The sequence below is a fragment of the Nonomuraea sp. NPDC049750 genome, assembly GCF_040659625.1.
Taxonomy (GTDB): domain Bacteria; phylum Actinomycetota; class Actinomycetes; order Streptosporangiales; family Streptosporangiaceae; genus Nonomuraea.
Window position 1 is genome coordinate 171,555 of the sequence record NZ_JBFANB010000004.1, and the last position, 56,615, is coordinate 228,169.

The following is a 56,615-nucleotide window of genomic DNA, read 5'->3' on the forward strand; positions in this document are numbered from 1 at the left end:
TCTCGCTCTGTGTCGACGACCTCGACCCGTACCGGATGCCCGGTGCCCGGCTGGCCGCGGACCGGCTGTCCGACGACGAGCTGGCCGTCTGGGGTGAGGCGCTGCGGCGGTCATGGGAGCTGATGCTCGCCCATCACCGGACCGTCGCGGAAGAGGTGTCCGTCGCCACGAGCGTGCTGACGCCGCTGACCGACGTACCCGGTGACCAGATCAGCGGCAGCTCGCGCGAGGCGTTCGGCTGCGTGGCGCTGTCCACGCCGCCTGACGCGACGACGCTGGCGCTGACGTTCGCGCACGAGGTGCAGCACGGGAAGCTGTCGGCGGTGCTCGACGTGCTGCCCCTGCTGCGGCCGTCCGGCGAGCGGCGCTACTACGCGCCGTGGCGCGACGATCCCCGCCCGCTGGGCGGCCTCTTCCAGGGCGCGTACGCCTATGTCGGGGTCAGCGGGTTCTGGCGCAGGCAGCGGCGGCACGAGCGGGGGGAGGCGGCGCTGGCCGCGAGCGCCGAGTTCTACCGCTGGTGGGAGGCCGCGGAGGGGGCGACGCGGGTGATCGCCGAGAGTGGATTCCTCACGCCGCCCGGCGAGCGCTTCGTCGCCCGGATGGCCGGGACCCTGAACGCCTGGCGGGAGGAGGAGGTCTCCGCCGAGGCCGTCGAGAAGGCGCACCGGGACGCGGCGGCCCACCGCCGGATGTGGGAGGAGCGCAATGGCATGGTCACGCCGTCGTCTCCAGGCGGCGCGACAATTCCTGGATGAAGTCGCGGGCGTCCCCCCAGAAGACGGCCGCGCGGATGTTCAGCCGGGCGATCCGGGCCAGGTGATACCTCCTGGCGGCCTCTTCCATCCCACCGGGGCCCGGATCGTAGAGCGCCATGATGTTCCTCTTGGGGCTGGGGACGCCCGACAGCAGGGACATCAGCAGGTCGAACGACGATGAGCGAGGGTTGAAGCCGATCATGAGGAAGGGGTACGTCACCAGCGCCCCGAGGATGTCGGGCGACCATTGGTCGTACTCCACCCGCAGGCACCTCAGCCGGTCGCTCTCCGACAGCACCAGCGAGCCCGGCAGGTCGTACGAGCCGGCCAGGTGACACACCAGGGGCCGCTCGGGGGTGGGCGCGACCACGGGCTCGGCCGCGGCGCGCTCCGGGCGCCAGGGCAGCACCTTGATGACGGGCTCCCGGCCCGCGCCCAGCAGCGACCGCGCGAGCCGGCCGTGGTAGCCGGTGGTCAGGTAGGAGGTGGCGGGCATCTTGGCGAGGAAGGCGTACGGGTCCTCCGCGTGCGGGTCCTCCTCGTCCTGCCGCTCCCACTCCCGGCGCAGCCCGTCCAGGATCTCCTCGGCCATGGCCGCCTGGTCCGGCAGCGTCACCGCGTAGTCCAGGACGGACTCGAAGTCCCACGCGTCCGCGAACGGGTAGCCGAGCCGGCCGGCCCACTCCCAGCTCATCGCCCGGACCCTGGCGGCCTTCTCCCTGGAGACGTCGGCGCCGACGATCGGCGTGCAGTCGCCCGTGGTCACCTGGTAGATCAGCCGGGCCCAGTCGTCGCCCTCCATCTCCTGGGCCAGGAGCGCCCGGCGCGGCACGGCCGGCGCGGGCGCGGGCCGGGCCACCGTACTGTCATGAACGGTTGTGCGGGCCCCGGCCTCGAGCGCGACGCCGCTGTAGCGCTCGGCGCCCTCCCCGTCGTTGATCGCCCGGAAGTACGCGACCAGCCGGGTGACGAAGCCCCGCACCTCCTCGTCCGTGGAGTCGGCCAGGGACGACGCCTCGGCGTGGCCGGCCAGTTCGGCGTAGCGAGGGAAGTTCGCCCGGTTGTCCGGATCGCCGCAGTCGAATCCGGCCAGCAGCCGGTGCACGTCCCGCCGTACGCGCTCCCGTTCCTCGCCGGCCATGCGCTCCTTGACCGTCGACTGGAGCAGGCGGTGCACCTGGATCGTGCCCTGACCGGCCAGACGGACGAACCCGTAGCGGGTGAGCGCCCGGATCGCGTTGTCGGCCAGCACCGGATCCTGGAACACCGCGACCGACTCGCCCGACAGCGCCAGGCGCCCCTGGCGCAGCAGGCCGCGCGAGATCGACTCCGGCCGGAGGAACGCGCAGCGCCGCAGCAGGTGCAGGGCCTCGGGGCAGGTCTGCGCGAGGGTCTCGAAGCCCAGGTCCCACGCCGAGGCCAGCCCGCGCCCGTAGTCGACCGGCGGATGCTGGTCCAGCATCCGGCCGGGCTGCTCCCGCAGCCGCGCGAGGTAGGCCCCGGGGGCCAGGCCGGAGCCCTTGATGTACGTGCCCGCCTGCACGACGCCGAGCGGCATGTCCGCCAGCTCCTCCGCCACCTGCCCAGCCTCGTCGACGGATATTCCGGGCACCCGCCGGGTGAGCAGTTCGATGCTGTCGCCGCGCTCGAACACGCCGACGTCGATAGGGACCGCGACCTCGTCCCACGCGGGCTCGCGGGAAGTGATGAGCACATGCCCCGACCCGCCACGCGGCAGGAACGCCCCCATGGTCGCCGGATGCCCGGCGTTGTCGAACACCAGCAGCCACGGCGCCCAGCGCGGGTCCTCCCGCAGCAGCTTCAGCGTCTCCGAGACGATCGCCGCCTCGCCGATGCCCTCGTCGAGCCGGTGCCCTAAGGAGGCCAGATCGGTCCGGATCAGGCTCGGCTGCTCGGCCCTGACCCACCAGACGGTGACGTATCTGGAGGAATGCTGGTGGATGTATTCGGAGGCCAGCTGGGTCTTGCCGTGGCCGCCGGGCCCCACCAGGCACACCGGCCAGCCCGTCTGCGCGGCCATCGCGGTGCCGAGCTCGGCGAGCAGGCGCCGGCGGCCGGAGAAATGGCCTCTGACCGGCGGGGTGCCGCCGCCCAGGATCCTCGGCAGGGAATCGTCCCGGTCGTCCGGTGCCGGCTCGGCCGCCTGGCTCATGCTCGCCGAGACGCTCCGGTGCCGGTCCAGCCACCCTCGGACGTACGCCTCCTCGTCGTCCTCCAGGCGCAGTCCGTTCTCGCGCCCGAAGGCCAGGCAGGCGCGGACGAAGGCGTCGACGAGCGGCCACGAGGGCGTCCGTTTGCGCTCACCCTCCAGCAGGCTCTGCACGGTGCTGGGCGCCAGCCGCTCGGGATTCAGCCGCCGCAGTTCGCGGTAGGAGGGGCCGCCGGCCCGCCCGCGTAGTTCGCCCAGGGCCGCGATGAACGCCTGGAGGGATTCTTCAGGCATCGATCCCCCTGTCCGCATCCGTACGAACTCATTCAGAATTATCCGCTTTATCGGCGCCGCTCACCAAGCCGATGTACCAGGTCGTCCAGACCTTCCGGCATTGACCCGGATCATTGCGGGACACCGGCACCGCCGCCTTCCCTGAATACGGGACGCATCACCAAGGGAGGCAAAATGTGGCCCGAAACCGTACTGCTTTTCTCGGCCGCTCCTTTTCTCCTGGGCGCGCTGCGTTTTCTGATCCTTTACCTCGGGCTCCGGCTCACGCTGCGCAAGGCGCGGCAGAGCGATCGGCCTGGCCTGTATCACGACTTCGCCCTGGCGATAAGAGGCGGCCATCCGGAGCCGGATCAGATGGGGGGCGGGTCGAAGTCGCAGTCCATGCGCGCGCCCTCTTCCAGGGCCAGTCGCGCGTCGGGATGATCGAGGCCCATGGCGTCGGCGTAACCTCGCCGGGCCTCGGCGTACAGCGCGTCGGCCTCTTCCTGCCGGCCGCACGCGCGCGTGTCGAGGGCAAGGTTGGACAGGCAGGCCAGCAGCAGCGGGTATCTGTCGGTAAAGGTCCTGCGCAGACTGACGAGCGTCTCGCTGCCCAGCCGCATTGCCCCGTCGTGGTCGTCCAGCGCGGCATGGTCGCTGGCGAGGTTGACGGCGCAGGTCAGGGCGTAGTGGTGAGCACGCCCGAGCCGGGCGTCGAGACCGGCCAGCGCCCGCTCGTCGGTGTCCTTGGCCGCCGCGGCGTCGCCGCGCAGCCTCTGGAGGACCGCCAGGTTGGTCTCGCAGCCGTAGACATAGGGGTGGTCCTCGCCGTAGATGGCGCGGTATCTCGCCACCGCCTGCTCGGCGATGTCGTAGGCGAAGCCGATGTCGCCGGTCGCGCGCAGGGCGTTGGACAGGTTGCTGGCCGCCGCGACGGTGTCGGGATGGTGGTCGCCCATGATGCGTTGCAGGCGGGAGTGCACGTCCTGGGCGAGTTCGAGCGAGCCATCGAGGTCGCCTGCCCTGCGCTTGGCGATCGACAGATCGCGGGCCGTGCGCAGGGTCCACAGGTGGTCGGCGCCGAGCTCCTGGACGCCGTACGCGTAGGCGTCCTCACCGAGGTCGACCGCCTCCCGCGCGTCGCCGCTCAGCCGGACGGCCCTGGCCAGGCCGTTCCAGCTGTTGAGCACGTCGGCTTCGCCGATCCGCTCCGCGCTCTCGCTCTGCTTGCGGTGCACGACGTCGTGCAGGTTCCTGGCCGCCGGGTAGTCGCTGTTGAGGCCGTAGTCGACGGCCAGGTTGTTCATGATCTGCAGGGTCGCCGCCGCCTGCTCGCCGAACACGGTCACATGCTGGGTCCGCAGCCGCTCGTCCAGCTCCCGGGCCGCCGACCAGTCGCCGGCGGCCCGCAGGTCGGCCGCGAACCCGCTGCTCAGCACCAGGGTCTCGCGGTCCTCCGGGCCGAGCACCTCGGTCATCGTGGCCAGCGTGGCGCTGTCGAGATCGTAGGCGGCCCGGTATTCGCCCAGCTCGCGGATGATGGTGCCGAGGTGGCGCTGGGCGATCAGCACGTCAGGGTGCTCGGGCCCCGACTCCTCGGTCCACTTCGCCACGAACTGCTCCGCGAAGATGCGCGCGGACTGGTAGTTGCCCGAGCGATTGAGGTAGTAGAGGACGTCGCGCACCATGCTCCGGACCGCCGGATCCGCGCAGTCCTCCACCCGGGCCGGCAGGATGTGCGCGATCAGCTCGTTGTAGCGCTGCCAGCTGGCCGTCTCGTCGGGCTGCTTCGGCGCCGCGCCGGCGAGCAGCAGGTGCACCTCGTGCCGGAAGCGCCGGCGCTCGTCCTCATCCAGCTCGTCCCGCAGCAGCGCCTGGACCAGCCGGTGCACCTGGATCGTGCGTGACTGCGAGTCGATGGTCGCCAGCGCGAACCTGCCCAGCTCCCTGATCGCCCTGGTGAGCAGGATCGTGTCCCCGAAGATGCTGCTCAACCTGGCGTCGGACGCCTGATGGCCGGCCCGGCGGAAGACGTCGCGGGGGATCGGCTCCGGGCCGAAGAAGGCGCAGCAGCGCAGCACGTCGACCGCCTCGGGCAGCTTGCTGCGCAGTTGCGCGACCGACAGCGCCCACGCGGCGGTCATGGGCATCGGGTATTCGGACGGCTTGCTCTCCGAGAGCAGGGCGCTGGTCTGCTCTTTCAGCAGCCGGAGGTAGTCGTCCACCGAGATGCCGGTCTCCACGTGCAGCGCGCCCGCCTGCTCCAGTGCCAGCGGGAGGTCGCCGAGCTGCTCGGCGAGCCGGTCGGCGTCGGCGCCGGACAGCGCCGCGCGCCTGGAGAGGAACTCCACGCTCTCCACCCGGTCGAAGACGTCCACCGCGACGGTGTCGACGATGCCCTGCCAGCGGTGGTTGCGCGAGGTGACGATCACCTGCCCCGGCCCCTGGGGGATGAGCTCGCTGATCTCCTCCGGCTGGTCGGCGTTGTCGAAGACCAGGAGCCAGCGGTCGTAGGGCACGCCGCGCCGCAGGGCGTCGAGCACCGCGTCGGCCGCGTCCTCGGCGCCGCTCCGGGTGGCGGCCTGCAGGCCGAGGTGCGCCGCCAGGCCTGCCAGCGACGACTTGACCAGAAGGGGCTGGTCGGCGGGGATCCACCAGACCACGTCGTACTCGGCCTTGAACCGGTGCGCGTATTCGACCGCGAGCTGGGTCTTGCCCACCCCGCCCAGGCCGTGCAGGGCGTGCGGGACGACGGCGGTCACCTCGGTGGACAGGCCCGCGTGCAAGCGCTCAAGCAGGCTGGACCGGCCGGTGAAGTTGACGTTGCGGGTGGGGATCTTGCCCCAGACTTCGGGCACTCGCCCCGTTCTGACCGATTCTGGCTGCGAACCTGTCACGTCACGCCTCCGGGGTCGCTGGCGACCTCCTTATATTAAAGCGTTTGGGCGTCGCAGGAACGTTATTGTCACCCTTACGGACGACGCCATGTAATCTCGGTCGGTAGGTTGGCGTGTTCGCTGTGTCCGAATTCAGGATCGTAGGAGCTTCAATGAGCGATGAGCTGGCCGAGCCGGGTCTCGTCGACGTGAGTGATCTGTCGCTCACCGACCTCGACGAGCTGGACGCGTCAGCGCTCGCCCATGCCCTGCGTACGCTCCTGCGCGCGGGTGAGGACGCGATGGGGCCGATCGCGGGGTTCAGCCAGAGCATCGACGGGCCTGCCGCCACCAGCTAAAAATAGGGTCGTACCTCGTGCTCCACGCCCTCGTCGTGCCAGGAGAGCAGGTCGCCCCCGATGAAGGAATCCGACTGGGCTCGGCTGATCGATCAGCTCCGCACCGGTGACTGCACGCCGTTCATCGGCGCGGGGGCCAGCGGCGGCAACGTCCCGTCCGGCGGTGAGCTGAGCCGTGAATGGGCGGCCCGCTTCGACTATCCCTTCGCCGACGACGGCGATCTCGCCAGGGTGATGCAGTATGCCCGCAGCATCCTCGGCGACGCCGGGCTGAAACACGAGTTCAGCCGCCACCTTTCGACGATCGGGCCGCCGGACTTCACCACTCCGGGGGAAATCCACTCCTCCATCGCCGCCTTTCCCATTCCGGTGTTCCTGACCACCAATTACGACGACTTCCTCTTTCGAGCACTGCGCGCTTCCGGTAAGGAGCCCAGCGCGGCCATTTGCCCGTGGCACGAGGGCGTGCCGTACGACAGAAACCTGTTCGAGCGCGGCCCTGGAATACGCCCCGACGTCAACCGGCCGCTGGTCTACCATCTCTACGGAAGCACGAGCCTCTCGTCGTCCATGGTGCTGACCGAAGAGGATTACATCGACTTCCTCGTGCACATGACCACCGCGCGAGCGCAGCACAACCGGCATGTGATTCCGCCGATCATCCTCGATGCCCTGGCGAACCGGCCGCTGCTCTTTCTCGGCTACACGCTTCAGGAATGGACGTTTCGGGTGCTGTTCCATGGACTGATCAGACGTTACCCGGCCATCCGCCGCCGGCGTCATGTCAGCGTCCAGCTCACGCCCGGCAACGAGAATGTGAAACCCGGCGCCGCCCTGCGCGCCAAGGAATACCTCGACCGATATTTCGACGGTTGGGAGGTCTCCATCTTCTGGGGCACCCCTCGCCAGTTCTGCGCGGAGCTGGACGAGCGTATGGGAAACCGGTCGTGAGCGCCGAGCCGCCGACCGGCGCCTTCGCAGCCGAGCCGTACGTGGGCCTGCGCTCCTACACGAAGGACGACCAGAAACGCTTCTTCGGGCGGGACGCCAAGGCGTACGAGATCTCCGTGATGTGGCAGGCGCACCGTCTCACGATGCTGCACGGACCGTCAGGAGTGGGCAAGACGTCCGTGCTGGAGGCCGGTGTGCTGCCCGAGCTGGCGAACAAGCGGGTGGACGTGCTGCCGATCGGGCGGCTCTCCCACGGCTCGGCCTTCCCGATGGTCGCGCTGCCCGAGCGCAACCCGTTCACGGTGGCGCTGCTGTCGTCGTGGGCTCCGGGCGAGTCGCTCACGCGGCTGTCGGGGCTCACCGTCCAGCAGTTCTTACGGCGGCGCGGCCCCAGGGTCGACAAGTACGGCGACCCCATCCCCATCCTGGTGGCCATCGACCAGGCCGAGGAGCTCTTCTTCGACTTCTCCCACCGCCAAAGCTTCCGCGACCCCTTCATCGCCCAGCTCGCCGAGGCCCTCGACGACAACGAGGACCTGCGCCTGCTCCTGTCGATCAGGGAGGACTACCTGGCCCGGCTCATGGCACACGGCGACCCGCTGCGCAGCGGCGGCCCGTCGGCGTCGGTGGTGCTGAACCCGTTCCGGGAAGAGGAGGCGCTGGCCGCGATCAGGGAGCCGCTCGCCGGAACGGAACGCTCCTACGCGCCCCAGGCCGCCGAGACCCTGGTCAGGGAGCTGCGCACGGTGCGGCTGCAGGGCACCGGCAGCCCGGCCTCCTACCTCGTGGAGCACGTGGAGCCGGTACAGCTCCAGATCGTCTGCTCCGCGCTGTGGAACTCCTGCCCCCTCGACCTGACGGTCATCACCCCGGAGTACGTGGAACGGCACGCGGACGTCGACCGATCCCTGGGCGACTTCCTCGACCAGGCCCTGGCCCAGATCGGGCACGACTACGAGATCCCCGTCGACCGATTGGGCGCCTGGCTGCGGGAGACGTTCATCACCGAGCTCGGCACCCGGGGCATCGCCTACGAGGGGGAGACCCAGACCGCGGGCATGTCCAACCGTGTGGTCAAGGCGCTGATCGACCGGCACGTGCTCAAGGCGGAGATGCGGTCGGGCTCACGGTGGTGCGAGCTCCAGCACGACCGGCTGCTCCAGCCGGTGCTGCGCGCGCTCGGCGGCGCTCGTCCCCGTCCCGGCTCCGGCCAGGCTCCCGTGAGCGCCGCCGAGCACCTGCGCGTGGCCGAGCAGGTGCTGGCGGACGGTGACTCCAAGCTGGCCGGGACGCACGGCGAGAAGGCCAGGGACGCTTGCGGTGCGGACGATCTCCGCACGCGTGCGGAGATCGAGTCCTTCCTCGGCAACCTCGCGGCCACGGCGGGGAAATGGGCGACGGCCGAGAAGTGCTACAAGCAGGCCAGCCAGGTCTATGAGCGGCTGCGGGACACCTCGGCGGTGGGCCACTCGCTGGCCGCGGCCGGCCGGGTGATCCTGCACCAGGGACGCCCGGACGAAGCCATCGCGGAGCTGCTCGCGGCCGTGGGCAGGGTGCCGGGCGACCTGGCCGTGCAGGTCGAGCTGGCCACCGTGCTGTGGCACACGGGCAACCCGCAGGCGGCGCTCCCCATCCTGCACAGCGTGCTGTCGGCGGACGGTGACACGCCCGTCGCGCTGCGGGCACGCGGCGGGATCCTCGCCGACCTCGGCAAGCCCGAGCTGGCGCTGCGTGACCTCGACCGGGTACGCGAGCCCGCCGAACCGGCCACCATCGCCGCCCGTGCCCTGGCACTGGCCGAGCTGGACCGGGCCGAGGAGGCGTCCGTCGAGCTGGAGGCGGCCCTGCTCGGGGGGCGTGATCAGGGGCTGGTGGCGTACCTGTGCGCCCGTGCCCTGGCCCGGATGGGTGACCGCGCTCGCGCCGCCCAGGTCGTGCGCGAGGCGACCCGGCCGCCCCTCACCTCCTACCAGCGGCGGATCTTGGCTGACCTGCGGTAATTGCTAGCTTTGTCAACTTCTGTGGTAAATCTCCGTAGTCACGGGAGCGCATGCGTGACGCCGAGCCGCTGGTGGAGCCGGCGCAGGGCGCGAGCCCCTCAGCGGCCGCGGTCCCGAAGGCCGCCGGGGAGCAGGTGAACCTTCCTCCCCTGGTCGTCGCCCAGACCGACAGCTGGGTCCGTCCGTACGTCGCCTCGGCCGCCAAGCAGCGGACGTGGCGCTCCGGCGGCCTCATCGCCAAGACCGCCGGCAAGGTCTTCGGCACCGGCGGCAACGGCAACGACTTCGTGGCCTCCGGGAACGTCGCCGCCGAAGCCGCCTGGTCCGTGCTCACCGCTCCGCCCCGCCGAGCCGCAGCATCACCTTGCCGCTGCCGCTCGCGGGGTCGGCGGCGATGGCGAGCGCCTCGGCAGCCCGGTCGAGGTCGAAGCGGTGGCTGATGATCGGGGAGACGTCGAGGCCGTCCCGCATGGCGCTCAGGGCCTCGTCGATCTCCTCGGCGAAGCGGTAGGAGCCGATCCAGGTGATCTCCCTGGTCACCAGATCACCGAGGGCCGCGGAGACGGCCGTGCCGGGCAGGCTGCCGACCTGGACGAGGGTGCCGCCACGGGCGGTCGCCCGCAGGACGGAGCCGAGCGCGGCCGGGCTGCCCGAGGCCTCGAAGACCAGCTCGACGTCCTGGGGGAGCGTGGCGTCCCCGCCGACCTGGACGGTCTCGTCCGCGCCCATGGCGCGGGCGACGGCGAGCGAGGTCGCGGAGAGGTCCGAGGCGATGACCATGCCCGCCCCGCGGTGTTTCGCGGCGGCCACGACCAGTGAGCCGATCGAGCCGGAGCCGTTGACGAGCACGGTCTTCCCGCGCAGGTCCCCGGCGCGACGCACGGCGTGCATCGCCACGGCGAGGGGCTCGGCGAGGGCGCCGCGCTCGGTGTCCACGCCCTCGGGCAGCGGCCGGATCTGATCCGCGCGGACCACCCGGTACTCGCTGAACCCGCCGTCGGTGTGCGGGTCGAAGGCGGCCGACCCGAAGTAGCGGACCCGGGGGTAGAGGTTCGTGCGGCCGGCGAGCCGTTCGGGCAGGCGGCCGTCGCCGACCAGCTCGGCCGGGTGCACGGTGACCGGCTGCCCGACCGTCAGCCCGCTGACGCCCGCGCCGATCCCGGCGATCCGGCCGGCGACCTCGTGCCCGAGCACCAGAGGGTGCTTGAGCACGGCGGTCCCGGACGCCCCGTTCTTCCAGTACGAGATGTCGGAGCCGCAGATCCCGCCCCACTCCATGGCGAGCAGGACCTGCCCTTCCCCCGCCACCGGCTCGGGGCGCTCGTCGATCCGGAGGTCACCGGGACCGTGTACGACGGCCGACTTCATACCGCGTCCTCCAACCGGACCAGGTCGCGCCCGCGAGTCTCGGGGGAGAGGACCGCGGACAGCAGGGTGATGAGCGAGTAGACGACGAGCATCGCCGCGATGGGCCACCAGCTGCCGGTGACGGCGGTGAGGGTGGCCGCCACGACCGGGCCGATGGCGGTGGCCAGGATGCCGCCGATCTCCTTGGCCAGGGCGAGCTGGGTGAAGCGGGTCCGGGAGCCGAACAGCTCGGCCATCGTGACGCTCTCCAGCGAGAACAGGCTCAGGACACCGACGTTCAGCCCGAGGATCATGCCCAGCATCAGGGCCGCCGTGCTGCCAGAGATGATCATCAGCATCATCGGGAACGCGAACGCGATGGTCAGCAGCGTGACCGCGATGTACATGGGCCGGCGGCCGAAACGGTCGCCGAGCAGGCCGACCACCGGCACGGTGACGAAGCCCAGCAATGAGCCGTAGACGATGGCGCTGGTCGGGATCGACCGGTCGACGAGCAGCGTGGCGGCGATGTAGCCGACGAGGAAGGTCTGGACCAGGCCCGAGTTGCCGGCCTGGCCGAACCGCAGGCCCAGGGCCAGGAAGAACGCCTTGCCCTTGCGCTGGTGGAGCCCGGCCTCGAGCACGCCCTCATCCTTCTTCTGGAAGGCGGCCTCGGCCTGCGTACGGGACATCGCGACGCCGTCCACGACGTCGGGGCGTTCCTCGAAGACCGGGCTCTCCTTGAGATTGCGGCGTACCCACACCGCGAAGACCATGAGCACGAAGCTCAGCAGGAACGGCACCCGCCAGCCCCACGTGAGCAGCTGATCCTCACTGAGGACGGCGAGCAGGATCGCCCACAGGCCCGAGGCCGCCAGCGTGCCGGTGTTGGTGCCGAGCGACACCAGTGAGGAGACCAGGCCGCGACGCTGTACAGGGGCGTACTCCGCGAGCATGACGGTGGCCCCGGCGATCTCGGCGCCGGCCCCGAAGCCCTGGATCAGCCGCAGGGCGACCAGCAGGATCGGGGCGAGGATGCCGATCACCGCGTAGGTCGGCAGTACGCCGATCAGCGTGGTCGAGGCGCCCATGAGCAGGATGGTGATGATCAGGACCTTCTTGCGGCCGATCCGGTCGCCCATCCGGCCGAAGTAGATGGCCCCGGCGAGCCTGGCGACATATCCGACGCCGTAGGTGGCCATGGCGGCGATCAGGCCGATGGCCGGGCTGACGTCCGGGAAGAAGATCTTGTTGAAGACGATGGCGGCCGCCAGCGAGTACAGCTGGAAGTCCATGAACTCCATCGCCGTGCCGAGCCAGCCGGACATGGCCGCCCTGACGAGGTCGCGGGTCGTTCTGGTCACGGCGCCCGCGGGCTCCATGTGCGTGCTGTCTGTCATCATGAACTCCGGGTCAGATTTCGACGTGCCCGGCCCGCAGGGCGGGCAGTCGGGCGGCGGTGCCGGCGACGAGCGCGCCGTCACCGGCCAGGTCCGCCGCGCCGAGCACGTGAAGCAGGCGGCGGATGGTGTCTTCTTGGTCGGCCGCCTCATGCCAGCAGGCCGCCAGCTGTGCGGCGGCCGGGTCCGTCGTGCCGAACAACTGGCCGGTGGGATCTGGCGCGCCGAACGGTCGTCCGGTGGGATCTGTCGTGCCGAACGGCCGTCCGGTGGGATCTGTCGCGCCGGACGGCCGGCCGTCGTCGGCGGGGCGGGTGGCGTTCGCCCAGGCGGCGAGTGCCAGTTCGAGCGCCGGGGTGCCGGCGCGGGCGGCGCGCAGCGAGCGCAGGGCGCCGAACCAGCGTTCCGGGATCTTCCGGGAGCCGTCGGAGCCGATCTGCCGGAGCAGATGCCGAATTTTGCGGTTACGGAACCGTTTGACCAGGTCATCAGTGTAGGTGACCGGGTCGGGACCGCCCTCGGGCAGCGTCGGCGCGACTTCGGCGCTCAGCGCCCGGACCAGCCGCTCACCCCAGCCGGTCTCCAGGACGTCGGCGATCGTCGCGCAGCCGGCCGCCGCGCCGAGATAGGCCAGGGCCGAGTGCGACCCGTTGAGCAACCGCAGCTTGGTGAGCTGGTACGGCACGACGTCGGGGACGAACAGGGCGCCGTCGAGCTCCCATGGCGGCCGGGGCCCGGCGAAGGAGTCCTCCAGGACCCACTGCCGGTACGGCTCGCCGACCACCGGCACCTCGTCCCACACGCCGAGCGCGGCGCGGGCCGCCTCCCGGTCCGCGTCGGTCGTCGCCGGCACGATGCGGTCGACGATCGTCGCGGGGAAGGCCACCGACGTCGCCATCCAGTCGAGGACGGCCCGCCGGTCCGGCCACGACGAGGCTTCGACGAAGCCGCGTACCACCGTGCCGAGCGCGGCGCCGTTGGCGGCCATGTTGTCGCAGGACACGACGCTGATCGGGGCGCCGCCGGCGCGCATCCGCGCGGCGAGCCCCACGGCGAGCCGGCCGACGACCGTGGTGATGTCCGCGGTCCGCGCCGCCGCGAGGTCCGCCGCGATCTCCGGGGCGCCGGTGTCGAGCCCGTCGGCTCCGGGGCGGCGGTAGTGGCCGGCCTCCGTGATCGTCAGGGTCGCCACCGTGACGCCGGGATCGGCGAGCAGCTCGTCGACCCGCTCGGCGTCCTGGCGCATCCCCAAGGCGCCGACGATGGACCCGATCGCGCGGGTGGTGGTGGCCGCGGGGTGGTGCTCGGCCACCGAGTACAGGCAGTCCTGTACGCGCATCGCCTTGACCACTCGCGTCGAGCGTGGGGCCACGGCGACGATCCCCCACGGCTCGCCGCTACGGGCCGCCGCGCTCTCGGTGTAGACCGCCTGGTGGGCCCGGTGGAAGGCGCCGAGGCCGAAGTGGACGACCTTCGGGCGCAGTTCCCGGGGATCGACGGCCGGGCGCAGGTCCGGCGCGATCCGGTCGAGCGTGGCGAGGCTCAGCGAGGGCAGGATCGAGGTCTTCACCAGTCATGCACCGAGCCGTCGAGGCGCCGCGCGACGGGCAGGTAGCGAGCCTCATAGGGGAAGCGCGCGGCCTCCTTCTCGTCGTACTCGACACCGAGACCGGGCTCCTCCGACGGGTTGAGCATGCCGTCGGCCAGCGTCACCCCGCTGCGGAAGACCTCCGCGGCCTCGTCGGGGTGGCCCATGTACTCCTGGATGCCGAAGTTCGGCACCGAGAGGTCGATGTGCACCGCGGCGGCCAGGGTGATCGGTGAGAGGTCCGTCGCCCCATGGGAACCGGTTCTGACCTGGTAGAGCGCGGCCAGGTCGAAGATCCGGCGCAGGTGCGTGATCCCGCCGGCGTGGACGACGGTGGTGCGCACGTAGTCGATAAGCTGCTCGGTGATCAGGTGCTGGACGTCCCAGATCGAGGTCAGCGTCTCGCCGACCGCGATCGGCGTCGTCGTGTGCTGACGGATGAGCCGGAACGACTCCTGGTTCTCGGCCGGTGTCGGGTCCTCCATCCAGAACAGCCGGCAGTCCTCCACCCGCTTGCCGAAGCGGGCCGCCTCGATCGGCGTGAGCCGGTGGTGGATGTCGTGCAGGAGGTGGAAGCCGAAGCCGAAGCGCTCGCGTACGGCTTCGAGGTAGGTCGGCGCGAACCCGAGATAGGCCTCGGTGTCCCAGGGCTGCTCGTCGGGCAGCGAGCTCGCGGCCGGTTCGTACACCTTGCCCTTGCGGATCCCGTAGGTGCCGCCGACGTCCGGGACGGCGGCCTGGGCGCGGACCGCCTTGTAGCCGAGATCAAGGAACCGCTCGACGTCGTCGAGCAGGGAGGGGACGTCCATGCCGCTGGCGTGCGAGTAGACCATGACGCCATCGCGGGAGCGCCCGCCGAGCAGCTGGTAGACCGGCAGACCGGCGACCTTGCCCTTGATGTCCCACAGGGCCGTGTCCACGGCGGAGATGGCCGTCATCGTGACGGGGCCGCGGCGCCAGTACGCGCCACGGTAGAGGTACTGCCACATGTCCTCGATCCGCGCCGGATCCTTGCCGATCAGCAGCGGTACGAGGTGCTCCTGCAGGTAGCTCGCGACGGCCAGTTCGCGACCGTTCAGCGTGGCGTCGCCGAGACCTGTCACACCGTCCGAGGTCGTGATGCGCAAGGTGACGAAGGTCCGCCCCGGGGAGGCCACGAACACCTCGGCACGCTCGATCTTGCTCACAGGTCCACTCCTTCGGACGATCTCCGACGTTCTGTAGTCGAGCAGTACTGATATACAAGCATCTGTCGCACAGATGCGCAATACTAGTTGTGCGATGACCGGGTAGGGTGGGCGTGTGGCCGGATCGAACCAGCGGCGGACCAGTCGTCGCACTGTTTACGAGGCCCTGCGCCGCAAGGTCCTGACCCTTGAGCTCCCGCCGGGGACGGCCCTGTCCGAGAACGAGCTCGCGGCCGCGCTCAAGGTGAGCCGCACGCCGGTCCGGGAGAGCCTGATCCTGCTGTCGGAAGAGGGCCTGGTCCAGATCTTTCCCCAGGTCGGCTCGTTCGTCTCCCGTGTCGACCCGGCCCGGGTGGCCGACGCGCAGTTCCTGCGTGAGGCCGTGGAGCTGGCCTCACTCGACGACCTGCCCGCCGAGCTCGACCCCGGCCTGATCGAGGAGCTGCGGCAGAACCTCAGGGACCAGCAGCGGCCCGACCTCGACATCGAGGGGTTCTTCGCCCTCGACGAGGCCTTCCACCAGGGCCTGCTGCGGCTGAGCGGGCACGGCAGCGCCTGGACGACCGTGGCCTCGGCCAAGGGGCATCTGGACCGCGCGCGCCGGCTCGGCCTCCATGTGACCTCCCCGACGAGTTTCGCCGCCCAGCACGTCGAGATCCTCGACGCGGTGGTCCGCGGCGACGTGGTGCTGGCCCGCTCGGCCATGCGCACCCACCTGAGGGCGGTCTTCAACGACGTCGAGCGCATCCGGGAGCACTCGCCGGAGCTGTTCGCCACGGACTCCGGCTCGGCTCCGGTCCGCCGCAACGTCGTCGTCTGGGAGTAACGGGAGATGCGCTTGAGTCTCCACTAAGGGGAGGCACAAGGGTGGAAGGCATGGACGGCGACACGCTCTACTCGATCGGCGAACTGGCGCGGCGGACCGGCCTGACGGTCAAGGCCATCCGGTTCTACTCCGACCGCGGGATCGTGCCGCCGACCGGCCGAAGCCCGGCCGGCTACCGCCGCTACGACGTCGACGCCCTCGCCCGCCTCGAACTGGTGCGGACGCTGCGCGACCTGGGGCTGGACCTGCCCACGATCCGGAAGGTCGTGGACCGGGAGGTCTCGCTCGCCGAGGTCGCCGCGGCGCACGCCGACGCGCTGGCGGTGCGGATCCGCACGCTGCGGCTGCGGCGCGCGGTGCTGACGGCGGTGGCCAGGCGCGGGTCCACCCCTGAGGAGACGGATCTCATGCACAAGCTGGCCAAGCTCTCCGAGGACGAACGCCGCCGGTTGATCGGCGACTTCCTCGACACCGCCTTCGGCGGCCTGGACGCCCACCCCGGGCTCGCGGGAATCATGCGCTCGATGACCCCCGAACTGCCCGACAATCCCGAACCCGATCAGGTCGAGGCGTGGGTGGAGCTCGCCGAGCTGTCCCAGGACGCGGACTTCCGGGCCGGGGTGCGGCGCCTGGCCGATCAGTACGCGGCGGAGCGGGCCCAGGGCGACACCACGCTCCCGCGCCGCGACTCCGCCGCGATGGTCCGCGAAGAGGTGGCCCCGGCCCTGGCGGCCGGCCTCGACCCCGCCTCGCCCCGGGCCGAGGCGGTCGTGGCGGCGGTCACGGCCCGATACGCGCACCTCTACGACTGCCCCGACGACGCCGATCTCCGGCACCGCCTGCTGGTACGGCTGGAGAGCGCGAACGACCCGCGCTGGGAGCGCTACCTGCGGCTGCTCGCGGTGATCAACGGCTGGCCCGCGCCGGAGAGCCTGGCGCCGGCGCTCGACTGGTTCATCCGTGCCCTGCGGGCCGGCGGCACGCATAGTGCCAGTTCAGAGGGGAAAGAGGGACGCATGTAGCCATTGATGGGGGCGTCATGGTCTCTTCGCAAGGTGTCTTCAGGCGCAAACCGGTGGAGCAGATCGCCACCGAGCACGAGGGGGAGCTGTCCAGGTCACTCGGCCTGTGGCAGCTCACCGCCATCGGGGTGGGCGGCATCATCGGCGCGGGGATCTTCGCCCTGGCCGGCGCGGTCGCCAACCAGACGGCGGGGCCGGCCGTGCTGGTGTCCTTCCTCATCGCGGGGGTGGCCAGCGCCGCCGCCGCGTTCTCCTACGCCGAGTTCGCGGGCATGATCCCGAAGTCGGGCTCCGCCTACACCTACGGGTACGCGGTCCTGGGCGAGATCGTCGGCTGGTTCATCGGCTGGGACCTGCTGCTGGAGTACACCGCCATCGTCGCGGTCGTGGCCATCGGTATCTCGGGCTACTTCGGCTTCCTCGTCCAGCAACTCGGCTTCACGCTGCCCGCCTGGATGCTCGGCGCGCCCGGCACCGGCCCCGGGCACGTGGTGGACCTGTTCGCGGTCCTGTTGTGCCTGCTCATCGCGTACCTGCTGAACCTCGGCATCCGCGCCGCCGCCAGGTTCGAGACGTGGGTGGTGGCCATCAAGGTCGCCGTCGTGGTGCTGGTGATCGTGGTCGGCTTCTTCTACATCAAGCCCGCCAACTACACGCCGTTCTTCCCGTTCGGGGTCAGCGGCGCGATCACCGGGGCCGCGACCGTGTTCTTCGCGGTGTTCGGCTATGACGCGATGAGCACCGCGGCCGAGGAGTCGCGGGACGCCCGGCGGCACATGCCGAAAGCGATCATCTACTCGCTCACCATCTCGATGATCCTCTATGTGCTGGCCACGCTCGTGCTCACCGGCATGCAGAACTACCGCGACATCGACCCGGAGAGCGGCTTCGCCACGGCGTTCGCCTCCGTCGGGCTGTCCGGGCTGGCCTCGCTGATCGCGGCCGGCGCCGTGGTGGGCATCCTCACGGTCATGTTCACCTTCATGCTCGGTGTCACCCGGGTCTGGTTCTCGATGAGCCGTGACGGGCTGCTGCCGCAGTGGTTCGCCAAGCTGCACCCGGTACGGCGGGTGCCCACCCGGGTCACGTGGATCGTGGGGGTCGCGTCGGGAGTGATCGCCGGGTTCCTGCCCATCCGGGAGGCCGCCGAGCTGACCAACATCGGGATCCTGCTGGCGTTCGTGGTCGTGTGCGTGGCGGTGATCGTGCTCCGCTATCGGCAGCCCGAGCTGCACCGCACGTTCCGCACGCCGGGCATGCCGGTGGTGCCGGCCCTCGGCGCGCTCTTCTCGATCTGGCTGATCACGTTCCTGGACCCGCTGACGTGGCTGCGGTTCGCCGTCTGGTTCGTGCTGGGGCTGATCATCTACTTCAGCTACAGCCGCCGGCACTCTCAGCTGGCCTGACGCTCCCTGGATCAGATGCGCGAGGGGTGAGGCCGCGCGGGTGGCGTGTGGATAACCTCTCGATCGCTAACTATGTGCATTAGCCTAACCACCGTGAGTAACAGAGCCGCTGCCGGCACCCCCCTCTTTCGCCGTACGATCGCCCGCGTTCTGCGTCGCATCGGGCGGCGCGGCGCCTCCCTGGCGTTCATCGGTCTGCTGAGCATGGCCATCGCCGCGTCCCTCGCGTTCGTGCCGGCCGACCAGCGGGTCGCCCCCGGATACGCCATGCTGGCCTCCATCGCCCCCTTGACCGTCTGGGCGCTGGTCTGGTGCGCCACCGGCGCTCTGTGCCTGGTGCAGATGTTCATGCGCTCGGACCGGGTGGCCTTCGCCGCCGCCACCGCGCTGCTCATGATGTACGGCCTGGTCTACCTGCTTTCGACCTTCACCGGCGTCAACCCGAGGGGGTGGGTCGGCGGCGCGGTCTGGCTGGCCTTCGGCGGCTGGATCGCGCTGATCGCCACCTGGCCCGAGGCCGTCGTGGTGAGCCGCTTCCCGGGCGGCCGGGCCGACTCGGCGGCCGTCATCGTCGCCGACGGCGCCGGAGTCATCCAGTCGTGGAATCCCCAGGCCGCGACCCTGTTCGGCTGGACCATCGACGAGGCGGTCGGACGGTCGCTGACCATCCTGATGCCGCCGCGATTCCGCGGCCAGCACGCCGCCGGCCTGGCCCGGGTGGGCTCCACCGGCCGCTCCGAGCTGGCCGGGCGGGACATCCCGCTGGTCGGCCTGCACCGCGACGGCAGTGAATTCGCCATCGCCCTGACCGTCAACGCCTGGCACAGCGATGACGGCGTCACCTATACCGGCGTGGTGCGGCCAGTCGGAGGCGGCAGTGTCCAGCCTGAGTAACATCCTCATCCAGCTCTCCGTCGGCATCGTCCCGCTCGGCGTGGCGTACCTCGCCTTCCGCTCGGCCACCGACGCCAACAAGAAGACGCAGCAGACGGCGCTGATGCAGGCCGAACGCCACGCCGAGCTCGAACGCTCCAAGGTGGACGCCGACGCTTTCGTCCGCGCCAAAACGATCTACGAAGACGCGTTGACCCAGATGGAGAAGCAGGTGGCCCGCTTGCAGGGCCAAGCCGCCCAGGTCAGCGCCGACCTGGTCAGTGAGCAGACCGGCGCGGCCGCGATGCGCGAGCAGATCAGCCAGTTCCAGGCCCAGATCCGCGCCCTCGAACGTACCGTGATCGCGCTGCGCGCCCAGCTCATCGCGGCCGGACTCTCTCCCGTGGCCGTCTCCGAGACCACCGGCCCGTTCATGATCGGACATCCGCCGCGCCCCCGAACGGCGGAATGAGGCGGTCTGTCGTCACTTCGCGGGCGGTCGCTAAGATCGGCGCCACTTCGAACGGTGGAGGAACCGATCATGACCAAGGAGACGGAGACGCTCCTCGCGTCCCTGAACAGCCAGCGTGAGCATGTGCTCGGGATCCTGGACGGCCTTCCGGCGGAGGCGCTGCGGCGGCCGGTGCTGCCGTCGGGGTGGACATGCCTGGGGCTCGTCCGCCACCTCGCCCTCGACGTCGAGCGGTTCTGGTTCCGCGCCGTCGTGGCCGGCGAATCGGTCGAGCTCGAAAGCGGGGACGCCGCCTGGCAGGTCGCCCCCGACGAGCCGGTCGAGACCGTGCTGGGCTTGTACCGGCGGGAGATCGAGCTGGCGAACGCCGTCATCGCCGCCACCCCTCTCGACGCCGGAGCGGCCTGGTGGCCCGACGAGCTCTTCGGTGACCGGCCGCCCCGGGATCTGTTCACGGTCATCCTGCATGTGATCACCGAGACGGCGTGTCATGCCGGTCATCTCGACGCGGCACGTGAACTGACCGACGGCCGAACCTGGCTCGTCCTGACGTAGCGCCCTGCCCGTCACTCGGTACGGAGTTCCTCCGGGTGCAGGGTGCGGCGGAGGAGGGGGCGGGCGGCTCTGGCCACCAGGACTGCTGTCACTACGCCGATCAGCACCATGAGGATCAGGCGGGTCGCCACCCAGATGAGCGCTTCCGGCTGTTCCTGGTAGCCGTGCGCGCCGGTGGAGATCAGGACGACGCCCACCCCGGTGAGGGCGGCGACCAGGCACACCGGGATCGACGTGGTGAGCGCCTGACGGATGAGGACCCGGCCCAAAGCGGCCACGGGCGTGCCGGCGCCGGCCAGGGCCGCGAATGACCGTCGATGATCCAGCAGCGCCTCCGCCTGGTGCACGACGAGGGCGGCGGCCGAGGTGGCCAGCGCTACCAGCAGAGCGAGGTCTATCAGCAGATAGACCGTCGACCAGGAAGAAGAGACGTCACCATAGGCGAAGATGCTCCCCTGTTGGGCGCCCTCGGCGGCGCCGAAGAACACGGTCAGTCCCACCACTGACAGCGCGCGGGCCCAGCCCCGTGGGTCGGCTTCCACAAGCCGGGCCGCGAGCAGGGTCTCGGCCGTCCGTGCGCGTCGCCCCACCCATCGTGCGGCTGCCCTGATCAGCCATGCGGTGGCGAGGACCAGGCCGAACAGCAGGAGCACCATGCCGATGACCATGATCAACGCCGCGCCGTACGCCCCGCCCAGCGGGAAGTGGCCCTTGCCGGTCAGCCCGGCGGCGAGCGCCCCCACGCCCGCCGCGACGAGCACCAGGTCGAGCACCCTCGGGCCGGTCGGCTGCGCCCGCCGGACCACGCCCAGCGGAGAGGACACCACGTGCCGTCCCGCCTTCAGTCCTGAGTACGTGCCGCTGAAGGTCACTACGGCGAGGATCGCCGGCATCAGGAGGGGGCGGTTCAGCGGCAGCGGCCACGACAGTGCCAGGTCGATCACCAGGTACACCGCGATGCCGATCAGCCCGCCCAGCGCCGCCCGCCACCCGCTCTCGTAGGCCCCGAGCAGGCCCACGTGGCGCGGCGTGGCCCCGGCCAGCCGGAGGGCGGCCAGCCGTCGTTCCCTGGTGGCGCCGGCCAGGCGGCTCACCTGGTAGAGGAAGGCCATCGCCGGGAGGATCAGCAGGGCCAGCCCCAGCGCGGTGAGGGCGCGCCCGTCGTCGCTGAGGAAGGCGTCGACGCGGGCGTCCCACGCCTGGAGCAGGCTCACCGCCACGCAGAACAGGAAGGTCGCGAGCGCCGCCCCCGTGGTCATGAGGCGCCCCCGAATCCGTTCGCGTCGCGACCCGCCCATGGCGAGCATGCGCATCACGGCGATCACGCGGCCACCTCCGCCGCGAGTTCGCCGTCGCGCAACACGAGCTCCCGGTCGGCGTAGGCGGCCACCCGGTTGTCGTGGGTGACGATCACCAGGGTGATGCCGTCGGCGCGGGCCGTACGGGTGAGCTCGTCCATCAGCTGTTCGCCGGCCAGCGAGTCGAGCGCGCCGGTCGGCTCGTCGGCGAAGACCACGCGTGGGCCGGTGACCAGCGCGCGGGCCATGGCGACGCGCTGTATCTGGCCGCCGGACAGGGTGCCGGGCCGCTGGTCGCCGCAGCCGGCCGCGTTCAGGCGCTCCAGCCAGGAGCGGGCGGTGTTCAGCGACTCCTGGCGGCCGTGCCGGTCGAACAGCAGCGGCAGCGCCACGTTCTCCGTCGCGGTCAGCTCGGGCACCAATTGGCCGAACTGGAAGACGACGCCGAAGCTCTGCCTGCGCAGGTTCGTGCGGTCGTTCTCGCCGAGCGTGTCGATCCGCTTGCCGTCGAACAGGACCTCGCCCGACTCCGGGCGGATGATCCCGGCCAGGCAGTGCAGCAGCGTGGACTTGCCCGAGCCGCTCGGCCCGGTGATAGCCACGATCTCGCCCGCGCCGATCTCCAGCGAAACCCCGTCTAAGGCGACGGTCGAGGCGAACGTCTTGCGCAGCGCGCGCGCTTCAAGCATGGGAGTCCTCCTTCAGGTCGGCCAGCCGTCGCATGGCCGTCTCGATCCAGCGCAGGTCGGCGTCGAGGTGCTGGAGCGCGTAGTCGGCGGCCAGCGCCTGGGCGGGTGAGCCCGCCGAGCGCTCCGCGGTGAGCTCGCGCATCCGCGCCAGATGCGCGGCCCGCTGCCGGGACAGGTAGCCGTCGGCGGCGCCGTTGGCCACGGACGCGACCACCACGCGCGACAGCAGCGCGCTGGACAGGTGCGGCGCGGGCGCCTCCACCCCGTCCAGCCACCGGGTGAGCTCGGCGATCCCTTCGCCGGTGATGGCGTACACCGTGCGTTCCGGGCCGCCGTCCTGCACCGTCTCCGCGACCTCGGCGAACCCGTCACGCTGCAGGCGCTGCAGCGTCGCGTACACCTGGCCGTAGGCGAGCGGTTTGGCGCCGGGCAGGCGCCGGTCGTGCTCGCGTTTGAGTTCGTATCCGTGTTTCGGGCGCTCCACGAGCAGCCCGAGCAGCACATGTCCGGTCGACATGGCGAGCACTATACATTGAATGAATAGTGAAGCGCGATCATGGTCGATAACCTGGCGGGCATGAAGGACCGGCCGGCGGGAGTCGACGAGCGGGCCTTGCGGGATGCCCTGGAGAAGTGGGGGATCGGGGCCGTCTCACTGGAGTACGCGCCGGTCGGGTTCGGGGATTACCACTGGATCGCGGCTGACGCGGATGGACCGCGATGGTTCGTCACGGTCGCGGACCTGACGCAGAAAGACCAGGCCGGGGACGGGGAGAGCGCGCTGCGCCGGGCCATGGACACCGCCGTCGCCCTGCGTGCGCAGGGTCTCGACTTCGTCGTCGCGCCTTTGGCGGCCGTCGGGGGTGAGACGCTTCAGCTGCTCGGGCCCCGGCACGCGGTGAGTGTCTTTCCGCTGGTCAGCGGGCGTCCTGGGGAGTTCGGCGACCGTCTGGCGGCCAGTGAGCGCCGGAGGACCGTGGAGATGCTCGCCGAGTTGCACCGTACGCCGCCGCCGCCGTCGACTCCCGTCCGGCCGTTGCGCATCCCGATGCGGGGCCGGCTGGAGGAGGCCATCGAGGCGTCGGGCGGGGTCTGGCGGGGTGGGCCGTACGCGGAGCCCGCCCGCGCTCTGGTGGCCGACTCCGCCGGGCGGTTGCGGGAGCGGCTGACGGAGTTCGATCGGCGGGTCGATGAGGCGAGCGGCGCGGACCTCGTGGTGACCCACGGGGAGCCGCATCCCGGCAACGTGGTGATGGTCGAAGGCAGCCCGGTGCTGGTGGATTGGGACACGGTGGGGCTGGCGCCGCCCGAGCGGGATCTGTGGCTGGTCGCCGACGGGCCGGATGACCTGGCGCGTTACGCGGAGCTCACCGGGCGGCGGCCCGACCCGGAGGTCATGGAGCTCTTCCGCCTGCGCTGGGCCATCGAGGACGTGGCCCTCTATGTCGAGGATCTGCGTTCGCCCCATGAGCTGAGCGCCGACACCCGGGAGGCGTGGGAGGCCCTCACCGAGACCGTGCGTGAGCTGACAACTCCGGCGTCAAAGAGCTGACATCTTCCTGCAAGGTACGGAAAACCTCGGCATAGTAGGAGAGATCTTGGTGTGCCGGAGAAAGAAGAGGATCCCGAGGGCTGAGTTCCATGTGGCTTGACGGGATGGAGATCCCCGGGTGGCTGCGGCCGTGGGTCGGCTGGGTGGTGGGCTCGGACTGGCCGCAGGCCGACGAGCGGGCGCTGTTCCGGATGGCCGACGCGTTGGTGCGGGCCGCGCGGCGGATCGTGGCCACGGCCGACGGGTCGGGACAGTGGCTGACCGGCGGGGTGCGGGGGGAGTGGGACGGCGACGCGCTCAAGGCGTTCGTGAAACGGGTGGGTGAGGTCCTCGGGGGGCGGCAGGCCGATCTGGTGGAACAGCTGGTCACCATGGCCATCGGGCTGAACGACCTGGGTGTGCAGGTGCAGTACACCAAACGGATGATCAAGCTGACCGTGCTGCTGTTCGTGGTGCAGATGTTGTGGCTGACATGGGCGCTGCTGCATCCCGCCGGTCGGCTGACGGTGCGGGGACTGTTCAAGGCGCGGGCGCAGGTGGCGCGGTGGACGGTCCGGCAGTTCGGGCAGCGTCTGGCGGTCAACGTGGCCTGCTTCGGGCTCCTGATGGGCGCTATGGACTTGTACGTGCAGGGGACCCAGTCGCGGCGCGACGCCATCGACTGGAAGCAGGTCGGCACGTCGGCGGGGATGGGGGCGCTGAACGGCGGGTTGCTCACGGGGCTGGCGTGGGCGCTCCCGACGCGGTCGTTGTGGATGTTGATGGGGCACACGGGGGTGGCGTCCGCGGGTGCGACGGTGGCGGGTGCGTTGCTGAGCGGCCAGCCGATCAGCTTGAAGGTGGTGGCCGAGGCGTTCACCTCGGGTGTGGTCAGCGTCGCGGACGGCCATCTGGCGAGCTGGAGTCCGCACGGTCCCCGCGGCGACGGTGGCGGGGCGGCCCGGCCCGATGCTGATCGGCCGGCCCCCGTCGGGGGAGAGGATCCCAGGCCGCAGGAGCCGGCGCCCGCACCTGAGGGGCCCGGACCGCACGGGGCGCGGGGTGCGGACGCGCCGCGCACCGACCTCGCCCAGGTACGGGAGGGCGCCCACGGCCGCAGCATCGACCAGCTGATCAACCGGGGCGGAGACGCTCTGGTGCACCACTTCGGCCGGAACAGCGATGAACCGAACGCTCAGCACCGCGCCGGACGGGAAACCGAGACGGCGGGCACCGTCTACCGGAGGATCGACTTCCCGGTCAGTGACATGCGGCCGGGCGCCGAGTTCACGCTGCCCGACACGGTGCTCAACACGCGGTCCTACACCGCCGATCACCTCGCCCCCACGGAGGTCGTCACCTTCTCCAGAACGGGCAGGGACCTCGGCGACGGTCAGGTGGGGCAGGCGCCGGGCACCAAGATGCGGGTCCTCGGCGCGCACGAGGGCGCCTACATCGCGCCGGACGGCCAGGCCGGGACCAGGGTCTACCTGGTCGAGGTCGGGCAAGACCCGTTACCCGTACAGCCGGCGCCGCACCTCCAACCCCGGCACGCGGAGATGATCGGCCGCTTCAGGCAGGAGGTCGCGGCGGGCGTGTGGTACCGCGACCCGGGTTCCATGTCGATGCCCACCGCCGACCCGCGGCTGCTGTCGCCCACCTCCGGCATCATCGACGTCGGCGTCGCCGCGGACGGCACCCACTTCCTCATCGGCGAGCATCGCCTGACCGCCGGCGATCTCGGCACCATGCTCGTGCACGACCCCCGGCTGGTCGACGCGCCCGACGCGGCCCTGCGGGTGCTCGGCTGCGAGACCGCCACCAACCTCGGCCTGCTGCAGGAGCTGGCCGACACCACCGGCCGCGAGGTGATCGCGGGCGACAGGTACGTCTACATCGGCGCCGACCGGCAGGCGCACACCGCCAACATCCAGGGCTACACGGCGGACGGCCGCCCGATGTTCCCCCACCGGGGTGACGGTGCCTGGCACATCGCCGTGCCGGAGGCCAGGGTCGAACGGCCGGCGGTGGCCGCCGAGGTGAGGCCGCCGAGGGCGGGCGTACCGGCGGCTCCCGAGTCGCTGCGCGCGGCGATCGACGCGGAGGAGGCGACCTACGTCCCCATCCGAGGGGGATCGGATGGGAAAGTCGACATCATCACGCTGGACGACGTGCCGCAGGCCATCAGGAAGGAGATGCACGGCAGGGCGGAGCGCCCGGCGCGCATCGAGGTGGTGGTCTCCCAGGTGGGGCAGGCGATCGGGGCCAACGTGGCCCGCGCCATGCTGGACCCCTACGCCAAGGGCGCCGTGCTCGCCGACTTCATCGACGCCTCGGGCGCCCACGAGGTGGCCCACATCCTGTCCGGCTTCAAGAGCAGGCGGGACGCGATCCTCATCGGCCTGCTCGACGTGCTGACGGCGAACTCCGACCGGGCCGCCCGCAACCTGATGCTGACCGACGACGGCCGGTTCTTCGCCATCGACCACGCGCGCTCGTTCGACGGCGACCGGATCACCATGCACCGGGACCAGCCGTTCGCCTCGAACTTCATCGGGCGGCGGCCCGACGGCCTGTTCGGCTGGGTCGACAACCCGCTCACCAGGCAGGATGTCGATCTCATCACCGAACGCCTGCAGGCGCTGCGGCCCGAGTTCGAACGGCACGGCCTGCGCCCCGAGTACGAGGTCATGATGGGCCGCCTCTACCAGGTGGCGGACCACGCGACAGGGCAGACCCCGCTCATCGCCGTCGACGACGTCCCGGCCGACGCCGACCGGCTCGAGCACCACTTCGGCCGGGACTAGGCCTTCAGCGTGCGGAGAGTCGGGTCGGAGATCACCAGGTCGGCATGCGGGCGGGTGCCGTTGACCAGGGTCGCGTTGCGCTGGTCGGTGCCCATCACCCAGGCCACGGCCGCGTCGTGCTCCTTGCCGAATTGCTCGTGGCGGGCGACGAGCCGCCGCACGCGCTCCTCCTCGTCGAGATCGCAGTACCAGACCTCGTCGAGCTCGGGCCGGACCCGGGCCCAGTCGCCGTCGTGGAGCAGCAGGTAGTTGCCCTCGGTGACGATGAGGCGGGCGGTGCGCGGGACCGGGATGCTGCCCGCGATCGGCTGTTCCAGGTCGCGTTCGAAAGCGGGGGCGTAGATCACGTCGTCCTCGTCCTGGCGCAGGCGGCGCAGCAGCGCGGCGTACCCGGCGGCGTCGAAGGTGTCGGGGGCGCCCTTGCGATCGCGCCGGCCGAGCCGCTCCAGCTCCACGTCGGCGAGGTGGAAGCCGTCCATCGGCACGTGCGCCACCCAGTCGAGCGCGGGCCGGTCCTGCCGCAGCAACTGGACCAGGTTCTCGGCGAGCGTGGACTTGCCGGCTCCGGGGCTGCCCGTGATGCCCAGGACCGCGCGGTGGCCGTCGCGTACGAGGGAGCGGGCTCGGGCCGCCAGATCGTGGAGGGTCATCATCGAGCCTGGCTCGCGTGGAGCTGGCCGGTGATGAAGCCGTGGGCGTGACGGGCCAGGTCCTCGCCGTCGGACCACAGGTTGCGCCAGATGGCCAGGTCGTTCGACAGCCCGCGCATCACCACGGCCGAGGAGAAGGACTCGAAGGTGATCGGTCCCCGGTAGCCGATGTCGGCCAGCGCGTGGAAGAACGAGGTGAAGTCCAGGTGGCCGGAGCCGAGGTAGCCCCGGTGGTTCTCGCCGATGTGGACGTAGCCGAGCCGGTCGCCGACGTCGTGCACCGGGCGTACGAGATCGTCCTCTTCGATGTTCATGTGGTAAGTGTCGAGGTGAATGAGGACATTGTCCTCCCCGATGTCGTCGGCGAGCCACAGCGCGTCTCGCGCGGTGTTGATGACGTTGGTCTCGTAGCGGTTGCAGATCTCCAGGCCGAGCGTCATGCCGCGGCCCCGCGCCTCCTGCGCCAGGCCACGCAGCACCGTCACCACGTTGCGGCGTCCGGCGTCGGTGAGCGGGCGGTCGTACTTGCCCAGGGCGCTGTAGAGGGCGCCGGTGAAGTGGGTGCCGCCGAGCTCGTGGGTGACGATGAGCGAGTCGTACAGCAGCTTCTCGCCACGCGCGACCACGTCGGCGTCGTCGCTGGAGACGTCGGCGTCGAAGGCGAGGCCGCGCGAGCAGGCCACGCCGAGGCCCGCCGACCGCAGGGCGTCGCGGGCGGCCGCGACGTCGAGGTTGGCGGAGTCGTGCAGGGACAGTTCGAGCAGGTCGAACCCGGTCTCCTTCGTCTTGCGGATCGCGTGCTCCACCGACGCGGGCGTGGTGTCACCGACCCAGACGAGGGCGTGCACGCCGATGGGGTTGGTCGTGGTGGTCATTGTGGTGCTTTCTCCTTGGTGGTTCGGTACGGGGTTCACTGGCCGGTGGCGCCGGTGACGAGGGAGACGATCTCCTCGCCGGTGATCTCGGACGTACGGCGTCCGCCGACGCAGCGGCCGGCGCGCATCACCCAGACCTGGTCACTCAGCCGCATGACCTGCGCGAAGTTGTGGCTGATGAGCAGCACCGTGTGCCCCTCGTCGCGCAGCCGCAGGATGAGCTCCTCGACCCGGGCCGTCTCCTGGACGCCGAGCGCGGCCGTCGGCTCGTCCATGATGACCAGCCGGGAGCTGAAGCCCGCCGCGCGGCAGATGGCGACGGCCTGGCGCTGCCCGCCGGACAGCCGCCGGACGCGGGATTTCACCGCGGGGACGTTGACCGCGAGCGTGGAGACCATCTCCCGCGCGCGGGCCTGCATCGCCCGCCGGTCCAGGAACGCGATGGGACCGAACCCGCGGACGAGCTCGCGGTTGAGGAAGAGGTTCTGCCACACGGTGAGGTCCTCGACGAGGGCCAGGTTCTGGTGGACGGTCTCGATGCCCGCCCTGCGGGCGTCGTCGGGGGAGTGGAAGTCGGCCTTCTCTCCCTCGAACAGGATGTGGCCGCTGTCGGGCCGGTGGATCCCGGAGACGCAGCGCACCAGCGTGGACTTGCCCGCGCCGTTGTCGCCGACCAGCGCCGTGATCTCCCCTTGGCGCAGGGAGAGCGAGACGTCGGCGAGGGCGCGGACGTTGCCGAACGACAGGGACACGTTCTGGCAGTCGAGCAGGGTGTTCGTCATCGCTGGAACCTTGTCAGGAGCGCGGCCAGCACCACGACGATGCCGACGGCGAGAGGCTGGTAGAACTGCGAGACGCCGAGCAGCGTCAGCCCGTTGACCAGGGCGACGAGCAGGAGCGCGCCGATGACCGGGCCGATGATGCTGCCCCGCCCGCCGAACAGGCTCACCCCGCCGAGCACGACCGCGGCCACGGAGTTGAGCAGGAAGGAGGTGTTGGCGGCCGGCTCGGCCGCGCCGATCCGGGCCACCAGCAGGATGGCCCCGAGCCCGGCGAGCACACCGGAGATCGTGTAGACGGCGATCTTGACGCGCTGGGTGCTGATTCCCATGGCCGTCGCGGACTCCGCCGCCCCGCCCGTGGCCAGCACGTGCGTGCCGAACCTGGTGTGGAACAGCAGGACGTGCCCCACCACCGCGACGACCGCCGCGATGATGAACGACCAGCCGAAGATCCCGATCCCGCCGGTCGACAGGCGGAGCAGCGCCGCGTCGATGATCGTCACGGGCTTGCCCTCGGACAGGATCAGCGCCAGCCCGGAGGCCGCGGAGAGGGTGCCGAGCGTCACGATGAAGTCGGTGATCTTGCCTCGGGCGATGATCACTCCGTTGACCACGCCGACCAGGCCCGAGGCGACGATGGCCGCCAGGCACGACAGCGTCAGCCCCCAGCCCATCGCGTAGGACTGGCCGAAGGCGACCGCGCCCAAGGTCATCGCGGAGGCGATCGACAGGTCGATGCCCGCCGTGGCGATGACGAACGTCTGGCCCACGCTCAGGATGATCAGGATCGCCGCGGCGACCAGCATCGAGGCGAGGTTGCCGGCGCTGAGGAATGTGGGGTTCAGCGCCTGGAAGACGATCACCAGGACGATCAGCCCGACGAGGGCCGCCCACTCGGCCCAGAAGCCGACATCCTTCAGGCGCGCGGTCCAGGCTCCGTGGTTGGGTGCGGCGATTGCGGTGTTTGCCATCTCTGTCCTACTGGATGAGGCTCTTGAACGGGTCGGTGTAGGTGCCGAACGGCTTGGGCGTGGTCGCCAGCGCCTTATCCGCGTTGTCCTTGGTGACCAGCTCGACCGGGGACTTCACCTTGGGCGGCAGCGCCTTGCCCTTCGTGGCGGCCTGGCACGCCTCGACGCCCATCAGGCCCATCGCGTACGGGTACTGGGCGACGGTGCCGTCCAGCGTGCCGGCCTTGACCGCTTCGAGGGCGTCCTTGATGCCGTCGACGCTGATGACCTTGACCTGTCCCGCCTTGCCGGCGTTGGCGATGGCCCGCGCCACGCCGAGCCCCATGTCGTCGTTGGCGACGAAGAAACCCCGCAGATCCGGCTTCGCGCGCATGACGTCGGTCGCGGCGGTGAGCGCGGTCTGGCGCTCCCAGTTGGCGGCGACGGTCTGGACGACCTTGAGATTGGGCCCGATGCCCTGCTGGAACCCCTCGACCCGGGCGCCGCTGGTGACGTCGCCCGCGATGCCGCCGATGACCGCGACGTCACCGGCCGGTACGAGCTCGCTCATCCGCTTCCCGGCCATCTTGCCGGCTTCGACGTTGTCTGTGCCGATGTAGGTGGCCAGCTTGACGTTGGCGCTGCCGGCCGCACCGGCGTCGACCGGGCTGTCGATGTTGACGATGGGCTTGTTCTGCGCGCCGATCTTGGCCAGGCCCTGGATGAGGTTGGTGCCGGTGATCGGGTTGACCACGAAGCAGGAGAAGGGCTGCCCGGCCAGGCCGTTGAGCTTGTCCGCCTGTCCGGTGGTGTCGGTGATGGAGGTGGCCGCCTGGACCGTGAGAGACAGGCCGCCCGCCTTGGCCTGGTCGTCCATGCCCTGCTTCATCGTCTGGAAGAAGGGGTTGTCCAGTCCTTTGATCACCGCGGCGACGCTCGGGCCTTCGGCGGCGGCGGCGTCTTTGCCGGACGGACCGGCGGACACGCTGGAGCCGCAGGCTCCCAGAGCCAGAGTCCCGGCCGCCAGTACGGCGGTGACCGCCGTCGCTCGCCTTCCATGCGAGGTCATGTGCATCGGATGCCCCTTTCGGCGTCAATGGGACGACCGTATGACTACTTCTGAACTCTGACAACCCATGTTTCGACTTTTTAAGTCGAAACATTCTTGACTTACGAGCACTCCCGGTCGCCGATAGAGTGGGTAAATGGCCATAACCGGTGTGTCCGCGCTGCGGATGGGAGTCAGCTCGGGCGAGATCCTCAGCCTGTTCCGTGACATCCCCGACGGGCTCACCAAGGCCGACGTCATGCGGCTTACCGGCCTGTCGCGCACCACGGTCAACCAGCGCCTCGACGGTCTGCTCGCCGCCGGGCTGCTCATCCCCGCGCCCACGGAGGCGCGCACGGGCGGCCGGCCCGCCGGTCAGTTCGTCGTCAACCGCGACCGGGGCGTGCTGCTGGTGGCCGACGTGGGCGCCACCGGCCTGCGCACCGCCGTGTGCGATCTGGGCGGGGTGGTGCGGGCCGAGCGCGACGTCCGCGCCGACGTGACCAGCGGCCCGGAGGCGATCCTGACGATCGTGTCCGAGCTGTTCGCCGAGCTGCTCGCCGAGCGCGGCCACCAGCCGGGCGACGTGCTCGGCATCGGCATCGACGTGCCCGGTCCCGTCGACTTCGCGAGCGGGCGGGTGGTCAGCCCGCCGATCATGACCGGCTGGGACCGCTTCGACATCCCGGGCTGGTTCACCGCCCGCTACAACTGCCCGGTGCTGGTCGACAAGGACGTCAACGCGATGGCCTTCGGCGAGCAGCGCCTGCGCTACCCCGACGTCCCGCACCTGCTCATGGTCAAGATCGGCACCGGTGTCGGCACCGGCCTCATCGCGGGCGGCCAGGTGCACCGGGGCGCCGACGGCGCGGCCGGCGACATCGGCCACATCCAGGTCGTGGTCGACGACGTGGCCGAGCCGCCGCTCTGCCGGTGCGGCAACCTCGGCTGCGTGGAGGCCTACACCGGGGGCTGGGCGCTCGTCCGCGATCTCCAGGCGGCGGGTCACGACATCACCACCGTCGACGACGCCGTACGCCTGATCCGCTCAGGAGACCTGGCCGCGGTACGCCTGGCGCGGCGCGCCGCCCGCATCCTCGGCGGCGCCATCGCCGACACCGTCAACCTGTTCAACCCGCGCATCATCGCGATCGGCGGCCAGCTCGCGCACACCGACGAGCAGCTCTTCGCCGGCATCCGCGAGATCGTCTACCGGCGGTCACTCCCGCTGGCCACCCGCAATCTCCAGATCGTCCGCAGCGACCTCGACCCCAACGCGGGCATACTCGGGCTCGCGCAGCTCCTCGTGGACGGGATCTACGCTCCCCAGCGGGTTCAGGAGCTCGTCGATCGCGGCGCGGCGGGCGCCGAGATCATGCTGCCCGTCTCCGGGGGAGAATGAGGCATGCGGAAATACGTGATCCTCGGGGTGCAGGGCAGCGGCAAGGGCACCCAGAGCACCCTGCTGGCCACCGACCTCGACCTCGTGCACATCAGCGTCGGCGACATCTTCCGCTGGCATGTCAAGGTCCACACCAAGCTCGGCGCCCAGGTCCGCCGCCTGGTCGCGGCCGGCGAGCTCGTGGGCGACGACCTGGTCGAGGACGTCGTCAGGGAGCGCCTCCAGCAGCACGACTGGAACTACGGCTTCATCATCGACGGCTTCCCGCGCAGCCGGCGGCAGGCGGAGTTCTTCCTGGAGAGCTACGACATCGACGGCGTGATCCACCTCGACCTGCCCGACGCGGAGGTGCGGCGCCGGGTGCTGGCCAGGCGGCTGTGCTCGCGCTGCGGCATGGACTACAACCTGATCGCCCACCGGCCCGCGACCGAGGGCAGGTGCGACGTGTGCGGCGGCGAGCTCGTCACCCGTGAGGACGACGCCCCTGACGCGCTCGCCACGCGGCTGCGCGAATACCACGACAAGATCGACCCGGTCGTGGAGCTGTTCCGCGGCAAGGAGTACGTCGTGTCGGTCGACGCCCGCGACGACAAGGCCACCGTCCAGCGCAACATCCGCGACCGCCTCAACCTGCCGCCGTACGCCGCAGAGAAGACGGCCTCGTGAAGATGGCCTCGTAAAGGCGGACTCGTAAAAGGCGGACTCGGAAAGGCGGGCTCAGGGTGCGGCGTCGCGGCCGAGCAGCTGCCGGGCGACCACCAGCTTGGTGATCTGGGCGGTGCCGTCGGCGATCTGCAATGCGATCACGTCGCGCAGCCGCTGGGCCTGCCGCAGCTCCTCCGAGTAGCCGGCCTGTCCGAAGGTGAGCAGCGCCTGCTGGACGGCGTCCGCGGCCATCCTGGGCACCCACCACTTGACCATGTTCGCCTCGGTCGTGTGCGGGAGTCCCTGGTCCTTGCGCCACAGTGCCTCGTAGCAGAGCGCCCTGCCCGCCCGCAGCTGCGTGGCGTACTCCACCAGGGGGAAGCTGAGCCCCTGGAAGGCGCCGAGCGGGCGGCCGAAGGCGTTGCGGGTGCGCGCCCGCTCCAGCGCGTCGTCGATCGCCGCCTGCGCGGTGCCCGTCGCCATCAACGCGATCAGCGCCCGCGAGTAGTCGAAGCCCCGCATGACCTGGACGAAGCCCAGGCCCTCGCCGCCCACGATCGTCTCGGACCCGGTGGTCAGGCCGTCGAAGGTCAGGTGGGCGCGGCCCACGGCGCGGTTGCCGAGGTCGCTGAACGCCTCCCGCTTCGCCGCGGCCAGGTCGGCGAGGAAGGCGGTGACGCCGCGCGCGCCAGGACCGCCCGTCCTGGCGAAGACCAGGCCGTGCGTGGCGGTCATGCCGAGCATGATCGAGGTCTTCTCGCCGTGCAGCAGCCAGGCTCCGTCCTGGACAGTGGCGCGGAACTCGATGGCGGCGGCGTCCGAGCCGTGCTCGGGCTCCGTCAGGCAGATGGCCGGGATCAGCTCCCCCGAGGCCAGGGCGGGCAGCCACTCTCCCCGCTGCTCCGGCGAGGCGTTGGCCTGCAGGATGTCGGCCACGAGCGCGGCGTTGAGCACCAGGTAGCAGCTGTTGACGTCGGCGCGGGCGAGCTCTTCCAGCACCAGGCCGGTGGTCACGGCGTCGGCGCCCGCGCCACCGTACTCCTTACGCACGCGCAGGCCGAGCAGGCCCATGCGGGCCAGCTCGCCGGGCAGCTCGGGGCGCATGGCCGCGGCCCGGTCGTCGGACTGGTAGTGCGGGGCCAGGCGCTCGGCCGCGAAGTCGCGCACCCGGGCGCGCAGCCGCTCCTGCTCGTCGTCGAACGCGAAGTCCATGCTCAGCCCATCCGTTCGCGCAGCTCGAACTTCTGTACCTTGCCCGACGCCGTCTTCGGCAGCTCGGCGACGACCGTCACGCGTTCCGGCCAGAACTGCCGGGCCATGCCGAGCCGTTCCAGATGCAGCTGTACGTCGGCGAGCGAGGGCGGCTCCCCGTCCGGGACGACGAAGGCGCACGCCCGCTCGCCGAGACGCTCATCGGGGTAGGCCACCAGCGCGGCCTCTTTGATCCGCGGGTGCCGCCACAGCGCGGCCTCCACCTCGACCACGGGGATCTTCTCCCCACCCCTGACGATCAGGTCCTTGGCCCGGCCGGTGATCCGGATGCCGCCCTCGCCGTCGTCCCTGGCCAGGTCGCCCGTGTCGAACCAGCCGTCGCCGGTGAGGGCCTCGGCGTACAGGTCGGGGCGTTTCCAGTAGCCCACGCACTGGTTCGCGCCGCGTACTTGCAGGCGGTCGCCGGCGATCCGGACCTGCATCCAGGGGGCGGGGCGGCCGTCGGAGCGCGCGGCGAGATCCGGCGGGTCCTCGGGGCGGGTGATCGTGACCGTGGCGTTCTCCGTCATGCCCCACAGCGCGTACATGCGCACGCCCAGCACCTCGCCCGCCTCCTCCACGACCTTCGGCGGGATCGGCGACCCGCCGCACGCGAAGGAGTCGAGGGTTCGCAGGTCCCGGGGCCGGGCCCGCTGCGCGGCGATGGCGTCGACCACGAACGTGGTGGCGCCCATGCCGAAGTTGACGCCCTCCGACTCGACCAGACCGAGCATGACGTCCGGGTCCCACACGTCCTGGAACACCGCCCGGCCGCCGAGCTGGAGCGGCATCAGGAAGCAGTAGAGGTACCCGGCCTGGTGGGTGAGCGGCGAGCCCATGTGGACGACCAGGTCCTCGTCCAGCCCGAGGGCCTCCGCCTCGGTGCGGATGCCGGCGTACAGGGTGTTGTGGGTGTGCATGACGCCCTTGGGCTCGCCCGTCGTGCCCGAGGTGAACATCACCTGGGCCAGGTCGTCGGGGCCCGCCTCCGACTGACCGAGCCGGACGTCGCCGCCGGACATGAAGACGTCGTCGAAGTCGAGCGGGCCGCCGCCGATGGTCACCGCGTGCCGCAGCGTCGGCACCTCCTTGGCGATCTCGGCGAGCATCCCGGCGTGGTCGAAGCCGCGGAACGACGCGGGCGCGACGCAGACCTTCGCTTCCGTACGTTCCAGCATGAAACCGACCTCGCGTTTGCGGAGGATCGGGATGATGGGGTTGACCGCCGCGCCGACCCGCATGCAGGCCAGCGCGAGCGGCGGGAACTGCCACCAGTTCGGCAACTGCAGCGCGACCACGTCACCCGGGCCGACGCCCAGCTCGGTCAGGGCCCCGGCGAACCGCTCCACGAGTCGCGATAAGTCCGCGTACGTCAGTTTGACCAGGTCGGCGGCGCCCGCCTGGTGCGCCGTGATCGCGACGCGGCCCGGGGAGCGCTCCACGGCTCGCCGGAGGTCGTCCAGGGGTGTGCCGTCCCGCCACCAGCCTTCGCGGTAGCAGTGCTCGGCGTCGCTTCGCCAGTTCATACATGCTCCCATCGCGGTCAGAGGCTGGTCAGGCGGTAGCCGTACCTGCTCATGAGCGGCAGCGCGGCCAGGGTGCTCAGCGCGACGCTCGAGGCCGGCAGGGCGGTGCGCCAGGCGTCGTCGGGCCTGATGGCCACCGGCCCGGTGCGCAACCGGTCGGGATTGCCGGTCACGGTGTGGTTGACGCCGAGCCGGGCGGCGTTCCCGTCGAGCACCGGGCCGGGCGGCGGGAGCCCCGCCCACGCCATGACCTGGCCGATCGTCTCGGCGGGCCGCGCGGCGAAGTCCTCGTACCTGACCCTGAGGCACCTGCCGGGATAGGCGCGCGCGATCCACTCCGACGCCGCGTTGAAGCCGGTCCAGTACGCGCTGCTGCGCAGGGGGCTCATGGCCGGGATGTAGCCCTTGGCGCGGTGCCACGAGTAGGCGGTCGCCCTGGGGTCGCGCACCATGTGCAGCACCTGGGGCCGCAGGTCGGGCAGGCCCATGAGGTGGGCCGCCTCGGCGGGGAACTTGGAGGTGTCGACGATCACCTCGGCGCCCAGCGCCGCGCCGATCGCGGTGTAGAGCCGCCGCTTGACCTCGCTGATGCGCCGCACGTCGCGCGGCGGCCGGGCCATGCCCCGGGCCTCGCGCAACCGCTCCTGAGTGAAGCGGGTGCGCAGGTGGGCGTTGTGCAGGCCGATCATCTCCCTCGCGAGGGTGTGACCGTCCAGCTCGCGCAGCACCTGTCGCCACACGTCGCAGTCCTGGAGGTCCTTGCCGCAGCCGCAGGTGCTGTTGGTGCCGGTGCCGAGCACGCCGTTGGACCACAGGTAGTTGAGCTCGCCCACGTGCGCGACGCCCGGCAGTTCGTTGAGCAGGTTGCCGAGCAGCGTGCTGCCCGACCTGCACCAGCCCGTGACGTAGAGCACTCGCGGCGCTGTGGGTGTCATCGGCTCGCGGTCCGTCCGGCGACGGCGCTCTCACCGCTTGGCTTTGTGGCGGATGCTCTTCCGGCGGCGGCTTTTCTGATGGCGGTCACCAGGCGGTCGCAGTCGGCCAGGTCCAGGTTCGCCGAGAGTGGGATGTCGATCGCCTCGCTGACATAGCGCGCCGACGTCGGGAACAGGCTCCGCGCGGTCTCCGGGTTGTCGCCGAGCAGGAAGTGCCAGTTCCAGAAGGCGCGTACGTTGACGTCGTCGCGGTCGCCGAGCGCGCGGGCGTCGACCCCCTCGGCCGCGACGGCCCCGGCGAACGCGACGCACTCCCGCGGTGTGGCCCCCGGCAGCCGGAACACCAGCGCCTCGCCGAGGTAGGCGCCGGGCGCCACCGGCTGCCGCAGCGCGATCCCGTCAAGGTCCGCCAGCCGCTCGGCCACGTAGTCGTAGTTGCGGCGATGGGCGGCCAGCCGGTCGGGCAGCCGCTGGAGCAGGGCTCCGGCCAGCGCCGCCCTGATCTCGTCCATGCGGAAGCTGAAGATGGGGTACGCCCGGTCGTCGACGTCCGGGACCTTGCCGGGGAAGTGGCGGGCCATCCGGCCTTCGTAGGCGCCGCTGTAGACCGCCGCGCGGGCGTACGCCTCGGGGTCGTCGGTGAGCAGGAAGCCGCCTTCGCCGGTGTTGAGCGACTTGTCGGACTGGGTGCTGAAGGCGCCGAAGTGGCCGAACGTACCCAGGTAGCGGCCGTCGAGCCGCGCGCCGAGGGCGGGCACCGCGTCCTCGACCACCAAGGCCCCGTACTCCTCCGCCAGTCGGCATATTTCCGGCATGTCGCTGGCGAAGCCGCGCATGTGCACCACGACGACCGCCTTGGCGCCCTCGTCGAACACCCGGCGCAGGTCGCGCACGTCCAGGTGCAGGTTCTCGTCGCACTCCACGAGCACCGGCCGGTGCCCGGCGAGCAGGATCGCGCTCGGCGTGGCCGCGAAGGTGAACGCGGGGCAGGCGATCGGCGAGCCGGCGGGCAGCTGGAGGGCGAGCAGGCTCAGGGTGATCGCGGTGGTGCCGCTGGCGCAGGCCAGCGCGTGCCCGGCGCCGAACACCTCGCACAGCCGCCGTTCGAAGAGCCCGGTAAATGTCTCCTCGTGCGGCCGGAAATCGTAACGGAAGAACAACCGGGCGCGCAGCGCCTCGATCGCCGCGGCGATGTCCTCCGGGCTGAGGAAGACATCACCCTTGTCATAAGTGGGCCAGGTGGTCAGAGGTGGATTCACCGGTCCCTCGAATCTGTTGGTACAAATAACGTGAGCTATTTGGTCGGGTAGTGAATTACGCGCTGGACCTAAGAGCCGACTATCGCGGCAAGTCCCCGGAAAGACAACCCCCTCGCTTGTGTCACAAATGCGTGATAAGCCGTCGAAGAACCTCGGCCCGAGAAAGGAACGAGCCAGTGACGGTCTCCACGCTGAACGCCCTGAACGCCGCCTGCCCCGATCGGGTGGTCGGACCCGGCCACCCCGCTTATGACGAGGTGCGGCTGCTCTTCAACGGCATGCACGATCTACGGCCGCGGCTGATCTGCCTGCCGCGTGACGTCGCGGAGCTGCGGATGGTGATCCGTGCCGCCCGCGAGTCCGGGCTGGTCACGGCGGTACGCGGCGGCGGGCACAACGTCGCCGGGTACGCCTCCGTCGAGGACGGGCTGGTCATCGACCTGCGGCTGATGAGCTCGGTGACGGTCGATCCGGGCCGGCACACCGCCACGGTCGGCGGCGGCGCCACCTGGAGCCAGGTGGACCTGGCGACCACCGCGTACGGGCTGGCCACCACGGGCGGCACCTTCGACACCACCGGCGTCGGCGGCCTGACCCTGGGCGGCGGCCTCGGACATCTGATGGGCAGATACGGCCTGACCTGCGACAACGTGCTCTCCTACCAGCTCGTCACGGCCGCGGGGGAGGTGGTCGAGGTGGACGCGGAGCGCGATCCCGAGCTCGACTGGGCGCTGCGCGGCGCGGGCCACAACTTCGGCGTGGTGACGGAGTTCCGCTTCCGTACGCACCCGGTGGGCCTGCTCTACGGCGGCTGCGTGGCCTATCCGCGCGCCGAGCTCGGCCGGGCCGTACGCCTGTTCCGCGAGCTCATGCTCGACGCGCCCGACGAGCTCAACTGCACGCTGTTCCTGAAGAGGTACGGTCCCACGCACGTCCCGGCGGCGGTGATCTGCGTGGCCTACAGCGGCGACGACGAGGGATACCGGGCGGCGCTGGAGAAGCGGCTGCGCGGGCCGGAGCTCCTCGACTGGCAGCTCATGCCCAGGTCGTACCTGTCGCTGCAGGCCGCGCTCGGCCGTCTGGCGTTCGGGCTCAGGCACTACTGGAGCGCCCGCTTCGCCGACGCCCTGCCGGACGCGCTGGCCGACGCGCTGGTCGAGCGGTTCCTGGCCGGCCGCTGGCTGGGGCCCTTCAGAGACGGGATCCTCGTCGAGGCGTTGCACGGCGCGGTGCGGCGGGTGCCCCCCGAGGCCACGGCCGTGCCCTTCCGCGGCGCCGCCTTCAACGTCACGGGCACGGCGATCTGGGCCGACCCGGCCGCCGACGAGGAGCGGATCGCCTGGGCGCGGTCCGTCTCGGCCGCCGCCGAGCCGTACAGCCGCTGGGGCGACGGCTACATCAACTATGCGTCCACCGGCGACCGAGCCAGGAAGACCTTCGGCCAGACGGCCTTCGACCGGCTGACCTCGGTGAAACGGCGGCTGGACCCGGACAACTTCTTCCGCGCCAACTACAACGTCGCGCCCTCACCCGTCCGCTGAGCCGCGTCCACCGGCTCAACGATGCGTCGCCCCCGGGGTCATCACCAGGTGGACGCCGTCCAGGGCGGCATGACCTTCACTGGTGGGACCCGAGTCCTTCACCGCAAGGAGTTCTCGTGATCGTCCTCGGATACAACGGGTTCGGTAAGGTCGCCGAACTCTTCGCGCGTTATTACGGGTCGACGGGAATCGACCGCCACATGCTCTACGGCCACGATTCCTCGGCGGCCCTCATGGTGGACGGGGAATTGGTCGCGGCCGTGGAGGAGGAGCGGCTCAATCGCGAGAAGAAGACCGGCCGGTTTCCGGCCCGGGCCATCGAATGGGTTTTAAGGGCGGCCGGGAAAACGTACGACGAGGTCGATGTCTTCGCGCATTCCTGGCGTTTCTCCCAGGACGTCATGAACAACATGATCGCCGAGATCGTGGACGCCGACGCGCCGGTGGACAAGAAATTCGCCAGGCTGCGGCGGCTGGACGACACCTATACCAGGATATTCAGTCAGGAGGCCATTCTCGCCGACTTCCACGAGCACACGGGCCACCCGCTGACCGCCGAGAAGCTGGTCACGGTGCCGCATCACCTCGCCCACCTGATGACGGGATACCACCTGTCCGGGGGCGGGGAGGCGGCCTTCGTGGTCAGCGACGGCCGGGCGGAGTGGCTGTCGGCGATCCTCGGCGAGGTGCGCGACGGCAAGGTGCGCCTGTTCGACGACGCGACCGTGGACGGGGACAACTCGCTCGCCCTGCTGTTCGCGGTGCTGACCAGGTATCTCGGCTTCATGCCCAACAACGACGAGTACAAGGTCATGGGCCTGGCCGGCCACGGCCCGCCGCCGGAGCCCAACCCGCTGCTCAAGCACGTGGTGGCGCTGACGGGCAACGGCCGCTACACCATCCCCTACGCGCCGCGGGCCGTACGCGCCTATTACGCGCTGTTCGACCGGATCTTCGACACGGACCCGGACGGCCGGGAGGACTTCGACGTGCGGGTCCGGGTCGCTGCGGCCGCACAGGAGATGGTCGAGGCGGTGACGGCCCACCAGTTGCGCGCGCTGGAGGAGCGCAGCGCGCTCCCGAGGCTGCTGTTCGAGGGCGGCCTGGCGCTGAACTGCGTCAACAACACCAAGCTGCTCGAAGGCTCCAGGTTCGCCGAGATGGAGGTGAGCTTCGGCGCCAGCGATCCCGGTGTGGCCATCGGCGCCGCCTTCTACGCCAGTCAGGAGGGGGGCGACAAGCCGCGGGTCTCCGGCTCGCCGTATCTGGGGCCCGCGTACGGCGACGACGAGATCCTCGCCATCCTCGACGCCCACGCGGGGCGCGTCGAATGGCGTGAGCTGGCACCCGGCGACGTGGCGCGGGAGACGGCGGCGCTGCTGCGGGAGAAGTGCGTGCTCGGCTGGTTCCAGGGCCGGACCGAATACGGGCCGCGCGCGCTGGGCAACCGGAGCATTCTGGCCAATCCCCGGTTCGGCGATATCAAGGACATCATCAACGACCGGATCAAGCACCGGGAGCCGTTCCGGCCGTTCGCGCCCGTCGTCCTGGAGGACGTGGCACCCGAGGTGTTCGAGATGGGGAAGAAGCGGGCCTCGCCGTACATGACGTTCGTCTTCCCCGTACGGCCCGGCTACCGCGACCTGATTCCCGGCGCCACGCACGTGGACGGCACGTCCAGGATTCAGACGATCCGCGAGGAGGACAACCCGCTGCTGGCGGAGTTGCTCCGCGCCTTCACCGAGCTGACCGGGGTGCCCTGTCTCATCAACACCTCGTTCAACGTGGCCGGTGAGCCCATCGTGTGCTCTCCGGCCGACGCCATGGACTGCTTCCTGAAGACCGAGATGGATTACCTCGTGCTCGGACGGTTTGTAGCCACCAAATCAGCTCAGCGTTGACAACCATTTGTGCCATTTCAACGGTCTTCTGAGGAGGGGCAAGGTATGTCTCCTGGCGAGGAGTTCGCGTGGGCGGTGGCGGGCTCGCGGAACGGTGGCGACGTCGAGGTGCCGTACCGGCTGGCGCTGACCGAGGCGTTCCCGCTGTTCAAGACCCGGCCGCGCTACACGGTCCGGCACCTGCTGAAGAGCGCGAAGGTGGGCGACGGGCAGGTGCCCTACGTCCATGAGGCGCCACCGCCCGAGCTGGCGCCGTCGGGGACGTCGTACGCCGAGACGCCCGAGTCCGTCTTCGCCGCCAGCGTCCGCGTGGCCGGTCTGACCGAGGTCAAGGTCGGTGTGCCCGTGCCCAAGGGCGTGCTCGACGAGCCCGGCCTGCTCGCCGCCTTCGTGGACTACCGCGTGCTCGTACGGCTGTCCACGGTCGAGAACCAGATCCTGCTGCACGGCTCGGGCGACGGCGCGATCGACGGGCTGCTGCACCTGGCGGAGTCGCGGCACGCGCCGTTCGACGGCGATCCCGAGGACGTGCTGACCGAGGCGGCGGCCGAGGTCGAGGAGACCGGCGGCTCGTGCGACGGGATCGTCACCCACCCCGGCCTGTACTGGAAGCTGGTCCGGGACGGGGCGCTCGACCGGCTGGCGACGGCCGGGATCCGCGTCTCGCGCACCCGCATGATCGGCGCGGGGGACGCGCTGCTCGGCGACTTCCGCGCCGCCGTGACGCTGCTCGACCCCGCGCAGTCCACGCTGCGGCTGCGCAGGGACACCGAGGTCATCGAGGCGAGCACCCGCGTCGGCCTGGCCGTACATCTGCCGCAGCACTTCCTGCTGGTCTCCTGAGAGGTGTCTGATCATGGACCTTGGGTTGAACGGACGTGTCGCGCTCGTGGCGGCGGCCAGCAGCGGGCTCGGGCTGGCCGTGGCCCGCACGCTGGCGGCCGAGGGCGCGCATGTCTCCATCTGCGCGCGCGAGCCGGACCGGCTGGCGCGGGCGCACGCCGAGATCGACGCGGCGGGTCCGGGACGGGTGCTCAGCACCAGCGTGGACGTGCGTGACGAGGCGGCCGTGGCCAAGTGGGTGGGGCGCACCGCCGACGAGTTCGGCTCGCTGCACATCGTGGTCAGCAGTTCGGGCGGGGTGCCGCACGGGTCGCTGGAGGAGTTCGACGTGCCCGTGTACCGGCGGGCGCTGGAGGACAACACGATCCCGCACGTGAGCGTCGTCCTGGCCGCCCTGCCGCACCTGGACACCGGCTGGGGCAGGGTGCTGATGCTCACCTCGGAGGCGGTACGCCAGCCGCTGCCCCTGACCGGCCTTTCGGCTGTGGCCCGGCTGGGCGTGCTGGGCTTCGCCAAGGGCCTCGTGCCGAGCCTCGGCCCGCGCGGCATCACCGTGAACGTCCTCGCCCAGGGCTTCCACCGCACGCCCGCGCTGGACCACCAGTTCGGCGACGAGGCGGACGCGGCGCTGGCGCGGGTGGCCGAGGGCCTGCCGATGCGCAGGATCGGGCGGCCGGGCGACTTCGGGGCGATCGCCGCGTTCCTGGCCAGCGAGCACACCTCCTTCATCACGGGCGTGGTGCTGCTGGTGGACGGCGGCAACACCCGCGGCCTGTGACCCCCTGGGCGCGGACGTTCGCCGGGCTGGTGGCGGCGCTGTTCGTCACGTTCACGGCGTTCGGCGCGGCGGTGCCGGTCATCCCGCGACTGGTGACCGAGGAACTGGGCGGCCCGCCGTTCGCCGTCGGCGCGGCCTTCACCGCGACCGCGGCGGTAACCCTGGCACTGCGCCCCTACGGCGGCCAGCTCGCGCAGCGCTTCGGCGGTCGCCGGCTGATGCTGGCCGGCTCGGCGCTGGCCGCCGTCATCGGCGCCCTGTACGCGCTCCCGTGGGGCCTGCCCGGCCTCATCACCACCCGGCTCGTCATGGGCGTCGCCGAGGCGTTGTTGTTCACGGCGGGCTCGGTGTGGACGGTCCAGCTCGCCCCCGAGAACCGCCGGGGTCAGATCGTCGGCTGGTACGGCCTGGCGATGTGGGGCGGCTTCATGGCCGGGCCCGCCCTGGGCGAGTCGCTGTACCGGCTCGGCTCCTACCCGGCGGTGTGGGCCGCCGCCGTGGTCCTGCCGCTCCTCGCCGTCGCGGTGCTGAGCCTGCTGCCGTCCGGCGCGCGGCTGCCGGTCGTGTCGCGCAAGCTCATCCCGGGCGCGGCGGTGCTGCCGGGGCTGGCGCTGGGCATGGGGGCGTTCGGGTACGGCGTGCTGGTGGGCTTCGGCGCGCTGGCCCTGTCTTCCAGAGGGATCTCCAACGGGCCCGTACTGCTGAGCGTGTTCAGCGCCGCGTACATCACGACCCGGCTCGTGGCCGGTCGCCTCCCGGACCGGCTCGGCCCGATGCCGGTGATCGTCGCGTCGAGCCTCGCGCAGGCCGCCGGCCTGGCCATGATCGGGTTCGCGCCCGGCTGGTGGGTGGCGGCGGCGGGGGCGGTGCTGTCGGGGGCCGGGTTCACCCTGCTCTACCCGTCGCTCGCGATGATCACTATCAGTCGAGCTCCGGAGGCGGAGCGGGGGGCGGCGCTGGGGGCGCTGAGCTCGCTGTACGACATCTTCTTCGGGCTCGCGGGGCTGGTCGGCGGGGTGGTCGCGGACATCAGCTATCCGGGGACGTTCGCGCTGGCGGCGGCCGTCGTACTCGGCTCACTCGCCCTCGGGCCGCTGGCGACGCGCCAGATCCCTGCGCGGCGATCAGGTTGACCTGAGGCCGGAGCAGCGGTCGGCGGAGGAGACCCATTGGCGGTCAGGTGGCATGGGCGGTCAGGTTGACATGAGGCCGGAGCGGTAGGCGAAGGAGACCAGCTGGGCCCGATCCTTCGCCTTCAGCTTCGCGCGGAGCCGGTGCAGATGTGTCCGTACCGTACTGACCCCGATGTACAACTCTCCCGCCACCTCCTCGGTCGACCGCCCCTGCGCGACCAGGAGCAGCACCTGCTGCTCGCGCGGCGTCAACCCGGCCAGCGTGGGCTGTTCCAGCTCGGCGGGAGGGGGTTCCCGCTGTCTGAACCAGTCGACCAGCCGCTGGGTCACGACGGGCGAGAGCATGGTCTGCCCCCGGCCCGCCGCCCTGATGACGGCGACGACCTCGTCCTGCGTGGAATCCTGGGTCAGCAGCCCGTTCGCGCCCGCGCGCAGCACGTCGGTGACCGTCTGGTCGGTATGGTCGACGGTGAAGACGACCACCCGAGGCTCGGGGTCCAGCTTCTCGGCCCGTAATCGCTGGATCAGCTCCAGCCCGGACAGCCCGCCGAGAGTCAGCCCGGTGACCACCACCTCGGGATGATGCTTGCGGGCGAGCATGATCGCATGGACTCCGCTGTCGGTGGTCTCGATCACGTTGACGTCGTCCCGGGAGGCCAGGATCGACAGTAGGCCGAACCGCGTGATCGCGTATTTATCACAGATAATCACTCTTAGTGACGCACCGCACATGCGAACTCTTTTCCGTGATTTGTGGGCAGCATGTCACATCTGTTCGGTTACGCCGGGGATGTACACGCGAATTCAGGGATTTCTAGGGGGCGTAGCATCTTGACATTTGATCCGACTTGGAGCTGGACGAGTGGGTAATGCGCTGTGGCGTGTGCGACAGGTGGGGCGGCGATGGCCACTGTCCGTCTGCACGGCTTGTTCCGTCGCCCGCTCAATGGCCGCGTGATCGCCCCCGTCGTCCCACCGCGCTGCTGCTCAACGCCACGGCCGCCGGGTAACCCTGGCGTGGCCGCGCGGCGCCGCTCACGGTGGCCCCCGCGAGGAAGCTGCGGAAGCGGCAGGGCGAAAAGGCGCAGTGCTCTGCGGACGGCGCTTTAGCGTCGTCCTATCGAATCCGAGGACTCAGCGGGAATTCTCGATGATCCCGTCTTTAAGCAGATTTGCCGTTGGTGTCGTTCGAGCGGGATGCGCTACTGGTTCGAGAGCAAGAACAGCGTGTAGGCCGCCAGTGTGGCGGCGTCCGTGATCTCGCTGTCGCGGATCATGGCCTCGAAGTCCGTGCGCTTGAACCACCGATGCAGCAGATCCTGCTCCTCGACCTCCAGCTCGTTGGGCCCCGGCTCCAGCCCGGTGGCCACGAACACGTCGAAGCCCTGTGACGACATGCCCTTGGCGCAGCTCAGCCGTCCCAGGTGCCGCATGTCCGCCGCCGTCAGGCCGGTCTCCTGGCGCAACTCCTCGCGTGCCAGATGCTCGGAGTCACCGGTCCGCATCTGCGGGAACGTGCCCTGCGGGAACTCCCACGACCGGGCGCGGATCGGGTAGCGGTACTGCTCCACCAGGTGCAGCCCGTCGTTCTCGACCGGGATGACCAGCGCGTAGTCGGGCTTCTCGACGTACGAGTAGATGCCTTCGGAGCCGTCCAGGCGGCGGATGCGGTCCTCGCGCATGCGCAGGTACGGGCTCTCGTACACGACCTCGGTCGAGAGGCGCCTGATGGGGTGTTCGCTGTCCGGTCGTACGTCCATGGCTCCTACTCGAATTGCGCGGTGAAGTCTGTCCGTGGCTCCTACTCGAATCGCGCGGTGAAGTCTGTCCGTGGCTTCTACTCGGTTCGCGCGGTGAAGTCGGCGAAGTCGAATCCCGGTGAGACGACGCAGCTGACCAGGACCTCCTCGCCGCCGGCGGGCCGGGCCGACTGCCACACGCCGCCCGGCACCACGGCCTGCGGCACCTGGCCGTCCTCGACCAGCGGGCCCAGGATGACAGTCTCGTCGCCGATGGTCAGCTCCAGCGGGCCGCCCCGATGCCACAGCCACACCTCGTCGGACCGGACCACGTGCGGCACCGACTCCTCACCGGGACCCAGCAGGAAGTAGATGCCGGTGGCGGAGGAGCGGGGCCCGGGATAACCGGCGGGCAGGAAGGTGACGGGAGCCCGCCAGGTCTCGCGGAACCAACCGCCCTCGGGATGGGGCAGCAGATCCAGGGCTCGGGCGATGGGCGGCCGCTCCTCGAACGCGATCGCCGCGCCGGTGACGTCACGACGCAGGAAGCGGGTGCCGTCGAGGACCAGCTGGCCGTCCAGCTCACTGGCCAGGGCCTCAGCCTCGTCGGCGACCTCGATGGACGGGCCGCTGGGATAGATCGTCAGCTCCACGTTGGTGATCCTACGTGCTGGGGTTCGCGGTGGCGGTGAGGTCGGTTGGCGGCGAACGGATCGCCCGGGTGCCGGTTTGCCGACGACTGCGGTTGACCGAGTGACAGGAGTGGGGTGGACCGACACACAGGAGCGCAGGGGAGCGACTGACAGGAGTGGGGTGGAGCGACTGACAGGAATGGCGTTGAGCGACGTCGTCTCACCCTGACCAGTAGCCGTGTGGATCTACTTGATGGATCGGTTGGAGCGGGCGGTAATTGTCGGTCGAGCTGGCTAGTCTGCGGCAAGTGATCGAACGGTGGAGCCGTGATCAGGTGCTCGCTCTCGCCCCCGACGCCTCGTCCCAGAAGGCGGCGCAGGGCGTGGCGACACCTGGCAAATGGAGCTTGCGCGGCACGACTGACGACGTGCTGTTCGGTGAGTGCAAGGGGAGTGGGGCCACGCCCTACATGGCGTGCGTCGACCTCTCCGAGCCCGCATATCGGTGCAGTTGCCCCAGCCGGAAGTTCCCGTGCAAGCACGCGCTCGGGCTCCTGCTCATGTGGTCGGCAGACGGGGTTCCCGCCGCCGATTCGCTGCCGCCGTGGGCCGCGGAGTGGGTCGCTATACGTACGGAACGTGCCGCCAAGGCGGCGGCCAAGCTCGAGGCCGCCCGCGCCCGTGCCACCGCGGAAGCCGAGAGCGACCCGGAACCGGCCGACTGGCCCGAATCGGATCCGACGCCGAACGCCGGGTCGGGTGGCGACCCAAACACAGCGTCGGACACGGGCTTGGGTGTCGGGTCGGGTTCGCACGCCGGATCGGGCACGGCGACGAACACGGGCATGGGCCCGGGCAGCGAATCGGGCACAGCGTCGGACACGGGCGCGGCCTCGGGCGGTGGACCGGGCACGATCTCGGGAACTGATTCGGGACCAGGTTCGGGCACGTCCTCGGGCTTGGGCGCGGAAGGTGGGCAAGGCTCGGGCGCGGCGGCTGGCGGTGGGTCCGGTCAGGGCTCCGGGCCGTCCTCCACTGGTAGGTCAGGTGGTGGGCGGGGTGCAGGGGTTGAGTCCGTTCGGCATGCGCGGGTGAGTGCCGGACTGGCCGAGCTCGAACGGTGGCTGGCCGACCAGGTGCGACAGGGCTTGGCGGGGACCGACGCCGACGAATGGGACGACCTGGCCAAACGCCTCGTCGACGCCCAGGCACCGGGCGTCGCCAACGCGCTCTCCCGGTTGCGGGAGGTGCGCATGGCCGACGACTGGCCGAGTCGGCTGCTGGCCGAATACTCGCTGATCAACCTACTGGCGGTCGCCTACCGGCGGCGAGCCGAGCTGCCTGGGCCGTTGCGCCAGACCGTCCTGATCCGCGCGGGCTTCCCCGTCGCGCGGGAGGACGTGCTGGTCCGGCCGGTCGTACGCGACCGGTGGCACGTCGTGGGCAGACGCGACGAGGAACACGACCGGCTGACCGCCCGCCGGGTCTGGCTCCGGGGCCATGACACGGGCCGGGCGGCGCTGATTCTCTCCTTCGCCGCCTCCGGCCAGCCGCTCGACGCCTCGCTGGTCACCGGCACCACGATCGACGCCGACGTCGCCTTCTACCCGGGCGCCGCACCCCTCCGCGCCCTGGTAGCCGCCCGCCACGCCATCCCTCGAAGCCTTCCCACTGACCGGACCACCTTCGCCGACCAAGGCGACGCCTCCGACCGGAACGCCTCCGACGATCGAGCAGATCTCGCCGGCCGGATGGATCTTGCTGGTGGGACGGATCTCGGGGGCCGGAGCGTCGTCCCCGACGGTCGGGCGGAGTTTGGCGGCCGGAGAGATCTCGGTGGCCGGGTTGATCTCGACGGCCGGGTCCCGCCCGGAGTGTCGCCGGAGGAGGCGCTCGGTGAGATCGCCGCCGCTGTGACCGCCGACCCGTGGACCGACTCCTGGCCCGTCGTGCTGGCGGGTGTGGTTCCTGGCCGCACTTCTGTGGGCGGGTTCCCGCTGCACCCGAGGTCACGTGACCCGTGGCGACTGATCGCCGTCTCCGGCGGGCGGCCGGTGACCGTGGCCGCCGAGTGGACCCCACTGGGCCTGCGCCCGCTGACCACCTGGGCCGACGACGGAACGGCGGTGATCCTGTGACCTGGGACGACCTGGCATCGACGGCACTGGTCGGCACCGACCGCAGGCCGTACGAGGGAGACCTGCTTGAAAGCGCCGCCGTAGAAGTGGTGCGCCGCCGCGCCGGTCAGCAACTCATCGAGACGACCAAGGCCGAGACGACCAAGGCCGAGACGACCAAGGCCGAGACGACCGAGGGCGACAGGGCCGACGGCCAGGCGACAGCGCGTGAGGCGACAGCGGGCGAGGGGGCCGAGAGCAAGGCACCGGCGGGTGAGGCGGCAGTGGGTGAGGCCACCGAACAGGGGTGGGCGAAAGACGAGGAGTTGCCCGCCGTGACCGCCCAGGCCGCCGAGCGCCTGGCCAGGATCCTGGGCGGCGAGTACGACCGTCTGCTCCCCGAATGGCTGGCCGCCGCCTCCACCGCAGGCCGCAGAGTGCCCCCGTACGTCCTGCCCGAACTCCTCGACCGGGGCAGACGCGACCAGTCGATCAGGGCGAATCTCGGCCTGGTCGCCGGGCAGCGCGGCAGGTGGCTGGCCGCCCTGAACCCCGATTGGGCGTACCTGCTCGAAGAGCCGACCGGCGAGACGTGGGAGCTGGGCAGCTCGGCCGACCGCCGCGCCTACCTGAGCCACCTCCGAAGGCACGATCCCAAGCAGGCCAGGACGCTCCTGGAGGCGGGCTGGGAGCGTGAGGGGCCGGACGACCGGGCGGCGTTCGTCGAGGTGCTGGCCGACGGGCTGTCGATGGACGACGAGCCGTTCCTGGAGCAGGCCCTCGACGACCGCAGGCGAGAGGTACGCCAGCAGGCCGCCAACCTCCTCACCCGCCTCCCCGAGTCGCGCCTGGCCCAGCGTATGGCCGTACGCGCGAGAAGCTGCCTGACCGTCGCCAGAAGCACGATCATCGTCGAGGCGCCCACAGCGTGTGACAAGGCGATGGAGCGCGACGGCATCCGGGCCAAGCCCCCGAGAGGCACCGGCGAGCGGGCCTGGTGGCTCCAGCAGGTCGTCGCCCGCGCGCCCCTCGCTCTCTGGGGCAGCCCCGCCAAGCTGCTCAAGATGAAGATCCCTGACTGGGACGGTGAGGTGAAGACCGCCTGGGTGCGGGCGGCTGTGCTGCAGCGGGATCCGGGGTGGGCGCGGGCGATGTTCGCGTGGGACCCGATCGCGGATCTGCTGGAGGCGCTGGGCCCGGACGAGCAGCAACGGCTTGCCGCCGATTTCGTGAAGAAGCATGACCTGGACAGCCAATTGATCATGGTGCTGGGCGGCGTGTCCTCGCACTGGCGGGAGAAGCTGGCGACGGCCGTCCTCCGCAAGATCACCAAGGTGGCCACCACCCAGCCGTGGAACCTCGGTGAGCTGATCAAACTGGCCGGCGAGCACATCGACCCGGCGCTCGCCGAGCTGGCCGAGAACTACTCACCCGTGCCGCCCATCCAGCAGGTCGCCGCCCTGCTGCGCTTCCGTGCCGACCTGATGAAGGAGCTCTCATGACCGTTCTGCGCCCCCATGCGGAAGACCAGTACGCCGAGGAGTTGGCCGTACTCGCCAAGGACGACGACCGGACCAGGCCACCCGGCTGGAAGCTGTCCCCGTGGGCCGTGACCACGTACATCCTTGGCGACGGCCGGCAGATCACCCCGAAATACGTGGGCGCCCGCCGCATCGTCGAGGTCGCCGTCGCCACCCTGGCCACCGACCGCGCGCTGCTGCTGCTCGGCGTGCCCGGCACGGCCAAGACCTGGCTGTCCGAACACCTGGCCGCCGCGATCAGCGGCGACTCCACCCTTTTGGTGCAGGGTACGGCCGGGACGGCAGAAGAGGCCATCCGCTACGGCTGGAACTACGCGCGGCTGCTGGCCGAGGGCCCGTCCGTGGAAGCGATGACCCCGTCGCCCGTCATGCGGGCCATGGCCGAGGGCCGGATCGCCCGCGTCGAGGAGCTCACCCGCATGCCCTCCGACGTACAGGACGCCCTGATCACCGTCCTGTCGGAGAAGACGCTGCCGATCCCCGAGCTCAACCGCGAGGTCCAGGCCGAACGCGGCTTCAACGTCATCGCCACCGCCAACGACCGCGACCGGGGCGTCAACGAGCTGTCCAGCGCCCTGCGCCGCCGCTTCAACACCGTCGTACTGCCGGTGCCCGCGACCGCCGAGGAGGAGGTGGACATCGTCTCGCGCCGCGTCACCCAGCTCGGCCGTTCGCTGGAGCTGCCCGAGACCAGCACGGGGCTGGCGGAGATCCGCCGCGTGGTGACGGTGTTCCGGGAGCTGCGTACGGGTGTGACGGAGGACGGCCGTACCAAGGTCAAATCACCCAGCGGCACCCTGTCCACGGCCGAGGCCATCTCGGTGCTGACCAGCGGCATCGCCCTCGCGGCCCACTTCGGCGACGGCGTGCTACGGCCCTCCGACGTGGCCGCCGGGATCGTGGGCGCGGTGGTGCAGGAGCCGGTGTCCGACCGGGTGGTGTGGCGCGAATACCTCGAAACGGTCGTCCGCGAGCGCTCCGACTGGCGCGACTTCTACCGCGCCTGCCGTGAGGTCTCGTCAACGACCCCCTCCTGAAGGAGAGGGCTTGAGGTGCCGTCAGGTGCTTTGAAGCCCCGCATTGACCAGCCTAGTCATCACCGTTGGAGGTGTGATCCAGATGGCTACCTTTCACGCAGGACCGCAGACCCACCAGCGAATGCTTCCTCAGTTCGCTGCTCTGGAATCCGTGGGAGCAGACACGCCCGAGGGTGGGCACGAAACGGCTCACGGACGCGCGGCAGGCCGCGCACCCGGTGTGGAAGCTGGGCGAGGGGAGATCCGCCGTAGCGCACCAGGCGGCGGGCGTCACCCCGACCCGGAGCAGTCCGGGAAGGGCGGACGGGTCCTTACAGACCCACACGTTTTCGTGCTCGATCGCGACGGGAAACCGTTGCAGCCCTGCCGGCCTGGCCGGGCCCGGCGGTTTCTCAAAGCGGGCCGGGCGGTGGTGGTCCGGCACACCCCGTTCGTCATCCGCCTGACCGACCGCACAGCGGCCGGCTCCACGGTGGCCGGCGTGCAGGTCGGCCTCGACCCCGGCTCCAAGCACACCGGCATCGCCGTCTTCACCGAACGCGACGGCAGCCGTACCGGGAAATACAGCGTCCAACTCGACCACCGGGGCGCGGCGATCCGCGACAAGCTCACCGCCCGCTCCAACTACCGGCGCAGCAGAAGGTCGCGCAAGCTGCGCTACCGCGCGCCTCGATTCCGCAACCGCACCAGGCCCAAGGGCTGGCTCGCGCCGTCTCTGCGGCACCGCCTGGACACCACCATGTCGTGGCTGGCCCGGCTGGGGCGGTGGGCACCCGTGCGCGCCATCCACGTCGAACGCGTCGCCTTCGACACCCACGCCATCTCGGCGGGTAAGCCGCTGGAAGGCATCGAATACCAGCAGGGCACACTGGCCGGATACGAGGCCCGCCAATACCTGCTGGAAAAATGGGGCCGGACCTGCGCGTACTGCGGCATGGCGGGGACGCCGTTGCAGGTCGAGCACATCCACCCCAAAGCGCGGGGCGGCTCCGACCGGATCGCCAATCTGACGTTGGCGTGCCGGCCGTGCAACCAGGCGAAGAACACCACGCCCGTCGAAGAGTTCCTGCAAGGCAAGCCCGCGCTGCTGGCGCGCATCCTCAAGCAGGCCAAGGCCCCGCTCCGAGACGCCGCGGCGGTCAACGCCACCCGCTGGGCGCTGTGGCGGGCGCTGACCGCGACGACTCTGCCCGTGGCCATCGGTTCGGGTGGGCGCACCAAGTGGAACCGCTCCCGTACGAACGCGCCGAAGTCCCACACCCTGGACGCCCTGCACGTCGGCGAACTCGCGCAGGTGACCGGGTGGCCGGGTCGCGTCCTGGTGGTCCGGGCCACCGGCCGCGGCCTCTACTGCCGAACCCGCACCGACCGGTACGGGTTCCCCCGTCTGCGACTTCCCCGAATCAAGCACGTCCACGGGTTCGCCACCGGCGACCTCGTTCGCGCCACCCTCGCCAAAGGCAAGCACGCCGGAGTCCACACCGGACGCGTCGCCGTCCGCACCACAGGCTCCTTCAACATCACCACCGCGACCGGCACCCACCAAGGCATCAACCACAAACACATCCGCCTGCTCCAAAGAGCCGACGGCTACGGCTACACCACGAGTCAGGAGAGCACCATTGAACGGTGAACCTCAGGGCACGCTCAGGCCCCTGGGAGCCTTTCCGTCCCCGTTTCCTCTCCGGCTCGAACGCCGGGGTATCCACGGGTGGTTCTGATGACCGAGATCCTCGACCGCATCCCCCTGCTGTCCGGCGTGCCGCGTTCCGTCGAGGAGCTGCCCGGCGGGCTGACCAACCACAACTACAAGGTGACCGTTCCCGGCGGGGCCTATGTGGCGCGGGTGTCGGCCAGTGAGGGATCGCTGCTGGCGATCGATCGGGACGTCGAGCACTCCTGCTCGCTGGCCGCCGCGCGGATCGGGGTGGGGGCGCCGGTGCACGACTATCTGCCGGAGCTCGGGGTGCTGATCGTGGGTTTCCTGCCGGGCCGGACGTTCACGGAGGCCGATCTGCGCGATCCGGCGAACCTGCGGCGGCTGGCCGAGGTGTGCGGTCGGCTGCACGCGGGGCCCCGGTTCGAGCGGGACTTCGACATGTTCGAGATTCAGCGGGGGTATCTGGAGATCGTCCAGAGCCGCGGATACCGCCTTCCGGCGAAATATCTCGACTTCATGCCCGAGGTCGAGCGGATTAGGAAATGTCTGGATATTCGGGATGTGGGGCGGGTGCCGTGTCACAACGATCTGCTGCCCGGCAACATCATCGACGACGGCGAGCGGCTCTGGCTGATCGACTACGAGTACGCCGGCAACAACGACCCCTGCTTCGAGCTCGGCAACATCTGGAGCGAGTCGGACCTGTCCCTGGACCTGCTGGACGAGCTCGTCACGGCCTACTACGGCCGCCGCCTGCGCCACAAGATCGCGCGGGCGCGGCTGCTCGGGCTCATGTCCAAGTACGGCTGGACGCTGTGGGCCTCGATCCAGGACGGCGCCAACCAGAGCATCGACTTCGACTTCTGGTCGTGGGGCATGGAGAAGTACGAGCGGGCGGTGGCCGAGTTCACCGGATCCGATCTGCCCCGCCTCATGGACGAGGCGACCCGGGCAGACTAGAAACATGTTCGCCGCACTGACAGGGCTTGGACTGTCCACCGCCGCCGGGCTGAACGCCTACATCCCGCTCCTCGTGGTGGGCATCGTGGCCAACTTCACCGACAAGGTGAAGCTGCCCGACGGCTACGGGTGGCTGTCCAACTGGGGCGTGCTCGCCATCATCGCGGTGCTGCTGGTCGCGGAGATGGTGCTCGACAAGGTCCCGGCCGTCGACAGCATCAACGACGCCATTCAGACAGCCGTACGACCGGCGGCCGGCGGCGTGGTCTTCAGCGCCACGAACGCGGCGTCGGAACTGGACCACTCGACCTGGATGGCCGAGCACCCGTGGGCGGGATGGCTGCTGGGCATCCTGGTGGCGCTGGCCGTACACGCGCTGAAGGCGACGGCCCGTCCGATGATCAATGTGGGGACGGGGGGCGTGGGCGCGCCCGTCGCCAGCACGGTGGAGGACGTCGGGTCGCTCGGCATGAGCTTGATCGCGGTGTTCCTGCCTCTGCTGGTCATCGTCGCACTGCTGGCGCTGGCCCTGCTCGCCTGGTGGACGATCAGGAGGGTACGCCGCTACCGCGCCGCCCGCCGGGCCAGACGGACGTCAGGAAGCCCGTAGCGGTTGGGTGGCCCGTAGCGGTTAGGAGGCCCGTAACGACCGGCACGAAACGGATCAGGATGCCCGTAACCAGCGGCGCAGGACGAGGAGGAACTCGCCGGGGCGCTCCTCGTGCAGCCGGTGGCTGGATCCCTCCCAGCACACCACTTTCGAGGCCGGATGCTTGCAGAGCCCCGACTCCCAGGCCGCGCGTTCCGGGTCGGACCAGATCGACAGCACCGGGCACTCCCTGCGGGCCAGGTAGTCGTCGCTCGCCGGCCGCATCCCGACCGCGTCGGGCTCCGTGAACATGGCCTCGAACGCCTGGAGCAGCACGTGCGGCGCCATGCCGTACAGCCGGCGCTTGTGCCAGCGCCTGATGACGGCCGGGGTGGCGGCGTTGGTGCACCACTCGTCGAGCCGCTCGGCGGCGGCGTGCGCGTGCGGACCGCGCAGCGCGGCGACCGTCTCCGGGAAGGTCCGCGCGACGTCCGCCGTGATGCCGTAACCGGGATCGAGGGCGACCAGCTTGCGTACCTTGTCCGGATGCTCGACGGCCAGGATGGAGACGACCTGCCCGCCCATGGAGTGGCCGATCGCGATCACCTCGGGGATGGCGAGCCCGTCCAGCAGCGCGGCGAGGTCGGCGGCCATCTGGCGCGGCGTGTTGCCCTCGTCGGGCACCGAGGAGTAGCCGTGCCCGCGCAGGTCCACCGCGATCACCCGGTGCTTGCCGGCGAGCGCGTCGATGTGCCAGGACCACTGGTGGGAGTCCGTACCCCAGCCGTGGACGAGCAGCAGCGGCGGCCCGTCACCCTTGCCGTCGTCGGTGTAAAAGAGCCGAATGTCCTGCCCTAAATCGGCATAAGGCATCTTTTACCCCACCCGCTCCTTGATCGTGGCGCAGACCCGCCCCTCGGCCTCCTTGGCGACGGGCAGCATGGCGCCCAGCCCGAAGGACCCGTGGAACATCCCGGAGTAACGCACGCTCTGCGTGTCCACCCCGGCCGCGCGCAGCCGCTCCGCGTACGCCTCGCCCTCGTCCCTGAGCGGATCGTGCTCCGCCGTGATCACCAGCGCGGGCGGCAGCCCGCTCACGTCCGCGTTGATCGGCGAGCTGTACGGCTCGGCGCGCCTCGCGTGGTCGGGCTGGTAGCAGTCCCAGTACCACCGCATGTGCGCCGCGGTCAGGAAGTATCCCTCCGCGTTCTCCGCGTGCGAGGGCGCGTCCTGGGCGGCGTCGGTGACGGGATAGACCAGCACCTGCAGCGCGATCGGCGGCCCACCCTCGTCCCTGGCCTTCAAGCAGGTCACGGTCGCCAGATTCCCGCCCGCGCTGTCACCGGCGACCACCAGCCTGCCGGGATCCGCGCCCAGCTCGCGGGCGTGCTCGTACACCCAGCGGGTCGCGGCGTAGGCGTCCTCGACGGCGGCCGGATACGGATGCTCCGGCGCCAGCCGGTAGTCGACGGACACCACGATCACGTCGGCGTCCGTGCAGATCAGTCGGCAGACGGGGTCGTGCGTGTCCAAGGTGCACAGCGTGAACCCACCGCCGTGGAAGTACACGACCACCGGCCGCGTCGCTCGCCCCGTCGGCGGCCAGTAGACACGCACGGGCAGGTCCCCCGCCATGCGGTTCTCCACCCGGCCCACCTTGTACGGTTCCGCCTCCGGCTGGGGCATCTCGGCCAGGATCCGCCGGGCCTCGGCGGCGTCCGTCACCTCGGTGCCCACCTTGGGGAAGACCGCCGTCATCACGTCGATGACCGCCCTGGTGACCTCGTCGATCGCCATCGTTCACTCAGCCTCCGTCCGCGGGAGCATGGCGGTCTCGCCCGCCGTCCAGCCGCCGTCCACCGCCAGCTCGGCGCCCGTCACGTATGAGGCGGCGTCGGACAGCAGAAACGCGATGGCCTCCGCCACCTCCTCGGGCTCACCGCATCGCCCAGCCGCGGCCAGCGGAAACGCGCCTTCGCCTGAGACTGCGCCGTGCCGGAGCGTCATCGGGGTGACGATCATCCCGGGATGTACGGAGTTGACCCTGATCCGGTGGGGGGCGTACTCGATCGCGGCAATCTTGGTGAGGCCGCGGACACCCCATTTGGACGCACCGTAGCCGCCGGTGCCGGGCAGCGCCGTCAGCCCGGCCGCCGACGACAGGTTCACGATCGACCCGCCGCCTGACGCGCGCATCGGCGCGACCACGGACTTGAGCCCGAGGAAGACGCCGACGAGGTTCACCTTGAGCACGCGCTCGAAGTCATCGAGCGTGTACTGCTCCAGGAGCGCCGAGCGGGCGATGCCCGCGTTGTTGACCAGCCCGTCGATCCGGCCGTATCCGTCCAGGACTTCCTCGACCACATCAGCCCACTGATCCTCTTTCGTCACATCGTGCGGGATGAATCGCGATTCGAGGTCTTTCGCGGTGGC

At 70.6% G+C, this 56,615-nt stretch carries 49 protein-coding genes and 1 pseudogene (2 of these 50 cut by a window edge); 26 read left to right on the top strand and 24 right to left on the bottom strand.

Features of this window, described 5'->3' with window-relative positions; all coding sequences use genetic code 11:
• Positions 1-758, top strand: the 3' portion of a protein-coding gene (locus tag AB0J16_RS12715) for an HEXXH motif domain-containing protein (RefSeq protein WP_358537910.1). The gene continues 574 nt to the left of window position 1, outside the view; only the last 758 of its 1,332 coding nucleotides appear in the window; the start codon falls outside the window, past its left edge; its stop codon occupies positions 756-758.
• Here AB0J16_RS12715 and fxsT (AB0J16_RS12720) read toward each other — a convergent pair.
• Together fxsT (AB0J16_RS12720) and fxsT (AB0J16_RS12725) are read right to left on the bottom strand one after the other, a co-directional pair.
• On the bottom strand, positions 718-3,222 hold the full coding sequence (fxsT, locus tag AB0J16_RS12720) for an FxSxx-COOH system tetratricopeptide repeat protein (RefSeq protein WP_358537913.1): 2,505 nt from the start codon (positions 3,220-3,222) through the stop codon (positions 718-720). The two genes, AB0J16_RS12715 and fxsT (AB0J16_RS12720), sit on opposite strands and share 41 nt — an antisense overlap.
• Positions 3,223-3,572: 350 nt before the next feature.
• Entirely contained in the window at positions 3,573-6,059 is a 2,487-nt protein-coding gene (fxsT, locus tag AB0J16_RS12725) for an FxSxx-COOH system tetratricopeptide repeat protein (RefSeq protein WP_358537916.1), read from the bottom strand.
• 191 nt (positions 6,060-6,250) lie between these two features.
• Between fxsT (AB0J16_RS12725) and fxsA the strand changes: the two genes are divergently transcribed.
• Genes fxsA through AB0J16_RS12740 form a run of 3 tightly spaced genes read left to right on the top strand, consistent with a single transcriptional unit; the run spans position 6,251 to position 9,387 of the window.
• Positions 6,251-6,436 (top strand): FxSxx-COOH cyclophane-containing RiPP peptide, encoded by a 186-nt coding sequence (gene fxsA / locus AB0J16_RS12730; protein ID WP_358537919.1) that lies wholly within the window; start codon positions 6,251-6,253, stop codon positions 6,434-6,436.
• Positions 6,437-6,496: 60 nt separating this feature from the next.
• Positions 6,497-7,387 (top strand): SIR2 family protein, encoded by an 891-nt coding sequence (locus AB0J16_RS12735; protein WP_358537921.1) that lies wholly within the window; start codon positions 6,497-6,499, stop codon positions 7,385-7,387.
• The gene (locus tag AB0J16_RS12740) at positions 7,384-9,387 is read left to right on the top strand and encodes a tetratricopeptide repeat protein (protein ID WP_358537924.1); all 2,004 of its coding nucleotides are present in this window, start codon (positions 7,384-7,386) and stop codon (positions 9,385-9,387) included. Before AB0J16_RS12735 ends, AB0J16_RS12740 begins: the two co-directional genes overlap by 4 nt.
• 330 nt (positions 9,388-9,717) lie before the next feature.
• On the opposite strand, the gene AB0J16_RS12745 is transcribed toward AB0J16_RS12740, so the two are convergent.
• Genes AB0J16_RS12745 through manD form a run of 4 tightly spaced genes read right to left on the bottom strand, consistent with a single transcriptional unit; the run spans position 9,718 to position 14,909 of the window.
• Positions 9,718-10,755 carry an L-idonate 5-dehydrogenase gene (locus tag AB0J16_RS12745; RefSeq protein WP_358537926.1) on the bottom strand — a complete coding sequence of 346 codons (1,038 nt, stop codon included), beginning with the start codon at positions 10,753-10,755 and terminating at the stop codon, positions 9,718-9,720.
• A complete protein-coding gene (locus AB0J16_RS12750) occupies positions 10,752-12,098 on the bottom strand; it encodes an MFS transporter (RefSeq protein WP_358537929.1) in 1,347 nt (448 codons plus the stop codon). Before AB0J16_RS12750 ends, AB0J16_RS12745 begins: the two co-directional genes overlap by 4 nt.
• Positions 12,099-12,147: 49 nt before the next feature.
• Positions 12,148-13,704, bottom strand: a complete 1,557-nt coding sequence (locus AB0J16_RS12755) for a mannitol dehydrogenase family protein (RefSeq protein WP_358537932.1) — start codon at positions 13,702-13,704, stop codon at positions 12,148-12,150.
• Positions 13,701-14,909 carry a D-mannonate dehydratase ManD gene (gene manD / locus AB0J16_RS12760; RefSeq protein ID WP_358537935.1) on the bottom strand — a complete coding sequence of 403 codons (1,209 nt, stop codon included), beginning with the start codon at positions 14,907-14,909 and terminating at the stop codon, positions 13,701-13,703. The genes AB0J16_RS12755 and manD overlap by 4 nt, the downstream gene beginning before the upstream one ends.
• A 115-nt stretch (positions 14,910-15,024) precedes the next feature.
• Between manD and AB0J16_RS12765 the strand changes: the two genes are divergently transcribed.
• From AB0J16_RS12765 to AB0J16_RS12790, 6 genes are all read left to right on the top strand, one after another.
• Entirely contained in the window at positions 15,025-15,735 is a 711-nt protein-coding gene (locus tag AB0J16_RS12765) for a GntR family transcriptional regulator (RefSeq protein WP_358537938.1), read from the top strand.
• 50 nt (positions 15,736-15,785) lie between these two features.
• Entirely contained in the window at positions 15,786-16,757 is a 972-nt protein-coding gene (locus tag AB0J16_RS12770) for a MerR family transcriptional regulator (protein WP_358537940.1), read from the top strand.
• A gap of 17 nt (positions 16,758-16,774) precedes the next feature.
• Entirely contained in the window at positions 16,775-18,163 is a 1,389-nt protein-coding gene (locus AB0J16_RS12775; protein WP_358537943.1) for an amino acid permease, read from the top strand.
• Positions 18,164-18,256: 93 nt separating this feature from the next.
• Entirely contained in the window at positions 18,257-19,057 is an 801-nt protein-coding gene (locus tag AB0J16_RS12780) for a PAS domain S-box protein (RefSeq protein ID WP_358537945.1), read from the top strand.
• Entirely contained in the window at positions 19,041-19,508 is a 468-nt protein-coding gene (locus AB0J16_RS12785) for a hypothetical protein (RefSeq protein ID WP_358537947.1), read from the top strand. The genes AB0J16_RS12780 and AB0J16_RS12785 overlap by 17 nt, the downstream gene beginning before the upstream one ends.
• Positions 19,509-19,577: 69 nt before the next feature.
• A complete protein-coding gene (locus tag AB0J16_RS12790; RefSeq protein WP_358537949.1) occupies positions 19,578-20,063 on the top strand; it encodes a DinB family protein in 486 nt (161 codons plus the stop codon).
• Positions 20,064-20,074: 11 nt separating this feature from the next.
• Here AB0J16_RS12790 and AB0J16_RS12795 read toward each other — a convergent pair whose 3' ends face one another.
• From AB0J16_RS12795 to AB0J16_RS12805, 3 genes are read right to left on the bottom strand one after another with little or no spacing between them, the layout of a single operon-like run.
• The gene (locus AB0J16_RS12795; RefSeq protein WP_358537951.1) at positions 20,075-21,388 is read right to left on the bottom strand and encodes an FtsX-like permease family protein; all 1,314 of its coding nucleotides are present in this window, start codon (positions 21,386-21,388) and stop codon (positions 20,075-20,077) included.
• Positions 21,385-22,050, bottom strand: a complete 666-nt coding sequence (locus AB0J16_RS12800; protein ID WP_358537953.1) for an ABC transporter ATP-binding protein — start codon at positions 22,048-22,050, stop codon at positions 21,385-21,387. Before AB0J16_RS12800 ends, AB0J16_RS12795 begins: the two co-directional genes overlap by 4 nt.
• Complete coding sequence (locus tag AB0J16_RS12805) at positions 22,043-22,567, bottom strand: PadR family transcriptional regulator (RefSeq protein ID WP_358537955.1); 525 nt, start codon at positions 22,565-22,567, stop codon at positions 22,043-22,045. Before AB0J16_RS12805 ends, AB0J16_RS12800 begins: the two co-directional genes overlap by 8 nt.
• 39 nt (positions 22,568-22,606) lie before the next feature.
• On the opposite strand from AB0J16_RS12805, the gene AB0J16_RS12810 reads away from it, so the two are divergent.
• Positions 22,607-23,602: a phosphotransferase gene (locus tag AB0J16_RS12810; RefSeq protein ID WP_358537957.1), complete on the top strand. Its 996-nt coding sequence runs from the start codon at positions 22,607-22,609 to the stop codon at positions 23,600-23,602.
• Between the two features lie 104 nt (positions 23,603-23,706).
• Positions 23,707-26,388 carry a hypothetical protein gene (locus tag AB0J16_RS12815; protein WP_358537959.1) on the top strand — a complete coding sequence of 894 codons (2,682 nt, stop codon included), beginning with the start codon at positions 23,707-23,709 and terminating at the stop codon, positions 26,386-26,388.
• On the opposite strand, the gene AB0J16_RS12820 is transcribed toward AB0J16_RS12815, so the two are convergent.
• From AB0J16_RS12820 to AB0J16_RS12840, 5 genes are read right to left on the bottom strand one after another with little or no spacing between them, the layout of a single operon-like run.
• Positions 26,385-27,041, bottom strand: a complete 657-nt coding sequence (locus tag AB0J16_RS12820) for a nucleoside/nucleotide kinase family protein (protein ID WP_358537961.1) — start codon at positions 27,039-27,041, stop codon at positions 26,385-26,387. The two genes, AB0J16_RS12815 and AB0J16_RS12820, sit on opposite strands and share 4 nt — an antisense overlap.
• On the bottom strand, positions 27,038-27,913 hold the full coding sequence (locus AB0J16_RS12825) for a sugar phosphate isomerase/epimerase (RefSeq protein ID WP_358537963.1): 876 nt from the start codon (positions 27,911-27,913) through the stop codon (positions 27,038-27,040). Before AB0J16_RS12825 ends, AB0J16_RS12820 begins: the two co-directional genes overlap by 4 nt.
• A gap of 35 nt (positions 27,914-27,948) precedes the next feature.
• Complete coding sequence (locus AB0J16_RS12830) at positions 27,949-28,695, bottom strand: ATP-binding cassette domain-containing protein (RefSeq protein WP_358537965.1); 747 nt, start codon at positions 28,693-28,695, stop codon at positions 27,949-27,951.
• Positions 28,692-29,666 carry an ABC transporter permease gene (locus AB0J16_RS12835; protein ID WP_358537968.1) on the bottom strand — a complete coding sequence of 325 codons (975 nt, stop codon included), beginning with the start codon at positions 29,664-29,666 and terminating at the stop codon, positions 28,692-28,694. The genes AB0J16_RS12830 and AB0J16_RS12835 overlap by 4 nt, the downstream gene beginning before the upstream one ends.
• Before the next feature lie 7 nt (positions 29,667-29,673).
• Positions 29,674-30,720: a substrate-binding domain-containing protein gene (locus AB0J16_RS12840; RefSeq protein WP_358537970.1), complete on the bottom strand. Its 1,047-nt coding sequence runs from the start codon at positions 30,718-30,720 to the stop codon at positions 29,674-29,676.
• Positions 30,721-30,850: 130 nt separating this feature from the next.
• Here AB0J16_RS12840 and AB0J16_RS12845 point away from each other — a divergent pair, with 130 nt between their 5' ends.
• Positions 30,851-32,095 carry an ROK family protein gene (locus tag AB0J16_RS12845; protein WP_358537972.1) on the top strand — a complete coding sequence of 415 codons (1,245 nt, stop codon included), beginning with the start codon at positions 30,851-30,853 and terminating at the stop codon, positions 32,093-32,095.
• Positions 32,096-32,098: 3 nt separating this feature from the next.
• Positions 32,099-32,761 carry a nucleoside monophosphate kinase gene (locus AB0J16_RS12850; protein WP_358537974.1) on the top strand — a complete coding sequence of 221 codons (663 nt, stop codon included), beginning with the start codon at positions 32,099-32,101 and terminating at the stop codon, positions 32,759-32,761.
• A 51-nt stretch (positions 32,762-32,812) separates the two neighbouring features.
• Here the strand turns inward: AB0J16_RS12850 and AB0J16_RS12855 are convergent, their stop codons facing one another.
• Genes AB0J16_RS12855 through AB0J16_RS12870 form a run of 4 tightly spaced genes read right to left on the bottom strand, consistent with a single transcriptional unit; the run spans position 32,813 to position 37,711 of the window.
• Positions 32,813-33,952: an acyl-CoA dehydrogenase family protein gene (locus tag AB0J16_RS12855; RefSeq protein ID WP_358537977.1), complete on the bottom strand. Its 1,140-nt coding sequence runs from the start codon at positions 33,950-33,952 to the stop codon at positions 32,813-32,815.
• A gap of 2 nt (positions 33,953-33,954) precedes the next feature.
• A complete protein-coding gene (locus tag AB0J16_RS12860; protein WP_358537982.1) occupies positions 33,955-35,517 on the bottom strand; it encodes an AMP-binding protein in 1,563 nt (520 codons plus the stop codon).
• Between the two features lie 17 nt (positions 35,518-35,534).
• Positions 35,535-36,452 carry a sulfotransferase gene (locus AB0J16_RS12865; protein ID WP_358537985.1) on the bottom strand — a complete coding sequence of 306 codons (918 nt, stop codon included), beginning with the start codon at positions 36,450-36,452 and terminating at the stop codon, positions 35,535-35,537.
• A complete protein-coding gene (locus AB0J16_RS12870) occupies positions 36,449-37,711 on the bottom strand; it encodes an aminotransferase class I/II-fold pyridoxal phosphate-dependent enzyme (RefSeq protein ID WP_358537987.1) in 1,263 nt (420 codons plus the stop codon). The genes AB0J16_RS12865 and AB0J16_RS12870 overlap by 4 nt, the downstream gene beginning before the upstream one ends.
• Positions 37,712-37,887: 176 nt before the next feature.
• Between AB0J16_RS12870 and AB0J16_RS12875 the strand changes: the two genes are divergently transcribed.
• The 5 genes from AB0J16_RS12875 (at position 37,888) to AB0J16_RS12895 (ending at position 43,907) form a co-directional block, all read left to right on the top strand.
• Positions 37,888-39,252: an FAD-binding oxidoreductase gene (locus AB0J16_RS12875; protein ID WP_358537990.1), complete on the top strand. Its 1,365-nt coding sequence runs from the start codon at positions 37,888-37,890 to the stop codon at positions 39,250-39,252.
• 116 nt (positions 39,253-39,368) lie between these two features.
• Positions 39,369-41,153, top strand: a complete 1,785-nt coding sequence (locus AB0J16_RS12880; RefSeq protein ID WP_358537992.1) for a carbamoyltransferase C-terminal domain-containing protein — start codon at positions 39,369-39,371, stop codon at positions 41,151-41,153.
• 45 nt (positions 41,154-41,198) lie between these two features.
• A complete protein-coding gene (locus AB0J16_RS12885; RefSeq protein ID WP_358537994.1) occupies positions 41,199-41,996 on the top strand; it encodes a family 3 encapsulin nanocompartment shell protein in 798 nt (265 codons plus the stop codon).
• Between the two features lie 13 nt (positions 41,997-42,009).
• Positions 42,010-42,774: an SDR family oxidoreductase gene (locus AB0J16_RS12890; RefSeq protein WP_357960323.1), complete on the top strand. Its 765-nt coding sequence runs from the start codon at positions 42,010-42,012 to the stop codon at positions 42,772-42,774.
• Entirely contained in the window at positions 42,771-43,907 is a 1,137-nt protein-coding gene (locus AB0J16_RS12895; RefSeq protein ID WP_358537996.1) for an MFS transporter, read from the top strand. Before AB0J16_RS12890 ends, AB0J16_RS12895 begins: the two co-directional genes overlap by 4 nt.
• A gap of 60 nt (positions 43,908-43,967) precedes the next feature.
• On the opposite strand, the gene AB0J16_RS12900 is transcribed toward AB0J16_RS12895, so the two are convergent.
• The 3 genes from AB0J16_RS12900 to AB0J16_RS12910 form a co-directional block, all read right to left on the bottom strand.
• Complete coding sequence (locus AB0J16_RS12900) at positions 43,968-44,618, bottom strand: response regulator transcription factor (RefSeq protein WP_225289552.1); 651 nt, start codon at positions 44,616-44,618, stop codon at positions 43,968-43,970.
• Positions 44,619-45,109: 491 nt separating this feature from the next.
• Entirely contained in the window at positions 45,110-45,667 is a 558-nt protein-coding gene (locus tag AB0J16_RS12905; RefSeq protein ID WP_358537999.1) for an NUDIX hydrolase, read from the bottom strand.
• Positions 45,668-45,744: 77 nt separating this feature from the next.
• A complete protein-coding gene (locus AB0J16_RS12910; RefSeq protein ID WP_358538001.1) occupies positions 45,745-46,299 on the bottom strand; it encodes a cupin domain-containing protein in 555 nt (184 codons plus the stop codon).
• A gap of 449 nt (positions 46,300-46,748) precedes the next feature.
• Here AB0J16_RS12910 and AB0J16_RS12915 point away from each other — a divergent pair.
• The 7 genes and pseudogenes from AB0J16_RS12915 to AB0J16_RS12945 all read left to right on the top strand — a co-directional run.
• Positions 46,749-46,829: pseudogene (locus tag AB0J16_RS12915) on the top strand (SWIM zinc finger family protein); the annotation flags it as partial.
• A gap of 540 nt (positions 46,830-47,369) precedes the next feature.
• Complete coding sequence (locus AB0J16_RS12920) at positions 47,370-48,416, top strand: hypothetical protein (protein ID WP_358538834.1); 1,047 nt, start codon at positions 47,370-47,372, stop codon at positions 48,414-48,416.
• Entirely contained in the window at positions 48,413-49,897 is a 1,485-nt protein-coding gene (locus AB0J16_RS12925) for a DUF5691 domain-containing protein (protein ID WP_358538003.1), read from the top strand. Before AB0J16_RS12920 ends, AB0J16_RS12925 begins: the two co-directional genes overlap by 4 nt.
• Positions 49,894-50,973, top strand: a complete 1,080-nt coding sequence (locus tag AB0J16_RS12930; protein ID WP_358538006.1) for an AAA family ATPase — start codon at positions 49,894-49,896, stop codon at positions 50,971-50,973. Before AB0J16_RS12925 ends, AB0J16_RS12930 begins: the two co-directional genes overlap by 4 nt.
• 331 nt (positions 50,974-51,304) lie before the next feature.
• On the top strand, positions 51,305-52,606 hold the full coding sequence (gene iscB, locus AB0J16_RS12935; RefSeq protein ID WP_358538009.1) for an RNA-guided endonuclease IscB: 1,302 nt from the start codon (positions 51,305-51,307) through the stop codon (positions 52,604-52,606).
• 87 nt (positions 52,607-52,693) lie between these two features.
• Entirely contained in the window at positions 52,694-53,593 is a 900-nt protein-coding gene (locus tag AB0J16_RS12940; RefSeq protein ID WP_358538012.1) for a choline kinase family protein, read from the top strand.
• A 4-nt stretch (positions 53,594-53,597) separates the two neighbouring features.
• Positions 53,598-54,203 (top strand): DUF4126 domain-containing protein, encoded by a 606-nt coding sequence (locus AB0J16_RS12945; protein WP_358538014.1) that lies wholly within the window; start codon positions 53,598-53,600, stop codon positions 54,201-54,203.
• Positions 54,204-54,257: 54 nt separating this feature from the next.
• On the opposite strand, the gene AB0J16_RS12950 is transcribed toward AB0J16_RS12945, so the two are convergent.
• The 3 genes in view from AB0J16_RS12950 to AB0J16_RS12960 are tightly spaced (at most 3 nt apart) and all read right to left on the bottom strand, a layout consistent with a single transcriptional unit that may run on beyond the window.
• A complete protein-coding gene (locus AB0J16_RS12950) occupies positions 54,258-55,055 on the bottom strand; it encodes an alpha/beta hydrolase (protein ID WP_358538016.1) in 798 nt (265 codons plus the stop codon).
• A gap of 3 nt (positions 55,056-55,058) precedes the next feature.
• Entirely contained in the window at positions 55,059-55,979 is a 921-nt protein-coding gene (locus AB0J16_RS12955) for an alpha/beta hydrolase (protein WP_358538018.1), read from the bottom strand.
• A gap of 3 nt (positions 55,980-55,982) precedes the next feature.
• Positions 55,983-56,615 carry the 3' portion of a glucose 1-dehydrogenase gene (locus AB0J16_RS12960; RefSeq protein WP_358538020.1) on the bottom strand. Its footprint extends 126 nt past the window's final position, so only the last 633 of its 759 coding nucleotides appear in the window; the start codon falls outside the window, past its right edge; its stop codon occupies positions 55,983-55,985.

What these genes read in the sequence shown, in the direction of transcription:
- AB0J16_RS12815 (WP_358537959.1), top strand. Translation starts at nt 23,707, where the DNA reads ATGGAGATCCCCGGGTGGCTGCGGCCGTGGGTCGGCTGGGTGGTGGGC.
- AB0J16_RS12835 (WP_358537968.1), bottom strand. Translation starts at nt 29,666, where the DNA reads ATGGCAAACACCGCAATCGCCGCACCCAACCACGGAGCCTGGACCGCG.
- fxsT (WP_358537913.1), bottom strand. Translation starts at nt 3,222, where the DNA reads ATGCCTGAAGAATCCCTCCAGGCGTTCATCGCGGCCCTGGGCGAACTA.
- AB0J16_RS12860 (WP_358537982.1), bottom strand. Translation starts at nt 35,517, where the DNA reads ATGAACTGGCGAAGCGACGCCGAGCACTGCTACCGCGAAGGCTGGTGG.
- AB0J16_RS12775 (WP_358537943.1), top strand. Translation starts at nt 16,775, where the DNA reads ATGGTCTCTTCGCAAGGTGTCTTCAGGCGCAAACCGGTGGAGCAGATC.
- AB0J16_RS12885 (WP_358537994.1), top strand. Translation starts at nt 41,199, where the DNA reads ATGTCTCCTGGCGAGGAGTTCGCGTGGGCGGTGGCGGGCTCGCGGAAC.
- AB0J16_RS12845 (WP_358537972.1), top strand. Translation starts at nt 30,851, where the DNA reads ATGGCCATAACCGGTGTGTCCGCGCTGCGGATGGGAGTCAGCTCGGGC.
- AB0J16_RS12930 (WP_358538006.1), top strand. Translation starts at nt 49,894, where the DNA reads ATGACCGTTCTGCGCCCCCATGCGGAAGACCAGTACGCCGAGGAGTTG.
- AB0J16_RS12945 (WP_358538014.1), top strand. Translation starts at nt 53,598, where the DNA reads ATGTTCGCCGCACTGACAGGGCTTGGACTGTCCACCGCCGCCGGGCTG.
- AB0J16_RS12770 (WP_358537940.1), top strand. Translation starts at nt 15,786, where the DNA reads ATGGACGGCGACACGCTCTACTCGATCGGCGAACTGGCGCGGCGGACC.
- AB0J16_RS12800 (WP_358537953.1), bottom strand. Translation starts at nt 22,050, where the DNA reads ATGCTTGAAGCGCGCGCGCTGCGCAAGACGTTCGCCTCGACCGTCGCC.
- AB0J16_RS12825 (WP_358537963.1), bottom strand. Translation starts at nt 27,913, where the DNA reads ATGACCACCACGACCAACCCCATCGGCGTGCACGCCCTCGTCTGGGTC.
- AB0J16_RS12840 (WP_358537970.1), bottom strand. Translation starts at nt 30,720, where the DNA reads ATGCACATGACCTCGCATGGAAGGCGAGCGACGGCGGTCACCGCCGTA.
- AB0J16_RS12855 (WP_358537977.1), bottom strand. Translation starts at nt 33,952, where the DNA reads ATGGACTTCGCGTTCGACGACGAGCAGGAGCGGCTGCGCGCCCGGGTG.
- AB0J16_RS12865 (WP_358537985.1), bottom strand. Translation starts at nt 36,452, where the DNA reads ATGACACCCACAGCGCCGCGAGTGCTCTACGTCACGGGCTGGTGCAGG.
- AB0J16_RS12790 (WP_358537949.1), top strand. Translation starts at nt 19,578, where the DNA reads ATGACCAAGGAGACGGAGACGCTCCTCGCGTCCCTGAACAGCCAGCGT.
- AB0J16_RS12820 (WP_358537961.1), bottom strand. Translation starts at nt 27,041, where the DNA reads ATGATGACCCTCCACGATCTGGCGGCCCGAGCCCGCTCCCTCGTACGC.
- AB0J16_RS12745 (WP_358537926.1), bottom strand. Translation starts at nt 10,755, where the DNA reads ATGAAGTCGGCCGTCGTACACGGTCCCGGTGACCTCCGGATCGACGAG.
- AB0J16_RS12810 (WP_358537957.1), top strand. Translation starts at nt 22,607, where the DNA reads ATGGTCGATAACCTGGCGGGCATGAAGGACCGGCCGGCGGGAGTCGAC.
- AB0J16_RS12950 (WP_358538016.1), bottom strand. Translation starts at nt 55,055, where the DNA reads ATGCCTTATGCCGATTTAGGGCAGGACATTCGGCTCTTTTACACCGAC.
- AB0J16_RS12955 (WP_358538018.1), bottom strand. Translation starts at nt 55,979, where the DNA reads ATGGCGATCGACGAGGTCACCAGGGCGGTCATCGACGTGATGACGGCG.
- AB0J16_RS12830 (WP_358537965.1), bottom strand. Translation starts at nt 28,695, where the DNA reads ATGACGAACACCCTGCTCGACTGCCAGAACGTGTCCCTGTCGTTCGGC.
- AB0J16_RS12735 (WP_358537921.1), top strand. Translation starts at nt 6,497, where the DNA reads ATGAAGGAATCCGACTGGGCTCGGCTGATCGATCAGCTCCGCACCGGT.
- AB0J16_RS12940 (WP_358538012.1), top strand. Translation starts at nt 52,694, where the DNA reads ATGACCGAGATCCTCGACCGCATCCCCCTGCTGTCCGGCGTGCCGCGT.
- AB0J16_RS12805 (WP_358537955.1), bottom strand. Translation starts at nt 22,567, where the DNA reads ATGTCGACCGGACATGTGCTGCTCGGGCTGCTCGTGGAGCGCCCGAAA.
- AB0J16_RS12890 (WP_357960323.1), top strand. Translation starts at nt 42,010, where the DNA reads ATGGACCTTGGGTTGAACGGACGTGTCGCGCTCGTGGCGGCGGCCAGC.
- AB0J16_RS12850 (WP_358537974.1), top strand. Translation starts at nt 32,099, where the DNA reads ATGCGGAAATACGTGATCCTCGGGGTGCAGGGCAGCGGCAAGGGCACC.
- fxsA (WP_358537919.1), top strand. Translation starts at nt 6,251, where the DNA reads ATGAGCGATGAGCTGGCCGAGCCGGGTCTCGTCGACGTGAGTGATCTG.
- AB0J16_RS12905 (WP_358537999.1), bottom strand. Translation starts at nt 45,667, where the DNA reads ATGGACGTACGACCGGACAGCGAACACCCCATCAGGCGCCTCTCGACC.